The organism is Bradyrhizobium sp. CSA112 (assembly GCF_029051645.1).
GTDB lineage: Bacteria > Pseudomonadota > Alphaproteobacteria > Rhizobiales > Xanthobacteraceae > Bradyrhizobium.
Genome location: NZ_JAACFS010000032.1, coordinates 1 through 55,946 on the forward strand (window position 1 = coordinate 1; position 55,946 = coordinate 55,946).

Below are 55,946 nucleotides of genomic sequence, written 5' to 3' on the forward strand. Positions count from 1 at the left end.
CGCCCGCCCTTCGTCGAGGTGGCGACAAGCGAGCCGCCACTGCCGCCGCGTTTCGCCTTTGTCCGTTCGCCGGCCTGGACGCATGCCGAGAAGGTGACCACGGAGGCATTTGCCGAACTGTTGGAAGCGCTGGGCGAGCACGTTTCCGAAGTCGAGATCGGGCAAAGTTTCGACCGTGCCATCGACATGCACCGCACCGTCATGGAAGTGGAGATGGCGCACAACCTGCACCGCGATTTCGAGCGGGGCGGCGATTCCCTGAGCAAGGTGCTGCGCGCCTTGATCGAGCGTGGGCGCAAGACTCTCGCCGTCGACTACACGCGGGCGCTGGCCGGCAGCGCGACGCTCAACGCGGCGCTCGACGGCGTGTTTGACGAATACGACGCGATTTTGACCCCGGCGGCGCCCGGCCCGGCGCCGCGCGGACTCGACAGCACCGGAAACCCGGCATTCTGCTCGATGTGGACATATCTCGGCACGCCGGCAGTGACGCTGCCGCTGCTGCAGTCAGAAAGCGGCCTGCCCATCGGCGTGCAACTGGTCGGACGCCGCGGCAACGATGCGCGGCTGTTGCGAACGGCCAACTGGCTTGTCAAAACTCTTGGAAAACGCGGCCGCGGCGGCGCCGCGCCTGCGAAGACCGCTGCGGGTCGCGCGAAAACAAGGAGCGGCAGATGACCAACTTCGTCACCGGACTAATCGGCATTGCGGGCGTCTGCGCGTTTCTCGGCATCATGCTCTGGTGGATCAAGGCGGTGCCGCTGATCATCATCTGCGTATTGGTGATGGCGCTGCTGGTCTACGATTTCTACCAATCGCTGCGCGCCAACGGCAATGGGGCGGGATAGGTCGCGGCTGCCCGGCGCCTTCTACTGCCCGGCGCTCGCTAGCTTCCGCTGGCAGGCCTTGCTGATCTTGGCGCGGTTCTGCTTCAGGCAGGCCAGAATGACCTGATCGCCATCCTGCATCTGCGCCCGGCAATACCGCGAGACGTCGCGCGCGCACTCGTCATGCCCCTCTCTTTTTTGCGTTTGTGCCGACACGCTTGAGGCCATCAGGATCAGGGGAATGACGAAAAGGATCTTGGTCATTTGTTATGCCTTCACACCGGAGAAACGCAATCAGCGCGTTCTACAGCGTTTTCGAGAGAGGTGGGAACCGGTTCGCGTCAGGAAAACGCGTCAGAACGGGAATCCAGTGCGCCGAAATCCGGGGTGCACGCATTTGTGAACGCTGAAATGGCCCAACCGTTCGCGTTGTGAACGCCGCGAAACGAAAAACGCCTGCGTCGCATCGACGCAAGCGTTCCCGGGAGCCAACGAGTGAGCCGATTAGTGCGCGGCGAGCTTGCCGGACTTCTGCGCCGCGAGATTGCGATCCATCACCCCACGGCAGCCGGCGCTCAGATCGGCGCGATGCTTGATCATGCAGGCGGTGATCTTCGGGATATTGGGGATTTCGGAGCTGCAGAGGCGGAACGCGTCGCCGGTGCACATCTGCTGCGCTTCGGCGCTGAAGGCGAAGCTCGCGCTAGACGAAACGGCGGAGAACGAGGCGGCGAAGGTCAGCGCTAAACTGACTTTGCGAACGGTGTTGAAGAACAGTGCGGTCATTGTCGGCTCCCATTGGCCCGGCAACGCGGGCCCGTTGATGATGGTGGGAGCATGCGCCTGGGACCCGCCGCCGACTGTGACTGACCTCACTCAGACATAAGCCCCTCATCTTCTTCGCCTTCCCGGCGCGTGTTCGCGAGACGTTAAGACATTGTTGGCATTAATGGCCCGTTGCGTGTGTTCCCCGAGTATGTGGAAAGAGTAGCGATGCGTAATGCGTTGGGCCTGATGCTGGCCAGTGTAGTGACGGCGCTGGTGATCACCGGCGTTTGGTTCTGGACCTCCTCGCCGCAGGCTGCGGCCCCACCTCAAACCGTCGCCGCCCGTGCGGCCGAGCCGCTGCCGGCATCCGCCGCAGCCAGGCCCGCGCTGAAGGACGACGTCGAGATCACCGCTTCCCTCACGAAGCCCGCCCCTGCCCCCGCGTCGGTTCCGGCTGCCCAGCCGATGCGATCGGCCTGCGCCAATCCCGACGCACTCGGCGTCAGCCGCACCGTCGTGATCGACACCACTGGCGGCCCCGGCTTCGGCTTCCTGCAATACAAGCAGTTCGACTTCCTGACCGACAAGGAAGTGGTGCTGACGTTTGACGACGGCCCGTGGCCGACCACGCCGGCGGTGCTCAAGGCGCTTGCGGACGAATGCACGAAAGCCCTGTTCTTCCCGGTCGGCAAGCACACCACCTATCATCCGGAGATTCTGAAGCAGGTCGCGGCCGCCGGCCACACCATCGGCTCGCACACCTGGTCGCACGCCCATCTCGACAGCAAGAAACTGACCGAAGCGCAGGCCAAGGAAGAGATCGAGAAGGGCTTTAGTGCCGTGAAGATGGCGCTGGGGACCGCGCCTGCGCCGTTCTTCCGCTTCCCGGGGCTTGCGCACACGCAGCCGGCCCTCGGCTATCTCGCCTCGCGCAACATCTCGATGTTTTCAGTCGATGTTGATTCCAACGACTTCAAATCGTCGGGTCCCGACCAGGTCATCCAGAACGTCATGACCAAGCTCGACAAGCAGGGCAAGGGCGTCATCCTGATGCACGATCTGCAGAAGAACACGGCAATTGCCTTGCCGACGCTGCTTCGCCGCCTGAAGGCCGGCGGCTACAAGGTCGTGCAGATGAAGGCCAAGGAGCAGCTCGAAACCCTGGCCGAATATGACGCGATGCTGGTGAAGGACCAGAAGGTGCCGGCGGTCGCCAGCCGCCCGATCAGCAGCGTGGTGCAGACGGTTTCGCAGTAAGCGCTTTACCGGGGAGCCGACATCGGCTCCGGCGTCGTCAACGAAAAACGCGCCCGTCGGCTTCAAACCCGGGGGCGCGTTTTGTTTTTGCAACTACCAGTAAATGCCGTGCCGGTGCAGTTCACGGACGATGCGCGCTTCGACCCAGCGGCGCGTGAGGCGCGGCTTCATGGTCCTCGACATTGACGCCATTCTCCGGGCCGCAGGTCTTGCGCGCTCGGCTTTCGACCGCTCAGCCGCGGGCTGCTCGACCCTTGCAGCCGGCTTGGGGGCCTCGGCCTTCGGTGTTTCGGCCTTGGGTTCAACGACCGCCGGCCGTTCGACATATTTCGGCGCTTCCGCAGCCTGAGGCGCTTCGGCGGACTTCGATCCTTGGGCAGCCTTCGGCGTGGCAACCGGTGCCGTCTCGCTTACGCCCAGTGAAAGGCTCCGGTCAGCAGCCTGCGCGGTGGCGGATGCCAAGACGAACCCTGCGATCAGAATGAATTTGCGCATGATAATGTCTCCCCTAATTGGTTGCAGGGAGACTACGACCGGTGGCCGGATTGTTATGTGAGACAGGTCACGCAAACGCCTTCGCGAACGCAGGCGTTGATTGTTCAGTGGAGTTTGAAAGGCTGGTGCCGCAAACAGGACTCGAACCTGTGACCCCGTCATTACGAATGACGTGCTCTACCAACTGAGCTATTGCGGCGGACCAAACGCAGCGTCCGGAACGAGCCGGAAACGCCCGCACCTGATATCGGGCACGGCCCCGATTGGCAAGAAAAACGCGGGCCTTAAAAACCTAGTTGCCGCCCCAGCGTGACAAAAATCCCCGCCAGCCGCCGGCCTGCGCCTTGGGCTGGCCGATTTGTTCCGCAAATTCGTCCGCCGGGCCGTCCTCGTCGATTCCGGGGTCGTCAGGCGCCCGGATGATGGGAATCACGGCAGGAATGGGGGCTGGAACAGCCTTCGGGATATCCTGCCGCGACCGGAACAAGGGGGCTGGCCGGGCCGGTGCCGGTTCGGCCGGTGCCGGTGACGGAACGGGCGCGGTGGCGCTGGGGGTGGCGGCTTCGGAGGGAGCTGTCTCGGCGAGGGTCGTCTCAGTCGGGGTCGCTTCGGCGGCGGCAGCCGGCGGCGGAGCATTGTCCTGCGCGGCTGGCGCCGGGGTGATAGAAGCAGCGGGCGCGGCCGAAGGCGACGGGACGATGGGCGCCGGCTCATGCACGACCGGGGTCGGCGGCTCAAGCACGACGGCGCGGCGCGGCGTCGCCAGCATGGCTTCCTCGAACGCCGAAGATTCGATCGCGGGTCCCTTGTCGGACGGCAGCGCTGCGACGGGCGTCTGCCACTGGAAGGCATCCAGCCGCCCCGTGACCGGAGAGACCGGCCGCCAGCGATCGCTGACATAGCCGTCCGCGGTCCAGGCCGGATCGTGCAGTGCGCGCACCGCGCGCAAGGTCCATGCCCGCGCCCGGCCGCTATCGCCATGCTCGGTGCGTTCGAGCTCCGCCATCAACAGCGCGACCCGCTGCGTAGGAGCTGCGATAAACGGCGCCAGTGCCTCGCGCGCCTTGGTAAATTCGGACGCGTCGATCGCGGCGCGCGCAATCGCCAGCGCGCCCTCGATGTGGCCGGGCATCTTCGCCGCGAGCGTCTCGACCCGCACCAGCCGTTGGCGTGCGGAATCCCCCAACTTCACATGGGCATAGGCGTCCGCAAGATCGGGATGCGGCTGCGCCAGCCACGCGGTCTCGACGAGACGCATCGAACGCCGCGTCTGATGCGCCTCGCTTTCGAACTTGCTCGCAAGCACCGCGGCCGGCACCAGCGTCGGCGCCAGCTTGACCGCTTCCATCACGCTCTCGCGCGCCAGGTCGCGATCGACCTTTTCGAGCTCGAGCGCCCGCGCCGTTAGCAGCACGCCGCGCTGCCTGCGATAGGTCGCCTTGTCGATCAGTCCGGCCGATTGATTGTTGTCGAGGATCTTCAGCGCACCGGCCCAATCGCCCTTGGCGCAGCAGAAGCCGAGCACGGCATGCGACGCCCATGACGAGGACGGCGACAGTTTTAGCGCTTCCTCGGCGACCATCACGGCAGCGACGGGATCGTCGGCGCGCTGCGCCTCGATGAACAGGCCGCGCAGGCCGAGCAGCCGCGTGTCCTCACGCTCGGCCATGGCGCGGAAGGCGCGCTGCGCGCCCTCGCGGTCGCCATCGAGCTGCGCTGATTGCGCATGCAGCAGCAGGGACAGCGGATCATGCGCCGCATGTTTTCGAGCGGCTTCGGCGTGGATACGGGCGGCGGTGGAATCGCCATGGCCGATCGCGAGCAGTCCTTGCGTAATCGCATGCCGGCCGCGGGCATGGCGCCGTTCGCGCCGGTTACGCCGGAGACGCTCCGGCGTCAGCCACAGGCCGCGCAGGATCGCCCACGCCATCATGGCCACGACAATCACGATGCCGAGCGCCAGCATGAACACCGGCAGCGTGGTCTGGATGCGGTAGCCGCCCCATGACAGCACGACATCGCCGGTCTGTTCGGCGACCCAGGCCGCGCCGGCCGCACCCAGCGCGATCAGCAACAGAAACAGAATGATCCGGACCATTGAAATCCTTATTGCGCCGGTTTGGCGAGCGCGGCCATGGCGTCGGTAGCGAATTGACGGGATGCGGCCAGTGCGGCGTCGCGCGCATCGGCGCTTTCAAGCCATGATTGCGCCGCGGCGCGATCGGCCGGCTCAAGCGTCTTCAATTCCCGCCGCGCTTCATTGAAATCGTTTCGCAGCGCCGCTGCCGTCACCCGCGCCACCACCGCGCCGCGATCAGTGCCGGCGGTGTCGGTGCGCTCGATTTTCACCAGTTTGGCGGCGCCCGCCTGCAGACGCTCGACGATGCCCGTGCCGGTCGTAGCGGTGCTCTGCTGGGCGGCCGGCAACAGCTTCGGCACCAACGCCAGCAGTTCCGTGCTCAGCTTGCCGGCATTCGGCACGCCCTTCTCTGCAAATTGATCGAGCGGCTTCAGGACGTCCGGATTGGACGCCAGCGCCTTCGTCGCGGCGAGCGCGGCCGGATAGGGATCGCCGATCCGAACCAGCACATCGAGCAGCGCTCCCGCCACCAGGCGGCGCAGCGGCAGATCGTCGGCAGGTTTGACGTCGGCAAGCTTGCTGCCTTGCTGCGCGATCTCGGCGTTCTGCGCCCGCATCTGGCTTTCGATTTTCGCAATCCGTTCATCGACCCCCGAGAGATCGACAGACGCGGCGCCGTCGCCGCGCGGCGCAGTTCTCACCTCATTGATGGCGGATGCCAGCTTCTCGCCTTGCGCGCGCGTCGCGGCGAGTTCGGTGCGCAGCGTGGCGACCGATTTTTCCAAGGCGTCGGCGCGCGCGGCAGCGGCGGGATCGGCCGCTGGCTTACCCGCTTTCGACTCCAGGCCCGCAAGGCGCGCGGTGAGACCGTCGATGGTGGCATTGAGCTGCGGTGCAGGCGGCGCAGCGGCGGGCTGAATCGCGGGCCAGCCCAGCATCCAGCCGACACCGATCACCAGCGCAGCCGCGACCGCCCCGGAAACCGGCGCGACGACCCAGGGCGAGACAGGCCGCGGCGCCGGCTCGTCAACCGGAGACTGCGCAGTTGAAGACGCGGCGATCCCGGGCGTCGGCTCGGCCGTAACCTCAGGCGCGGGCTCAGCCACGGGCTCGGGCGGCGCCTCGGCAGCCGCCCTGGTCTCGCTCGACACTTCGCTCGCGTCGAGGTCGATGGTCGGCGGCTCGCGCTTCGGCCGGCCCGACTCGGGCAGCGATCCAGTGTCTTCGGGCCTGTCATCGACCATCACAGCGGTTCCCTCTGGTGGTTAGGTGCCGGAACTTAGCAGAATCGGGACGTCTTAGAGCATGATCCGGCCATGGCGGCACCGGTTTTCCGATAAGACCATGCTCAGACTTAAAGATTAGAACCCAAACGGGGTTGCAACGCCCGGCCCAGCGCCTCGAACAGGGCATTTTCATCGGGCGAAGCCGCCACCGTCACCTGGGGCGCGCCGGCGTCCCGCAGGACCGCGGCGACGGCCGCCGAAATGCAGCATTGCGGCAGCGCCAGCGCCGAGATTTCGACGCCACCGGAACGCGCCGCTTCCAGGAATGCCCGCGCGCTGCGCCGCGAGTAATGCAGCACGGCCTCGACCTCATGCGCCACGAAAGCGTCACATACGTCCCGTGGCAGGCTGGGCGCAGGCACCATCCGATAGGTGGTGCGCGTCACCACCGCAAAACCGTTCTCGCCGAGTTCGTTTCCCAGGTCGCGCGCGAGATCCGCGCCGGCAAGGTACAGCAGCGGATTGGTTTTCTTCAGTTGCTTCGACTTCGCGCTGGCCAGCACCAGATCGCGCAACGCGCCGGCGTCACCCTTTGACGCAATCACCTCGCCAAAGCAGGCATCGCGCGCCGCCGCCGCGGTGTTCTCTCCGACCGCGAACACCGGCAGTTTGAGAAGCCGGCTGTCGGCAAGGTAGGGCGCGACGGCACGCAGCGCATTGGCGCTGGTGACGATGACGGCGCCGTAGGTCGCATCCGCATCGTCCTGGAACGGGACCGGCTCGAACCGCAGCATCGGCGCGCGCAGCACGTCGAACCCCCGCGCGCGGAGGGCCTCGGCCGTCGTCTCATCATCCGGATGCGGGCGCGTGACGAGAACGGCCATATTTCAGATCTCCCCAAGGCGATTTCGGTAGTCACGAGCGATTGCACGTTGCGACCTCGTAGTGCTACCCGGTTACGGAAGCGTTGTTTTTTGCGATAGCGCAAGGGAACAAATTGGACAACGACAAGCCGATGCTGGTGCTGGGTATCGAAACCACCTGCGATGAAACCGCAGCCGCCGTGGTGGAACGCCAGCGCGACGGCAGCGGAAAGATCCTGTCCAATATCGTGCGCTCGCAGACATCAGAACACGCCCGTTTCGGCGGCGTTGTGCCGGAAATCGCGGCGCGCGCCCATGTCGATCTGCTTGACGGCATCGTCGGCCAGGCCATGAAAGACGCGAATGTCGGCTTTGCGCAACTCTCGGCGGTGGCGGCTGCCGCCGGCCCCGGCCTGATCGGCGGCGTGATCGTCGGCCTCACGACTGCAAAAGCGATTGCGATGGTGCACGACACGCCGCTGATCGCGGTCAATCATCTCGAAGCCCACGCGCTGACGCCGCGGCTCACCTGCGCGCTGGCTTTTCCCTATTGTCTGTTCCTTGCCTCGGGCGGTCACACCCAGATCGTCGCCGTGGTCGGCGTCGGCAAGTATGTGCGGCTCGGCACCACGGTCGACGACGCGATGGGCGAAGCCTTCGACAAAGTCGCCAAAATGCTGTCGCTGCCCTATCCGGGCGGGCCGGAGGTCGAGCGTGCCGCCGCCAGCGGCGACGCCAAACGGTTCGCCTTTCCGCGGCCGATGCTCGGACGTCCCGATGCGAATTTCTCGCTGTCGGGACTGAAGACCGCGGTCCGCAACGAGGCCAGCCGCATGACGCCGCTGGAGCCGCAGGACGTCAGCGATCTCTGCGCCAGTTTTCAGGCCGCGGTGCTGGAATCGACGGCGGATCGATTGAGCGTGGGCTTGCGCCTGTTTCATGAACAATTCGGCCCGCCCCGCGCGCTGGTCGCTGCCGGCGGCGTTGCGGCCAATCACGCTATTCGCGGCGCGTTGCAGGACGTTGCCGCGAAAGCGCAGACCACGCTGATCATTCCGCCGCCCGCGCTGTGTACCGATAATGGCGCGATGATCGCCTGGGCCGGCGCGGAACGAATGGCGCTCGGGCTGACCGATACGATGGATGCGCCGCCACGCGCGCGCTGGCTGTTAGATGCCAACGCGACAGCGCCGGCCGGCTTCGCCAACACGCGTGCAGGATTCTGATATGGCGCCCTTCAACTCCGTTGCGGTGATCGGCGCCGGCGCCTATGGCACCGCGCTGGCGAGCGCCGCTGCGCGCGCCGGCCGCGGAGTCACGCTTTATGCGCGGAGCGCCGAGAGCGCCGCACAGATCAAGGCGACGCGGCAAAATACCAGGCTGCCCGGCGTAAGCCTCGACAAAACTATCAACATCACGGCCGATATGGCGGAGGCTGCACGCGCGGACATTGTCCTGCTTGCGACGCCGGCGCAAAGTTTGCGCGACGCCGCGACAACGCTTGCGCCGTTCCTCAAGCCAACGACGCCCGTCGTCGCCTGCGCCAAGGGCATCGAGCGCGGCACGCATCGGTTCATGACCGAGGTCATCACGGAGACCATGCCGCATGCAATTCCTGCGATCCTGTCGGGGCCGAATTTCGCTGACGACGTGGCGCGAGGCCTCCCGACGGCCGTAACGCTTGCCGCAAGGGATGAAAAGCTGGCAGGCGATCTGGTGCAGGCGCTGGGCTCGGCAACTTTCCGGCCCTATCACACCACGGATGTCCGCGGCGTCGAGATCGGCGGCGCGGCCAAGAACGTGCTGGCGATCGCTGCCGGGATCGTCGTCGGCCGAGAGCTCGGCGCCTCGGCGCTGGCCGCGCTGACCACCCGCGGCTTCAGCGAACTCGCCCGGCTCGGCCGCGCCTGCGGCGCGCGCCGCGAAACATTGGCGGGCCTGTCGGGTCTCGGCGATCTGATCCTGAGCTGCTCCAGTCCGCAGTCGCGCAATCTTGCATTCGGCATCGCGCTCGGCCGCGGCGAACAGCCGAACCGCGACAAGCTCGCCGAAGGCGAATTCACCGCGCCGGTCCTGATCGAACTGGCGGCTTCGCAAAATGTCGATATGCCGGTATCAAGTGCGGTCGCCGCGATCCTGGCCGGCAAGGTGACGATCGACGCCGCGATAGAGGGCCTGCTGACGCGGCCGTTCAAGGCGGAGGAATAGTTTCTTCCGGTCATGCCCGCGCAAAAAGCGCGACGCGCGTCTTCGAACTTCTTGTCGCGGGCATCCACGTCTTGGATAATAGCGTCAATGGAAGACGTGGATGGCCGGAACAAATCCGGCCATGACGAGCAGGTGGTGGGCGTCATGAATTACTGGCTGGTGAAATCCGAACCCTCAACCTGGTCGTGGGACCAGCAGGTCGCCAAGGGAGCAAAGGGCGAAGCCTGGACCGGCGTGCGCAACTTCACGGCCCGGCAGAATCTCGTGAACATGAAGAAAGGCGACAAGGCCTTCTTCTATCACTCCAACGAGGGCAAGGAGATCGTCGGCATCGCGGAGGTCATCAAGGAGGCCTACCCCGATCCGACCGACAAGACCGGCAAATTCGTCTGCGTCGACATCAAGGCGGACAAGCCGTTGAAGACGCCGGTGACGATGGCCGCGATCAAGGCCGACAAGAAGCTCGCCGACATGGCGCTGGTGAAATATTCGCGGCTCTCGGTGCAGCCGGTGACGGCGGAAGAGTGGAAGATGGTCTGCAAGATGGGCGGGCTGTAGGGCGTCATTGCGTAGGGTGGGCAAAGCGAAGCGTGCCCACCATCTGTCTACTCGCGATGTTCTGAATTGTGGGCACGCTACGCTTTGCCCACCCTACGGCTTCGCCTTACGCCGCCGCGGCCGCGGTCACCACCTGCGCCAGCAGCGCTTCGCGCTTGGCTTGCGTGCGATAACCCTTCATCGTCGCGGCAAAGCGCTCGAGGATGCCATCCTCGAACGCGGTGACGATGGTGTCGTGGACATAGCTCTTGCGGCAGATCGCGGGCGTGTTCGATAGCTCGTCCGCCGCCGCACGCACCGCATCCAGCACCTGCTTCTTGCGGCCGCGGGCGCTCGCTGCCGGTGAAATCCGCGACAATGATTCCAGCACCACGGCCGAGGCCATCAGGGTGCGGAAATCCTTCAGCGAAATCTTGATGCCGGCGATCTCGCGCAGGAACGCATTCACCGTGGTGGTCGAAACCGTGCGAACGGTGCCGGAATTGTCGCGGTACTGGAACATGCGCTTGCCCGGCACGGTGCGCAGGATGCCGATGGCGCGCACCAATTTTGCGGCGTCGCATTCCTTGCGCACGGCCTTGCCGCCCTTGGCCTTGAAGGTCAGGACGAAGCTGTCGTCTTCCAGCGTGACGTTGGACTTCAACAGCGTGGTCGCACCGCGGGTGCCGTTGAGGCGGGCGTAGGACTCATTGCCCGGGCGGATTGCAGTGCGTGCGATCAGTTCGATCACCGCAGAGAGCGCGAATTCGCGCGTCGGCTCGTCACCGGACAGATGCGCCGAGACGTTGCGGCGGATCTTCGGCAAGGCGGCCACCAGCCGCGCCAGGCGATGCGCCTTGCGCTGCTCGCGGACCTTTTCCCAATCGACATGGTAGCGGTACTGCAGCCGCCCTGCCGCGTCGATGCCGACGGCCTGCAGATGGGAGTTCGGATCGACCGAATAGCGCACATCGCGATAGGCCGGCGGCACCGCCATTGAATGCAGGCGGCGGATGGTGCCGGCATGACGGATCTGCGTGCCGTTGGCACGAACGAATGAATACATTTTTCCGCGCTTGATGCGGCGGATGGTCAGCCCGGTCTGGTCGCCGAGCTTGAGCCCGAGTTCCTGGGCCAGCTCTTCGACGGAGGTTTTTGCGACGATGTGCGGCTTTGCCGCGGACGATTTGAGCGGCGTTTTGACCGGTGCCTTCGGCAGTTGCCCGAGCGCTTCGGCCAATGCAACGGCGGGATCGGCGGAAACGGGCCGCGTAGCCTCGAAACTCTGCTGATCCATCATACCGTTGTCGCCTTGCTCCGCCTGTTTCGCCGGTAATGCCGCTTGTTGTGGCTTGGTTCCGGAGGGCCGCCGGCCCCGGGGAGGCCATTTAGGGGGTAATGAACCGCTTTGCGAGTCCCGATTCCGTCATTAATGGTTATTAGATACCTTTCATGGAGGCCATTCCGGCGATAACGTTGATTTCGCCCTGAAACGTGTCGGCGAAAATGATGCGACTTTGATCCGTGACAAGACCGGAAACCGGCTGACCGACCAAGGTCGCAGACGTTCCGCCTTGTCCGGGCATTGCCCCGCGACGCATAATCGCTGCAACAATCAGGACGGCTTGCGGCCGTCCAATATCCGGCCGCAACGAGTGGGAGGAAAAGAATGTCCGAGAAAATTTACGACGTGTCCGCGGATTGGGCCAAGCGCGCCTATGTCGACGACGCCAAGTACCGCGAAATGTATGCCCGCTCGGTCTCGGACCCCAACGGCTTCTGGGGCGAGCAAGCCAAGCGCCTCGACTGGATCAAGCCCTTCCACAAGGTCGAGAACGCCTCCTTTGCCCCCGGCAACATCTCGATCAAATGGTTCGAGGACGGCGTCCTGAACGCGGCCTGGAACTGCATCGACCGGCACCTCGACAAGCGCGGCCACCAGACCGCGATCATCTGGGAGGGCGACGACCCCTCGCAGTCCAAGCACATCACCTACCGGCAGTTGCACGACGAAGTCTGCAAGATGGCCAACATCCTGCGCACGCGGAACGTCAAGAAGGGCGACCGCGTCACGATCTACCTGCCGATGATCCCGGAAGCCGCTTACGCGATGCTGGCCTGCGCGCGGATCGGCGCCATTCATTCGGTCGTGTTCGCCGGCTTCTCGCCCGACAGCCTCGCCCAGCGCATCACCGACTGCCAGTCCAAGGTCATCATCACCGCCGACGAGGGGCTGCGCGGCGGCAAGAAGGTGCCGCTGAAGGCCAATGTCGATGCCGCTGTTGCGAAAGCCGGCGGCGTCGATTGGGTCGTGGTGGTCAAGCGCACCGGTGCAGCCATCGACATGAACCCGGTGCGAGATTTCTGGTACCACGAAGCCGCCGCGCTTGTGACCACGGAATGCCCGGCCGAGCATATGCACGCGGAAGATCCGCTGTTCATCCTCTATACATCGGGCTCCACCGGCCAGCCCAAGGGCGTGCTGCACACGACCGGCGGCTATCTCGTCTACGCGGCGATGACGCATCAATACGTGTTCGACTATCACGACGGCGACATCTTCTGGTGCACCGCCGACGTCGGCTGGGTCACCGGCCACAGCTACATTATCTATGGGCCGCTGGCGAACGGCGCGACCACGCTGATGTTCGAAGGCGTGCCGAACTATCCGGACAATTCGCGCTTCTGGAACGTGATCGACAAGCACAACGTCAACATCTTCTACACCGCGCCAACCGCGATCCGCGCGCTGATGCAGAGTGGCGACGGACCGGTGCAGAAGACCTCGCGCAAGAGCCTGCGTCTGCTCGGCACCGTCGGCGAGCCGATCAATCCGGAGGCCTGGGAATGGTATTATCGCGTGGTCGGCGACGGCCGCTGTCCGATCGTCGACACCTGGTGGCAGACCGAGACCGGCGGCATCCTGATCACGCCGCTGCCGGGCGCCACAAAACTCAAGCCGGGTTCGGCGACGCGGCCGTTCTTCGGCGTGGTGCCTGAGATCGTCGATGCCGACGGCAAGGTGCTCGAGGGCGAAGCCACAGGCAATCTCTGCCTCATCAAGTCCTGGCCGGGAATGATGCGCACGGTCTATGGCGACCACGCCCGTTTCGAGCAGACCTATTTCTCGACGTACAAGGGCAAGTACTTCACCGGCGATGGCTGCCGCAGGGATGCCGACGGCTATTACTGGATCACCGGCCGCGTCGACGACGTCATCAACGTCTCCGGCCACCGCATGGGCACCGCCGAGGTCGAAAGCTCGCTCGTCGCACATGCAAAAGTGTCGGAAGCCGCCGTTGTCGGTTATCCACACGACATCAAGGGCCAGGGCATCTACGCCTATGTGACGCTGATGGCCGGCACCGAACCGACCGAGGAGTTGCGCAAAGAGCTGGTCGCCTGGGTGCGCAAGGACATCGGCCCGATCGCTTCCCCAGACCAGATCCAGTTCGCGCCGGGCCTGCCAAAAACCCGCTCCGGCAAGATCATGCGGCGCATCCTGCGCAAGATCGCCGAGGACGAGCCGTCCAGCCTTGGCGACACCTCGACGCTCGCCGACCCTGCAGTGGTCGATGATCTCGTGCAGAACCGGCAGAACAAGAAGGGCGCGCCGGCGTAAGGCCTGATGATTAGGCTCCGTCATCGAGGTGCGAGCGAAGCGAGCCTCGAAGGATAACGGCCCGGCTGGTGGCCGTCGCCCTTCGAGACGCCGCGGAGCCTGTCATCGGGCCGCGCTACGCGCGGACCCGTTGGCGGCTCCTCAGGGTGACGGATCACATTAATTCTGGTCCGGGGCGAGGCCGACAATCCTGTCGCGCTCACGCGGTTGTTAGTGGCGAGCCCGCTTCGGCGGGCTTTTCGCTGCAATGAGTTGTTTTCAAATCATTCACTTTATTTCGAACATTTTCTTTGTTCCCCCATCGAAACCAGTCTCGAAAACCGTTGTGAAACCAACCGGTCAGTTCGCGCGACTAATCTAAACGCGCGACGAAACGGCGGGCCGTCGAGGTTTGAAAGGACATTTTGAGGACCCCCGAAAGGGGCGGGCAAAGTGGAGCTGGGAATGTCGAAGGGGATTGCGGTGGCGTTGGCCGCCACCTTGGCTGCGGGCACTATGATGTCGTCGCAGGCGCAAGCGAGGCCGGAGCTGGTCGACATCAGCGGCGATTACGCGCCGGGCACGATCGTGGTGAAGACCCACGAGCGACGTCTCTATCTCATTCTCGAATCCGGCCGCGCCATGCGCTATCCTGTCGGCGTCGGCAAGGCCGGCAAGCAGTGGTCCGGCACCACGAAGATCGAAGGCAAGTATCTCAACCCGGCATGGTCGCCGCCGAGCGACGTCAGGCGCGACAAGCCTGGGATGCCCGATGTCATTCCCGGCGGCTCGCCACGCAACCCGATGGGCGTCGCGGCGATGACGCTCGCCGGCGGCGAGTATGCCATTCACGGCACCAATGTGCCTGGCTCGGTCGGCGGCTTCGTGTCCTATGGTTGCATCCGTATGCTCAACGACGACATCTCGGATCTCTATCAACGCGTACCGGTCGGAACGACCGTGACCGTCACGCGCTGATCCACGCATTGGATTGAAGACAAGAGCCGCGCAATTGCGCCGCTTTTTCATTTGAGCGGTGTTTGTCCTGCATTCGCGCACCACCCGTTGCGATGACCGCCGCCGTAGCTGCGGACATGCCCTGCCGCGAGCATGGCCGCCGAAATATTCCCCGTGCGCCTGGTTGCAACCTCGGCCACGACCCTGCCGCCGTATTTGTCCGGTCCGATATTGAAGATCCTGACGTCGCCTTCACCGAGCAATGCGCGCAACGCGCCCGTGGCAGCCTCCGCCATCTGCAGCTCCTCCGGACACGCAGCTTTCAATTCAGGCGCATCGATGCCGCGCAGGCGAACCCGCGTGTTGAGATCGAGACCCGGCTCCAGGTGAACCCGCGCCTCGAACGTGTCGCCATCAATCGTGCGGATGACGTCGACGGCGTGACGCGTGTCCGAATTTCCGGCTCGCTTCCAGATGGTCTCGGCATCGCGCGCCGCCTGACTGTCGAGGGAATGCGGCCAAGGCCAGCGCACCCAATCCCGCACCGGCAGCATGGTCCCCGCCGCCACGCAAAACACGAACACCCAGGGCAAGGCCGCCGCAAACCAGCGGCGCCAGGGGCCCCGGCGCGGGGCCCGATAAGCATTTATTCTCTCGTATGGGGACATATTCCCGGACTAAGGGCTGAGTCGGGTCATCCCGCAAGGCCCGCGGACTCAAAAATCCGAGGCGATCCCCCTCCGCTCCCAATCGCCATAGCGGGTCGGCTCCGGACCCTTCGGGCCCTGAAATTCCTTCTGCAGCGTGGTGGCGCCGGCCTCGGCAGCTTTGCGGCGCACCTCGGCCTCGGCGAGCGCGCGCTCGGCGGCGGGCGTCAGCTTCTTGCGTTCCGCGACCGGCGGGGGGAATGAAGAATTGTCGGTCATCGCAACTCTCCCATAACACGGGAATAGGCCCATAGATGACATCACAATCGTGAAATTGTCTGTGGCGATTCTTACATTTGGCATATTCGCATGCCAAACGAATTCCTCATCATTTTCCATGGCATGAGCCGAAACCTTTCCGCCTCCCGAGACATTGCTGCTTCATGCCCCCTTCAAGATTCGCAGTACCTTCCGAAGTGCCCGGTCTCGCCGCACGGCGCATCGCGGCTGACATCCTCGACGGCGTGCTGCACAAGCATCGCACCCTCGACGATCAGCTCGACGGCGCAGCCGCCCATCCCGGACTGAAAACGCTCGCCGATCGCGACCGCGCATTGATGCGGCGGCTGGTGGCGACGATCCTGCGGCGGCTCGGCACGCTCGGCCATTTGTTGTCGCGCCTGCTCGATCGCGGAATCCCGACGGACGCGCCGCGCGCGCAGAGCGCGCTGTTGATCGGCGCCGCGCAGATTCTCTGGATGGACGTGCCCGATCATGCCGCCGTCGATCTGTCGGTGCGGCTGGTGCAATCGGACCGCCGCGCCGCGAAATATGCCGGCCTCGTCAACGCGGTGCTGCGCCGTTGCGCCCGCGAGGGACAACCACTGATCGACGAAGTCAAATCGCAGAACCTGGACGTTCCACCGTGGCTATTGACGCGCTGGATCGGCGCATATGGCGAGGCCACGGCGCGGCAGATGGCGCTCGCCGTCGGCCACGAACCGTCGCTCGACATCACCGTGAAATCAGACGCGGCGCAATGGGCGAGCCGCCTGCACGGTGAAGTCTTGCCGACCGGCACCGTGCGCACCTTGCTGCAGGGTTCGGTGACCATGTTGCCCGGATTCACCGATGGCCAATGGTGGGTGCAGGACGCCGCCGCCGCGCTGCCGGCGCGGCTGTTCGGCGACGTCGGCGGCAAGAGCATTGTCGACCTCTGCGCCGCGCCCGGCGGTAAAACCGCGCAACTGGCGCAAGCCGGTGCGCGCGTGACCGCGGTCGATCGATCGCCGGCGCGCATGGCGAGGCTGCGCGACAATCTGGCGCGTCTCTCGCTGCATGCCGATGACGTGGTGACCGATGCCGCCGAGTGGCCCGGTAGCGGCAATGAAGGCTTCGACGGCGTGCTGGTCGACGCGCCCTGCACCTCCACCGGCACCATAAGGCGTCACCCCGACGTGGCCTGGCTGCGGCAGGAGACTGATATTGCCGCGTTGGCGGCATTGCAGAAACGATTACTGCAGAAGGCGGTCGCGCTGCTCAAACCGGGCGGCACGCTGGTTTATTGCACCTGTTCGCTGGAGCCGGAGGAAGGCGAGCAGGCGATCGCTTCCCTGTTGGCCACCGAATCCGGCGTGCGCCGTGCGCCGATCGAAGTGGCCGAGGTCGCCGGCCTCAGCGAAATCGTGACCGCAAACGGTGATTTGCGGACCCTGCCCTGCCATTTGCCCCATACCGACCCCCGGCTCGGCGGGCTGGATGGATTTTACGCCGCGCGGCTGGTTAAATCCTGATTTTAAACCGTAATTTCCAGGCCCACGGGTGATTCGCGCCTATTCAAGATGGTGTCACGGCGGCGTTTCCGGATTAAAAGGATTCGCCTGAATACCCCTCCCTCGTAAGCCAAGGTACGGCGTGTCGGTCGCTCAACGCAGACGCATCTCGACGCTTATCATGAGCCGCTCGGCGCGGACCGTGATCGCGCGCGCGACCGGCGCAACGGTGGCGGTGTCGCGGCTGTGGCCGGGCCGCGCCGATCGGCTGATCATCGCGCCGCATGACCTGCGCACCGCCGACGCCACCCGCGCCGCCGAAATCTATGCCGGCCGCTTCGTGTTCGCCGGCAAGATCGTGACCTGCCATGGCCGCTCGATCTTCGACCTCGAACCGCCGTCGGAGGATTGGGAGGTCGCCCTGCTCGGCTTCGGCTGGCTGCGGCACCTGCGCGCCGCCGACACCGCGCTGACCCGCGCCAATGCCCGGTCGCTGGTCGACGACTGGATCTCGAACCCGGCACGCAAGCGGCCGCTCGAGCGCCGCCCCGACGTGCTGGCGCGCCGCGTGATCTCGCTATTGTCGCAGGCGCCGCTGGTGCTCGGCGACACCGACGGAAAATTCTATCGCAAATATCTGCGCGGGCTGACTCGCGAGATCCGCTATTTGCGCTACGCGATGCTCGACATCGCCGACGGCGTGCCGCGACTGCAGGTCCTGATCGCGTTGTGCTACGCCTCGCTGTGCCTTGCCAATCAGGCGCGTCACATCCGTTCCGCCACGCGACGGCTTTCCGACGAATTGCAGCGGCAGATCATGCCGGACGGCGGGCACATCTCGCGCAATCCCGGCGCGCTGGTCGAACTGCTCAGCGACCTGCTGCCGCTGCGGCAGACATTTGCCGCCCGCAACATCGCGCCGCCGCCGGCGCTGCTGAATGCGATCGACCGCATGATGCCGATGCTGCGCTTCTTCCGCCACGGCGACGGCAGTTTTGCGCTGTTCAACGGCATGAGCAACGCGCCGTCTGATCTGGTGGCGACGCTGCTCGCCTATGACGACACCCACGGCGTGCCGATGGCGAACATGCCGCATACCGGCTTCCAGCGCCTCGATGCCGGCACCACGACCGTCATCATGGACACCGGCCCGTCGCCGCCGCCGAACATCAGCCAGGAAGCGCACGCCGGCTGCCTCTCGTTCGAATTGTCTTCCGGACCGAGCCGGATCGTCATCAATTGCGGCATGCCCTCGACCGGCCGCGACAATTGGCGCACCTTTGCGCGCAGCACCGTGGCGCATTCGACCCTGACCTATCACAACACGTCCTCGTGCCAGTTCGTCGAGCTGTCGGCGATGAAGCGCCTGCTGCAGGGCGCGCCTGTCGTCAGCGGTCCGGCCAATGTGGAAAGCTACCGCGAGGCGGTGGCCGGCGGCGATCTCCTGACCACGTCGCATGACGGCTATCTCGCGCGGTTCGGCGTCCTGCATCGCCGGGTGCTGATGATCTCCCAGGACGGCGGAAGGCTCGACGGCGAAGACACGGTGTCGCCGGCGCCGGGGGCGCGTATCAAGGGCGCCGAAACCGACTTTGCCCTGCGGTTTCATCTGCATCCCGCGGTGAAGGCGAGCCGCCTTAGCGACGCGCGCGGCGTCATGCTGGTATTGCCGAGCCGCGACGTCTGGACCTTCGAGGCGCTCGACGACAAGGTCGACCTCGAGGATAGCGTGTTTCTGGCCGGCAATGACGGCCCCCGCCGCACCGCCCAGATCGTGATCCGCCAGGATTCCCGCCACGCTTCCTCGATCCGCTGGAGTTTTGTCCGCTCATCGACGTCGGCGGCCGGGACGACCGCCCGGCGCAATGCGCGGCGCGAGCCGGAACTGCCGCTATAGGGTCTTCAGATATCGCTGTTCCGTCATGCCCGGGCTTGTCCCGGCCATCTACGTCTTTTCTGCTTCATTGGGGGCCAAGACGTGGATGCCCGGGACAAGCCCGGGCATGACGATCCCCTTCAATTTCGGCGGCAATCCGCATCGACGGTGGGTTTCATGGCACGCAAAACCGTGCTACCCGGCGGCCTTTCCACACAGGACTAAGCCATGACCGACCATCCGCGCCGTGTAACCCGCGCTCTATTGTCCGTTTCCGACAAGACCGGCCTGATCGAATTCGCCAAGGCGCTCGCAGGACATGGCGTCGAGCTCGTCTCAACGGGCGGCACCGCCAAGGCGATCGCGGCGGCCGGGCTGCAGGTCAGGGACGTCTCGGAGCTGACGGGCTCTCCCGAGATGATGGACGGCCGGGTCAAGACGCTGCATCCCAAAGTGCATGGCGGGCTGCTCGCGATCCGCAACAGCAAGGAGCATGCCGACGCCATGAAGGCGCATGGCATCGCGCCGATCGATCTGCTCGTGGTCAACCTTTACCCGTTCGAGGCAACCGTCGACCAAGGCGCCGGCTATGAAGACTGCATCGAAAATATCGACATCGGCGGTCCCGCGATGATCCGGGCGGCGGCGAAAAATCACGATGACGTCACTGTCGTTGTGGAGGCGCAGGATTACCAGGCCGTGCTCGATGAGCTCTCTGCCAACAAGGGCGCAACGACGCTCGCACTGCGCCGCCGCCTTGCCGCCAAGGCCTATGCCCGCACCGCTGCCTATGATGCCGCGATTTCGAACTGGTTCGCTGGTGTGCTCAAGAACGACGCGCCGGATTTCCGCGCCTTCGGCGGCCGGCTGATCCAGTCCTTGCGCTACGGCGAGAACCCGCACCAGACGGCCGCATTCTATCGCACGCCCGACAAACGCCCCGGCGTCGCCACGGCGCGGCAATTGCAGGGCAGAGAGCTGTCCTACAACAACATCAACGATACCGATGCCGCCTATGAATGCATCGCCGAGTTCGACCCGGCGCGTACCGCTGCCTGTGTCATCGTCAAGCACGCCAACCCCTGCGGCGTCGCCGAAGGTTCCGACCTGGTCAGCGCCTATCGCAAGGCGTTCGCCTGCGACACGCAGTCGCCCTATGGCGGCATCATCGCCGTCAATCGCACGCTCGACGCCGAAGCCGCGCGCGTCATCACGGAAATCCTGACCGAAGTGATCATTGCGCCGGACGCGACCGAAGAAGCCATCGCGATCGTCGCGAAGCGGAAGAACCTCCGGCTTCTCCTCGCCGGCAGCCTGCCCGACCCGCGCGCGCCGGGCCTCACGGCAAAGACCGTCGCCGGCGGCCTACTGGTGCAGAGCCGCGACAATGCTGTCGTCGACGACATCACGCTGAAGACCGTGACCAAACGCGCGCCGACCGACGCCGAGCTGCGCGATCTCAAATTCGCTTTCCGCGTCGCCAAGCATGTCAAGTCGAACACCATCATCTACGCCAAGGATCTCGCAACCGTCGGCATCGGCGCCGGCCAGATGAGCCGTGTCGATTCCGCGCGCATTGCCGCCCGCAAGGCGCAGGATGCGGCGGCCGACGCAAAGCTCGCCGAGCCCCTGACCAAGGGCTCGGTCGTCGCTTCCGACGCGTTTTTCCCGTTCGCCGATGGCATGCTGGCCTGCATCGAAGCCGGCGCCACCGCCGTCATCCAGCCTGGCGGCTCGATCCGCGACGAGGAAGTCATCAAGGCCGCCGACGATCACGGCATCGCCATGGTGTTCACGGGCATCAGGCACTTCAGGCATTGAGCCGTTCGTGGTCGTCCCTGCGAAAGCAGCAGGGACCCATAGCCACAGGGTTGTGTTGCTGAAAGAAAGCCGTCGACCCGCGAGCCTGATAACCACGGCCGCGGCGTATGGGTCCCGGCTCGCGCTCGCGTTGTTCGCCTGGCCGGGACGACGAGGGAAATTGCCCGACGCAAACGCGTCCCTCGCCTTGCAAAGGCTGCGACCAATCAACCCGACGGGCAAATCATGGGCGGGAAGTTTCAAGCAAATCTCGGGCGAAATGCGCCGCGAGAACGCGAAGCTATGTCCACGTCATTGCGAGCGCAGCGAAGCAATCCATCCTTCCGCATATGAGGTGACCATGGATTGCTTCGCTTCGCTCGCAATGACGTGGATAGGTCGGCGCACCAGGCCTTCGCAACATATGACGAGCTCACCCAATCGCTCGCCGTCACTCCCTCACGCGCATCAGCAGCGCGAGGCCTGCAACGAAGAACACCACCAGCACCGCCATGCCGGCCTTCTGGCTTGCGGTAACATATGTGATCGCGCCGATCAGCAGCGGGCCGATGAACGAGGTGACCTTTCCCGTCAGCGCGAACAATCCAAAATACTGCGCGATGCGATCTTTCGGCGCGAGGCGGATCAGCAGCGTGCGCGACGCCGCCTGCAGCGGACCGCCTGCCGCGCCGATCAGGCAGCCGAGCACGAGATAGGCGCGCTCGGCCGCGCCGGAGAACAGCGCGCCGCCCGGCGCCGGCGGCGTGACCTTTACGAACAGGATCGAATCCTTGTCGACCAAAAGGATCGCACCGAGCGCAAACAACAGAATCAGCAAGCTGCCCGCGATGACGCGCTTGGGCCCGAGTTTGTCGTCGAGCTTGCCGCCGACCCACGCGCCGAATGTGCCGGCGATGGCCAGCAGAATTCCAAACGTGCCGATCTGGATCGTATGCCAGCCGAAAGTGCCGGCGGCGTAGATGCCGCCGAAGGCAAACAGCGACACCAGCCCGTCGGTGTAAATCATGTTGGCGAGCAGGAATGTCGCCATCGATTTCTGCTTCGGCAGTTCGCCGAGCGTGCGCTTGAGTCCGCTCAATCCTTCGTGCAGCGCTTCGCGGATCGGGCGCTTCGCCGGATAATCCGGCGTGAACAGGAACATCGGTGTCACGAAAATGATGAACCAGATGCCGGTCAGCGGCCCGGTGATACGGTCGCCCTGATGGCTGACCGGGTCGAGGCCAAACAGCGGCGCCAGTCCGAACAGCGTGCGGCCGGTTTCGGGGCTGGCGGCGAGGAAGCCGAGCACGAGGATGAGGCTGAGAATGCCGCCGATATAGCCGGTCGCCCATCCGGTGCCGGACAATCGTCCGATCTTGTCCGGCGGCACCAGCGTCGGCATCATCGCATTGTTGAAGACGGTAGCGAATTCGACACCGACGCTTGCGATTGCATAGGCGAGCAACAGCGGCGGGATGACGCCCGGATCACCCGGCTTTCCGAACCACATCAGGCAGGCGCCGATCACCAGCAGCGTGCCGAAGCCGGCGATCCACGGTTTGCGGCGGCCGCTGGCGTCAGCGATCGCGCCCAGCACCGGCGACAGCAGCGCGATCATCAGGCCGGCAGCCCCGGTGGCGAATCCCCACAGCGCCTGCCCGCTTGCCGGATCGGGCGCGACGAAGCCCGCGAAATAGGGCGCGAACACAAAAGTGGTGATCAGCGTGAAATAAGGCTGCGCCGCCCAGTCGAAGAAGATCCAGCTCATGACAGCGGCGCGGCGCGGATATTGCTGCGGTATTTTGGCGTCAATTGCCTCGGGAGCGATCACCGCCATGCCGGATATTTCCTTCAAAAGTGTCGCGAGGCGTTTTGCCTGCCAAATCCGAACCCATATAGCATGCGTCACCGACGCTCGGGGGCTGTTGCCAAGCGTCACACGCACTCTAACTGCGGCGGATTTTCGATGGCGGTCTTTTCAATCCGGTGGCGCCGAGTAGCTGCCACGCTCGTGCTTGCATTTGTCTGGGGGACGACGGCCTTTGCGCAGGAACGCCGCTTTTACTCACCCCCCGATCTCTCCACCGTTCGCGCCATTGCGGCCGAGCATGGCATGGTGGTGGCACAGGAAAGGCTCGCCGCGCAAGTCGGCGCCGATGTCCTGAGGCAGGGCGGCAACGCGGTCGACGCCGCGGTCGCGACCGGCTTTGCCCTTGCCGTCACTTACCCGCGTGCCGGAAACATCGGAGGCGGCGGCTTCATGGTGATTCATTCGGACGGACGCAATGAAGACGTCGCCATCGATTATCGCGAGACCGCGCCATCAGCGATCACGCGCGATATCTTTCTGGGGCCGGACGGCAAACCCGATACCGACAAGTCGCGCAATTCCGCGCTTGGTATCGGCGTTCCCGGCACGGTAGCCGGATTGGCGCTGGCGCTGGAAAAATACGGCTCGGGCCGTTTCACGCTCGCGCAAATCCTCAAACCTTCAATCGAACTGGCGCGCGACGGCTTCGTGGTCGCCGACGACATGGCCGACACGCTGTCGGATATGTACCGGAGGATGGGACGCTGGCCGAATTCGGCAAAGGCGTTCTCCCGCGGCGATGGTACGCCATTGAAAGAGGGCGACCGGTTGATCCAGGCCGATCTCGCGGCAACGTTGTCGGCTATTGCCGAGCAGGGACCGCGCGGATTTTATGAGGGGCCGGTCGCCGAACGGCTGGCAAAGGCCGTCCGCGATGCCGGCGGCCTCATGACGGCGGACGATCTCAGATCCTATCAGGCGGTGATCCGCAGCCCCGTGCGCGGCACTTATCGCGGCTACGACATTGTGTCGATGCCGCTGCCCTCCTCCGGCGGCACGGTGCTGCTGCAGTCGCTGAACATTCTCGAGGGGCTTCCGATGCCGGATATGAAGCAGGGCTCCGCGCCTTCGCTGCATGCCATGATCGAAGCCATGAAGCGCGCCTATGCAGATCGCGCGCGCTACCTCGGCGATCCCGCCTTCGTCAATGCGCCGGTCAATATTCTGACCACCAAGGATTACGCGGCGAAGCAACGCGCCAGTATCGACCTTGCACGCGCAACCCCGGCGGCCGATGTGTTGGCGGTGAGCCCGCGCGAGGGCAGCAACACCACGCATTATTCGATCGTCGACGCCAGCGGCAATGCGGTGAGCAACACCTACACGCTGAATTTTCCCTATGGTGCCGGTCTGGTCGCCGAGGGCACCGGCGTGCTGCTCAATAACGAGCTCGACGACTTTACCGCCGCGCCCGGCGCATCGAACGCGTTTGGCCTCGTCGGTTTCGAAGCCAATCTGCCCGGCCCCGGAAAGCGGCCATTGTCGTCGATGTCGCCGACCATCGTGCTGAAAGACGGCAAGCCGGTGCTGGTGACGGGTTCGCCGGGCGGCAGCCGGATTATATCGGCGGTACTGCAGATCGTGGTCAACGTGCTCGACTACAACATGGATGTCGCTGCCGCCGTGGCGGCCCCGCGGATCCATCATCAATGGATGCCCGATGAAGTGCGCGTCGAACGCGGCTTTTCCGACGAGGTGTTGGCCGAGCTCAAGGCGAGAGGTCACAAGGTCATCGAGCCGCTCGGCCAAACCTCCGCCAATTCGATCTCCGTCACGCCGAACGGCCTGCTCGGCGCGCCCGATCCGCGCACAAGAGGCGCGGCTGCGGTGGGGCAGTAAACGACGTACACTCGTGAGGGACGCACCGGCGGGTGGGTTCCCGGCCAGTGTGCGTCCATAACGTAGCATGCATCCTTCACAGGGGAGTTTCACCATGACATCTCTCAAAGGCAAGACGCTGTTCATCTCGGGTGCCAGCCGCGGTATCGGTCTCGCGATTGCGCTGCGGGCCGCGCGTGACGGCGCCAATGTCGCGATTGCGGCGAAGACCGCTGAGCCGCATCCGAAACTCAAGGGCACCATCTTCACCGCGGCGGAAGAAATCCGCGCCGCCGGCGGCAAGGCGCTGCCGGTGCTGTGCGACATCCGCGACGAGGCGCAGGTGATCGCGGCGATCGAGCAGACCGTCGCCGAGTTCGGCGGCGTCGATATCTGCGTCAACAATGCCAGCGCCATCAGCCTGACCAATTCGCAAGGAACCGACATGAAACGGTTCGACCTGATGATGGGCATCAACACGCGCGGCACCTTCATGGTGTCGAAGTATTGCATCCCGCATCTGAAGAAGGCGGCCAACCCGCACATATTGATGCTGTCGCCGCCGCTCGACATGAAGCAAAAATGGTTCGAGCATTCCACCGCCTACACGATGGCGAAGTTCGGCATGAGCATGTGCGTGCTGGGCCTTTCCGGCGAGCTGAGATCCGCCGGCGTCGCGGTCAACGCGCTGTGGCCGCGCACCACCATCGCGACCGCCGCGGTCGGCAACCTTCTCGGCGGCGAGGCAATGATACGCGCCAGCCGCACGCCAGAGATCATGGGCGACGCCGCGCACGCGATCCTGACCAGGCCGTCGCGGGAATTCACCGGGCAGTTCTGCATCGACGACAAGGTGCTGTACGCCTCTGGCGTCAGGGACTTTGAGCACTACCGCGTCGATCCTTCGGTGCCATTGATGTCGGACTTCTTCGTCCCCGACGACGATGTGCCGCCGCCCGGCGTCACCGTGCAGGCGCTGCCCTCGGTTGGGGCGGCGCAGACGTCGCGATAGGCGCCTTGGGAGGAGCAGCCGTGAAGCGGTCAGCGCCCGACTACATACGGCCCGCCCTTTTCCAGTGCGCGCGCATAGGCCGGACGGGCATGAATGCGCTCGAGAAACGCCATCGCTTTGGGGTGGCCCTGCTCCAGTCCGCCGCGCGCGGCGGCGGCTTCCAGCGGAAAGCTCATCTGGATGTCGGCGCCGGTGAATTCATTGCCGGCGAACCACTCGCTCTTGCCGAGTTCGCTCTCCCAGTAATCCATGTGTTGCCGGAGCTGCGGATTGACCAGGGTGGTCAAAGCCGTGTTGGAGACCTTGCGCACCAGCGGGCGCAGCAGGGCCGGCGCGCGCTTCGGCATCAGCGTGAACAACAGCTTCAAGAGCAGCGGCGACATCGCAGAGCCTTCCGCATAGTGCAGCCAATAGGTGTAGCGCAGCCGTTCCGCCGTGTTCGGCAGCGGGATCAGGCGGCCGTTACCATAGGTGCCGATGATGTATTCGCAGATCGCGCCGGACTCGGCGATGGTGTTGCCGTTGTCGGTAATGACGGGCGATTTGCCGAGCGGGTGGATGGCGCGCAGCTCTTTCGGCGCGCGCATGTCCGGCTCGCGCTGATAGCGGACGATCTCGTAGGGGACGTCGAGCTCTTCAAGCAGCCACAGCACACGCTGCGAGCGAGAATTGTTGAGATGATGCACCGTCAGCATGGCCGTCCCCTTCAATTGGCGCGCCGTTGGTGCCAGCCGGGCGGCGGAAAGTCGAGACGGCCATAGCCCACGATATATTTACCCGGGTGATATTGACGTTCCGTTTTATCCGGGTAAATATAGATTTGACGAAAAATCCTGAGTTAACTCCAATGGTTGAGAATACCCGCTCCCAGTTCACGGCCTTCATCGGCCCGCAACGCCTGGCGAACGGCCCGCTCGCCGAAGTCGCGATTGCGGTCATGAATGCCTCGCGAAGACCCGCGGCGCCGCCGATCATCATATTTGCTGACGCCACCGGCCAGCCGATCGATCTTGATCTTCGCGGCGCGGAACGCGACGTCATTGCCCGTTTGCCGCAACCGGCCCCGGGTCCGGAAGCCGCGACTGAAGAGATCGCGGCGGCGGAGCCGCGCGGGCGCGGGCGCCCCAAGCTCGGCGTCGTCGCGCGCGAAGTGACGTTGTTGCCGCGCCATTGGGAATGGCTTGGGGCGCAGCCGGGCGGCGCATCGGTCGCGTTGCGAAAGCTGGTGGAAGAAGCGCGCCGGGCCAATGGCGATGCGGATCGCACCCGCGCGGCAAGGGATGCCGCCTATCGCTTCATGTCAGTGATGGCAGGCAATCTCGCCGGCTTCGAGGAAGCCTCGCGAGCGTTGTTCGCCGATGACAGGCGGCGATTCGTCGGGCTCGTCGCCGCCTGGCCCGACGATATCCGCGATCACGTCGTCAAGCTCGCCTTCAGCGATCGCGCCGAGCCGTAGGCGCGGCGTCGCCGACCGATACGCCGCTGATATGACGCGGGCCAGTATTCGACAATATTACGATCGTCATAATACCGTGGACGCGCCGCCTGCCTTGCGCCACAATGCGCCAAAACATCAGGGAGCCTGCCGTGAGCACAAATCCGCAATTCCTGTTCGATTTCGGCAGCCCCAATGCTTTCCTCAGCCACGAAGCGATTCCGGCGATCGAAAAGCGCACCGGCGTGAAGTTCGAATATGTGCCGATCCTGCTCGGCGGCATCTTCAAGGCCACCAACAACAAGTCGCCTGCGGAAACGCTCGCCGGCATCAAGAACAAGCGCGAATTCTACGCGCTGGAGACCGAGCGCTTCCTGAAACGCTTTGGGGTCAAGCCCTATGTCTGGAACCCGTTCTTCCCGGTCAACACGCTGAACCTGATGCGCGCGGCGGTGGCGGCCCAGTTCGAAGGCGTGTTCGAGAAATATGTCGAGGCCGCGTTCCATCACATGTGGGTGGAGCCGAAGAAAATGGATGACCCCGAAGTCGCGGCCAAGGCGCTGGCCGCGTCCGGCCTCGACGCCGCCAGGCTGCTGGCGCGCTCGCAGGACGCCGATGTAAAGGCCAGACTGATCAAGAACACGCAATCCGCCGTCGAGCGCGGCGCGTTCGGTTCGCCGACCTTCTTCGTCGGCAGGGAGATGTTTTTCGGCAAGGAGCAACTGCGCGAAGTCGAGGAAATGATCGCAGGGAAATAGCCGCCCGGGTTCGATTGTTTGGCGAGAAGTGGTAAAGAAGCGAATGGTGAATAGCGAATAGCGAGTGGCAGGATTGATACGCGAAGTCCCTATTCGCCATTCCTACTCGCCATTCGCCCATTCCAAGACCAACAACAAGGGAAGTTAATCCATGCGTATTCTCGTGGTTGGCGCCGGCGCCATCGGCGGCTATTTCGGCGGCAGGCTGCTTCAGGCTGGAAACGATGTGACGTTCCTGGTCCGGCCGAAGCGCGCTTCCGAACTCGCAAACACTGGTCTCGTCATCAGGAGTCCCGCCGGAGACGTGACGCTCAAGAGCCCGCCGACGGTGCAGGCCGACAAGCTCTCCGAGACATTCGACGTCGTGCTGTTGAGCTGCAAGGCGTTCGACCTGGAAGATGCGATCAAATCCTTTGCCCCCGCGGTCGGGCCCAAAACGGCGATCATCCCGCTGCTCAACGGCATGCTGCACCTCAACGTGCTCGACGAGAAGTTCGGAGCCGACCGCGTGCTCGGCGGCCTCTGCGCGATCGCGGTGACGCTCAATGACGCCCGCGAGGTGGTTCATCTTGCGCCGATGCAGTCGCTTAATTTCGGCGAACGCGACGGCTCCCTATCGGAGCGTGTGCGCGCGATCGCAAAAGTGTTCGAGGGTGGCAAGTTCGGCGCCGCGGCCAGCGAACACATCATGCGGGATATGTGGGAGAAGTGGGTTTTCCTCGCCTCGCTGGCGGCATCGACCTGCCTGATGCGCACCTCGGTCGGCAACATCCTGGCGGTGCCTGGCGGCAAGGATTTTCTGCTCGGCATGCTCGATGAATGCAGCGCGATTGCAAAGGCGTCGGGTTACGAGCCGACCGGCCCGTTCTTCCAGCGCACCAGCGGCTTGTTGACGACCGAGGGCTCGCCGATGACCGCCTCGATGTTCCGCGACATCAAGGCTGGCCTGCCGGTCGAGGCCGACCATGTGATCGGCGATCTCGTCGCGCGCGCCGACGCCGCCAAGATCCCGGTGCCAAAACTGCGCATCGCCTACACGCACCTCAAGGCCTATGAGAAGCAGCGCGCCGCGTAGTCAGCTAAAGTGCTCTCCGTCGTCCCTGCGAACGCAGCGACCCATAACCACCGGCCGTGGTTGCTGAACGAAATCGAACGACGGGCACTTCCTTAAATTGCGCTTTCACGGTGTATGGGTCCCTGCGTTCGCAGGGACGACTAACCACTAGAGAGATACGCCAGATAATGCGCGAGCGCTTCGATCTCTTCGTCGCTGAGGGGATAGGCGACATCCGCCATCGCGGCCATGGCGCCGCCGGATCGCATACCCGATTTGTACTCGCGCAGCGCCTTGACGAGGTATTCCTCGCGCTGGCCAGCGATGCGGGCAACCCCCTTGGTGCCGGCGTAGCTGTCGGTGTGGCATGAAGCACAGCGTCGCCCGGCGGCAGCTTGCGCGCCCTTTTTCGACAGCTCGGGATTGTCATCGGGCTTGGGCGCTTTCGGCGGTTCAAGCGAAGCGAAATATGCGCCGAGGTTGCGGATGTCCTCGTTATTGAGCTGCTCGACGATCGGCTGCATCTGCTCGTTCTTGCGGGTCCCGGCGCGAAAAAACACGAGCTGCCACTGAATGAACTGATCGGGCTGAGCCGCCAGCGAGGGAATGTTCTCGATCTGCGAAATGCCGCCTTCGCCGTGGCACCCGACGCACAGCTCGGCCTTTTCCTTGCCGGCGGCAATATCGGCGGCGTGCACGGATGGTCCGCAAATCGTCAAAGCCAGCAGCGCGCCAACCATTGCACTTCGCATTTCAATTACTCTCCGCTGCGGCACAAACGACAAAGGCCGCGGCGCCCGTTCCCGAGCAACCGCAGCCTCTGCCAATTCACGCTCTACTTCTTGCTGTAGCTGATGCGATAGATCGCTCCTGCCCAGTCGTCGGCCACGAGGATCGAACCGTCCTTGTCCAGAATGATATCGTTCGGACGGCCGAGATAGCCCTGGTCGCCTTCGAGCCAGCCGGAGGCGAAGATTTCCTGCTTGGCGTTCTTTCCGTCTGCATCGACGATGACGCGCTTGATCCGGGCGCCCTGGTACTTATGCCGATTCCAGGAGCCGTGCTCAGCAATCAGGATGTTGTTCTTGTACTCAGGCGGGAATTGATTGCCGGTATAGAACTTCATACCCAGCGGCGCCACGTGCGCGCCCAGATTAACGACGGGCGGCGTGAATTCAGAGCATTTGTGACCCATGGCGAATTTCGGGTCCGGCATATCGCCCTGATGGCAATAGGGATAGCCAAAATGCTCGCCGATCCTGGAGATCATGTTGAGCTTGTCGCTAGGCATGTCGTCGCTGATCCAGTCGCGGGCGTTTTCCGTGAACCAGTATCGCCCCGAGCGCGGATCGATGTCACCGCCGACGCTGTTACGGACGCCGAGCGCCCAGATCTCGGCATTGCCGGTCTTGGGATCGACGCGGCGGACCTGCGAAACGCTGGTCGGGGGGATGCCGATGTTGAAGGGGGGTCCGAACGGCAGGTAGAACCAGCCATCCTTGTCGACCGTGATGTATTTCCAGCCGTGCGCGATGTAAGACGGCATGTCGTCATACACGACCTTGCCAGCGCCGAGATTATCGAGATTGGCTTCGGCGTTTTCGTATTTGATCAGCTTGTCGACCGCGATGACGTAGAGCGCGCCATCGAGAAAGGCGAGGCCGGTCGGCATCTTGAGGCCCTTGAGGATGGTCTTGACCTCCTTCTTGCCGCCATTGTCCTTGATCGCATAGACATTGCCGAGGTCGAACGAGCCGACAAACAGCGTGCCCTTGTCGCCCCAGGCCATCTGCCGCGCGGACAGTACATTGGATGCATAGACTTCGATCTTGAAGCCGTCCGGCAGCTTGATCTTTTTCATCAATGCCGCCAGTTCCGCTTCCGAGGCGCCGGTCGGCGGCCCGGATGGCGGAGCGAGGCCCTTTTGTTCTTCGGTCTCGTCGCCGAGGAACCAGTCCGGCGGCGGGTTGGTCCAGAAATCCTTGGAGCCGGACTCGTATTTCTTCAAGGCCTTCTGCTGCGCGTCGGCCTGGCTGGCCCCCGCGACAACGAGGACGGCTGCGAGCGCAAGAATAGATCGATTGAAAGCCGATTTCATCGCGTCACTCCCTATGCAGCCTGGCGGCTGCGCCTGTTATTATTTTGAAACGTTCGAGAGACGAACTTGGTCTGGTGAAATGGAACAGACTAAAAAATGGTAGCACATACGGTGGGGCAAAGAAGCGCAGGCTGCGCCGCTCCGCGAGGTCAAAGCAAATTGTGAGACGGATTGATAACTGGCTGCGTTCGATGCGCGTTTGCAGTTGCGCCCGTTGCATCGCAATATTGCGCAAGAGCGAAAGCTCGCCGAGGTGGGCAGGCTTCCACAGGAGGGACAGATCGTGTTCGTGTTCGTGCTCGGTGGGACAGGCTCGATCGGCTCCGCAGTGGTGCGGGAAGTGGTGGGCGGAGACTTGATGTGTTTAGCCTGGTGCGATCCCGCACATTCGCTTTGAAGCTCCGCACGCTCGGAGCCTGACCGGCCTATCGCCGCTTCACCGTCAGTTTCGCCGCGCCTTTGTTGTTTCGATAAAAGAGATCATAGAGTCCGGGAATGCCGAGTACGGCGTCGTTGACGAAGATGAACAGTTCGCCTTCGCGGGTTGGCTTGATGGTGGTTTCGATCACGGAATCGGTAGGATCAGGATCGAGAAAAGTCTCTTCCCCACCGACGTCGCCATAGCGCAGAACGATCCGGAACCAGTCCTTGGTCAATTCGCGGCGCAGCGGCACTCCGAGGCCGAGCAGGATTCGCTGATTCCAGCTCGGCTGCTCAGTGGGTGAGAAGCCGCCGAACGGGACTTTGATAGCGGCATCGGACCATGGCTCCGATGGCACCGGCTCCACCTTCACCATGTATCTGGCTCGGCCGCCATCGAGACGAATGCCGGTCGGCTTGCAGAGGTCCGACGTCTTGAATTCGACGGGCTGCGCAACCGTTTCGTCCTTGGCAAGGCGTTTCGTTTCCGCGCTCGGCGTGCAGGTAAAACCGGCAACATCCTGGACGTTGTAAAGCAGGCGATTGACCAGGGCCAACCCGAGATAGACGAACAGCAGGGCAAAGAATGCAGGCGCCCATCTGCGCTTTATCCCCTCATGCAGTGCAATGTAAAATTTGTTGCTACGAAGCCGGTAGACGAAATTCTTAGGCAAGCCCGACGGCGCAGAAGGAGTTTTTCGCCAGATCGCCCCCATGCGGTCGTCGATGCGCGCTGCTATTCGCATTCCCCACAGGTTGAGGAACGCGACCAGGCCGGCAAGCAGCAGGAAGGAAAACGGCGCGCGGGCATAGCCGTCGACCCACGTAGACGCGAAGTCCGGCAGAAACGCCCCGACGAAGCGAATGATGTCCGAGACCCATCGGATCGGGCTCGTGAATTCGTCGGAGCGTGTGGCGCCGCTGATCAACGGAAACGCCAGCAGCCAGGCGGTGGCGCCGGCGGTAGCGAAATAGACCACGCGTCGTTTCCAGATTTCGTTCCAGACATGCTCCTGTGCGTCCGCGCGCTTCTTGGCCGCATCGCTGGTCTCGAACTCATACTGATCCGGCGTGACGATCTCACCGTCGGCCTTCACGACGTCGTAGACGGCAGGCAGGCCGATGGGCGCGTAGGCATGCGCATGGCTCCTGATTCGCCTGAACACGCTCTCGTGGATCTTCGGACGTTCGACCGTGACTTCGTCGTCTTCCTTTTTCGCGTATCGGTAATTGCAAAGCTGAACGAGCTTTCGTGGACCGTAACGGTAATAGGCGCCGAGGCCCGCGCGCGGATTGTATATTCGTCCGTCCTTGTCCGCTCTCGAAATGGCATTCTTGAACGCATCGGGATCGGCGGGTGGATCGCCGGTATCGGACTTGAATTTCAGACCGCAGCGCTGCGCTTCGTTGAGCATCCAGATCAACGGAATGTAGGCCAGCGCATCATCCGGATAGCCGCCGCCTACATTGGAATGCACGCCGGCGAACCAGACCTGGCTGATTTGCTCATCAGCGATGTGGCGCTTCCGGTTTGGATCGAAGTCCGATGGCGGAACGATTTTTTCATCCCACAACTCGGGATGAAACGTGGTTCGTGCTTCGTCGAGCGAAAGCGCCTGGCATGCGCGCAGGACGCATTTACGATTCAGCGCGTGATTGGGAAGTTCGAGCGGAACGATCCACCGGCTGACGCCTCGCGTCATCTCAGCCATCGGCAGGCCATAGGCGGCGACCGTATCCCACACACCCACGAAGCGGATGTACTTGACCTTGCGATTGTCGCGCTTGTCGTACTCGATCGGGAAGAGGAAGTTGCGAATGGCCCGGTACCAGTCCTCGGGATGCCAGGGCCACACGGTATGGTAGCGCTCGCTGCGGTATTTCCGGTAGGCCGCGATGGCTTTCCTGTCGAGTTCGCTTTCATTGTCGGCGGACACAAGGCCTTGATTGAGAATCAGACCGATGACGACGCGGATCGTGAATGCGCCGCGGCTGAATCCGAAGCCATAGAGGTTGTCGCTTTCGTCCCTGTAGTTGCGGCACGCAAATTTATAGATGTCGACGACGTTTCGTTTCAGGCCAAAGCCGAATGCGCCCCCAAGTATCGCCCACGGCTTGAATGTCGAAGTGCCGACGCCGTCGTCGTAGAAGGCGACCTGATCGTTTCCGGAAAGATCCAGCGCCTCAAAGGTGCGCCAGACGTTCGTGCGCCAGACCTTGGCCGCGGAATTGCCGGTGCCGTCGGACAGCAAAACAATGTTTCGGCCCATGAAATTGCCCCGCCGGGTGATGAGACGACACTACAATCTCTGGTCTCAGAGCATTGCACGCTCCCCTCGAATGAAAAGAGAGCTGGATCACATCGGGGGACCAAATAACAACAAGGCCGCCAAAACGGCGGCCTGTCGTTGGATCTAGTGCTTTGCCATAGAAGAAAATCTGGAGCGGGCGAAGGGGCTCGAACCCTCGACCCCGACCTTGGCAAGGTCGTGCTCTACCACTGAGCTACACCCGCATCCGAGATGGCGGCGATCGCTCGCCGTCAACGGCAGACCTATGCCAAATGCGGACCGCGAATGCAACAGTCCCGCGCGCAATCTGATGACATCCGAGCGGTCCGATTTCATTAGCAAATAGGCTCGAATCAGCCCGAAACAACGCCCAAACGAGGTAGATTGGCGTCAGAGGGCGTATTCGGAACCCGGGCTATGCGGCCGGCACGCCGCGGATCGATTACAGCCGGGCCGCGAATATGCATTGCAGGGTTCCGATCCTCTCGTCGCGCAAGCCCGAATCGCGATCCAAGGTCGTCCCATTCGGCGAAGGCCCGGTTACCGTCGGTCACGGCGTGACCGATAAGCGTGGCCTGGTATCCGGACGACATGGCGCGCGCCCGCCTGATATCCGAACAGGCCGGCGCCGCCCCCCGGGGCCAATTGAATTTTGTAGCCAAGCCGCCATCTAGCGCATGAGAACTTGGTTCCGGGACGTGCTAGAACTGGCCTGTTCCCGAAAAGCATTCGCAAGACATCAGGCGAGGACACCGTGACGATAGTTGAGCAGGGCGGCGGCCCGGCACCGCAGGCAGCACCCGATCTGATCAAGGAGACGACCACCCAGACCTTCGTGAAGGATGTCATCGAGGAATCGAAGCGCCAGCCGGTGCTGATCGACTTCTGGGCGGAGTGGTGCGGCCCCTGCCGCCAGCTCACGCCGGTGCTCGAGAAGGCGGTCCGCGCGGCCAAGGGCAAGGTCAAACTGGTCAAGATGAACATCGACCAACATCCGGCGATTCCCGGCCAGATGGGCATTCAGTCGATCCCGGCCGTGATCGCCTTCGTCAATGGCCAACCCGCCGACGGATTCATGGGCGCGGTGCCGGAGAGCCAGGTCAACGCATTCATCGAAAAACTCACCAAGGGCATGACGGCGCCGGGCGAGCCTAATATCGCGGAAATCCTGCAGGAGGCCGAGGCCGTGCTGGCGGAAGGCGATCCTGCCGCGGCAGCCCAGATCTATGCCGAGATACTGGGTTTCGACGCCACCAATATCGCGGCCCTGGCGGGGCTGGCGAAATGCTATGTGACGACGGGTGCCGTCGAACAGGCCAAGCAGACGTTAGCGATGGTGCCGGAATCGAAGCGCAACGACGCCGCCGTCAAGGCGGTGCAGGCTTCGATCGACCTTGCCGAGCAGGCCCAGGCGGTCGGTCCGGTTGCCGAGCTGGAACAAAAGGTCGCTGCAAACCCGCTCGATCATCAGGCGCGATTCGACCTGGCGACCGCGCTCAACGCGCTCGGCAAGCGCTCGGAGGCAACCAACCAGTTGCTGGAAATCGTCAAGCGCGATCGAAAATGGAATGATGACGGCGCGCGCAAGCAGCTGGTGCAGTTCTTCGAGGCGTGGGGCGGCGCCGACGAAGCGACCGTCGAGGGACGAAAGCGGCTGTCGACGATTCTTTTCTCATAGGGCGTATTCCACACCAGTGGGACATGGTTTTGTGAAGAGAACACGCACCAACCCAACGAGCTGACCGGGACTGCAGATGCCGATCAATGCCGAATACCGCGGACCCGGCGAGCTTCCCGAAATTATTCCGGTGTTTCCGTTGCCGGGCGCTCTGCTGCTGCCGCGTGGCCAGATGCCGCTCAATATTTTCGAGCCGCGCTATCTGGCGATGGTGGACGACGCGCTGCGCGACGGCCATCGGCTGATCGGGATGATCCAGCCGGATATTTCCCACAGCAGGGACGAGGCAAGGCCCGAGCTGTTCCGGGTCGGCTGCGTCGGCCGCATCACGCAGCTCGCCGAATCCGGGGACGGTCGCTACATCCTCGAACTGACCGGCGTCGCCCGCTTCAAGGTGGTCGAGGAAATCACTACGCTGACTGCGTACCGGCAATGCAAGGTGGATTTCTTTCCCTATGCCGATGACTTCGTCGCACGCAAGGGCGAAGAGGATGTGGACCGCGCGGCCTTGCTCGACGTTCTGACCGACTTTCTCAACGCCAACAATCTGAAGGTGGATTGGGAGGGCATCGAGAGCGCGCCGAACGAGGCGCTGGTCAACGCGCTGGCGATGATGTCGCCCTATGGTCCTGCGGAGAAGCAAGCGATGCTGGAGGCGCCCGACCTGAAAACCCGCGCGGAGATCCTGATCGCAGTGACCGAAATGGACCTCGCCAAGAAGGGCACCAGCGGCGACACCGGGCTGCAGTAGCGCTTCAATACCCCGCCATCGCGAGCACGACGACCGCGCCGAGCGCTTTGCAGCCGAAGCCGCGGCCGCGCGACCACCAGGCATTGGCGGCCGCCGCAAAGGCGTAGACCGCGACGATCGTCACAACGATCCAGTGCCGTGCGCTCTCCGATCCGAACGAAGGCGCGGCAATCAGCAGCACGCCGCCGCCGATCCAGGCCACCGTGCCCGCCTGCCACACCAGGCGGATCAGGGTCCGCAGGCTTTCCGGCTGGATGGTCGCTTTGGCGAAAACCTTGGTTTCGCCGAGCACGCCGTGAATCAGGGCCACCGCTATTCCGGCGATGCCAGCGCATTGCAGAATGAGATCGCGCATCGAAACGACTCCATACAGTACTGTATGGTTATGCGCCGCATCCTGGCGTCTGTCAATACAGTAGTGTATGGTGGGACATTGCGAACCGGCATGAACGATCAACTATCGGCGAAGGACTGGCTCGATCAGGGCCTGAGGACACTCGTGAGCCGCGGCTTCATCGCGCTGAAGGCCGAGCCTTTGGCCAAGGCGATGGGGGTGTCGCGCGGCAGCTTCTACTGGCATTTCGCCGATATCGGTGCGTTCCATGCCGCGATTCTCGCGCGCTGGCACGAAGTGGCCGCCGAGCAGATCATCGCCAATGTCGAGGCGGCTTCGAAAGACGAAAACCCGCTTGCGGTGCTGTTGCGCCGGGTGTTCAGCGAGCGGCTGGCGCTGGAGCAAGCGGTCCGTACCTGGGCGAGCGTCGATCCCCGTGCCCGCGCTGCCGTTCGAGCCATCGACCGCCGCCGGCTGACCTATGTGGAGGGCCTGCTGGCGCAGGCGGGATTGCCGCCGGAACTGGCCCGCGCCCGCGCCCAAATCCTCTATTGGGCATTTCTCGGCTTCGCACTCTCGGACCAGCCCTTGCCGAAGGCGCGGCAACAGGCCGTGCTCGACGAACTGGTGCGGATGGCCACGTCATGACAGCGTCCAACCGACTGTGCTAATGGGACTGCTTTAAGCCGGAGACCAGCCATGAATACCCCGCCTGAACGCCTCGACAGCACCGTTGATCCGAAGCTGCTTGAGATCCTGGTCTGTCCGGTGACCAAGGGCCCGCTCGAATTCGATTCGACCCGGCAGGAACTGATCTCGCGCTCCGCCAAGCTCGCCTATCCGATCCGCGACGGCATCCCTATCATGCTGCCGGAAGAGGCACGGAAGATCGAGTGAGGGAAGTCGCGTAGCCCGGATGCAGCGAAGCGCAATCCGGGTTCGTCCGACTTGCGAGACCGTTCCCGGATTTCGCTTCGCTGCATCCGGGCTACGATAAGAGAGCCGCTACAACGCCTCGCCCTTCAACAGCCGCGGCACTTCGCCTGATAATCCCGCGGCCTGGCGGATGAACAGGCTCTTCAGCGGCGGCGCGCGATCGACGAGGCCAAGCCCGATGTCGCGCACGGTACGCAGCAGCGTCGATTCATTTGAGAACAGGAAGTTCAGCGAATTGGTGGCGACCCCCATCGCCATGGTGTCGAAGCGCCGCCAGCGTTGATAGCGGTCGAGCACATCGGCCTGCCCGGGATCGATTCCGAGCCGGGCCGCGTCGACTACGACTTCGGCCAGCGCCGCGACATCCCTCAGGCCCATGTTGAGGCCCTGCCCCGCGATCGGATGAATGACATGCGCGGCGTCGCCGACCAGCGCCAGCCGCTCGGCGATGAATGAGCGCGCGACGAAATAGCCGAGCGGAAACGCGCGCGGCTTGTCGAGCGCCTTGATCTCGCCGAGGTGCAGCCCGAAGCGCTTCTCGAGTTCATCGTGGAATTCGGCTTCGCCAAGCGCAGTGATGCGTGCGGCCTCGGTGCGGCTCTCGGTCCACACCAGCGAAGAGCGGTTGCCGGTCAGCGGCAGGATCGCGAACGGGCCTGCGGGGAGAAAATGCTCTTCGGCGCGGCCATGATGATCGCGCTCATGGCCGACGGTGACGACGATGCCGGATTGATCGTAATCCCAGCCGTGGGTGAAAATGCCGGCGCGCTCGCGCAATTTCGAGCGCGCGCCGTCTGCGGCAATCAGCAGGCTTGCTTCGATGATCTGGCCATCGGCGAGCGTCACCGTGACGCCATCGGCACGCGAGTCGTAGGTCGAGACTGCCGTTGCACGGAGATCGATGCCTTCGGCCTCGGCACGCGCAACCAGCGCATCGATCAGGCGGCGGTTTTCGACCATGTGGGCGAAGGGCTCGCCGGGCACGACTTCCCCCGCGAAGGTCAGGAACACCGGGCGGGTGGCATCCTCCAATCTGGAATCGGTGACGACCATGTCGAGGATCGGCTGGGAGTCCGATACCTGGTCCCAGACGCCGAGCGCCTCGAATAGCCGCCGGCAGGCCGCGACAATCGCGGTCGCCCGCGGATCGGGGCTCGGCCGCACCGCCAAGGCCGGATCGGCCACGACCACGGGAATATCCGCGCCCAGCCCCTGGCGGAACGCCAGCGCCAGCGCCAGCCCGGCAAATGCGCCGCCGCAGATGACAATGCTTCGCTGTGCCGGCATGCAATTCCTTACCCGGTTACGCCCCAGACGACACTTGCTACCTGATAATAGCTGGGCAAAACAGGTTCGTAAAACAAGGCTAAGTCATTCCGGGGCGATACGCAGTATCGAACTATGGGGCGCTCCTTGCGCCCCTGAGAATCTCGAGATTCCGGGTCTGGTCCTTCGGACCATCCCGGAATGACGCAGGAATTCAACTGAAAGCACCGCCATGTCCAAAGGACTGATTGACCTGATTTCCATCCTCGATCTCGAACAGCTCGAGGTGAACCTGTTCCGAGGCAGCAGCCCGAAGACGAGCTGGCAGCGGGTGTTCGGGGGCCAGGTGATTGGGCAGGCGATGGTCGCGGCATGCCGCACCGTCGAGGGCCGCCTGCCGCATTCGATCCATTGCTATTTCATCCTGCCCGGCGATCCGCAGATCCCGATCATCTACCAAGTCGAACGCCTGCGCGACGGCAAGAGCTATTCGACCCGTCGCGTCACCGCGATCCAGCATGGCAACGCCATCTTCTCGATCATGGTGTCATTCCATGCGGAAGAGGAAGGCGCCTTCAACCACCAGGACAAGATGCCGGATGTGCCGCCGCCGGAAAAACTCACGGCGGAAGAAGTGTCGAAACAGCCGATGTTCAAGGAGATGCCGGAATTCATCCGCCGCTATTACGAATCCGACCGGCCGATCGAACTGCGCCCGGTCGAGCTTGGCCGCTATTTCGGCCAGAAGATCGACGACGGGCGGATCCATGTCTGGATTCGCACCGCGGCCAAGCTGCCCGATGATCCCGCGCTGCACCTGTGCGCGCTGGCCTACGCGTCGGATTTCTCGCTGCTGGACGCCGTGATGGCGCGCTACGGCCGCACCCTGTTCGACAAGCGGATGATGCCGGCAAGCCTCGATCACGCGATGTGGTTTCACCGGCCGTTCCGCGCCGACGAATGGCTGCTTTACGCGCAGGACTCGCCGAGCGCGCAGGACGGCCGCGGCTTGACCCGCGGCCTGATCTTCAAGCCCGATGGCACGCTGGTGGCGTCGGTGGCCCAGGAAGGCTCGGTGCGCCAGCGCAAGTAACGTGCCTCCCTCTCCCACTTATACAGGGAGAAGGAGCGCGTCGACGTCCAGGCCCTAAGCGTTTGCCAACGTGCCGCGCTCGGCCAGCGCGAACTGCGACGCGTACCATTGCGCGTACCAGCGCAGCATCCAGGGAATGGGAATGATGAAGATGCAGGCGATCACGAACACGAGGGTTCGCCACAACACTTCCAGTCCGGACGCGGTGAAGATGACTTCGCGATGCGTGCCGTCGATGTTGCGGCAGATCCAGCGCATCCAGGCCGTGACCACCCACGCCCAGCCGACAATGGTGATGAAGGACAGATACAGCAGCACTTGCCAGCCGACATAGCCGAGCGCGCTGCCGTTGAAGGCAATCGGAAGCGGCTGGCCGTTGGAGCTCAGATTCGCAGCGACCCAACGAATCACCATCCAGGACAGCACGGCCTGAATCGGAATCGAGAGATATTGAAGGTAGTAGAGGTCGGCCGAGCCCACATAGGTTAAAATGCCGATCGCAATGAAGACGTACCAGATGTCGAGGGGCTGGCCGTTGAAGGCGAAGTTCGGCCGGCCCGGCACGTAAAGCCGGGAGACGATCCAGCGATAGAAATAGGTTGCGACCCAAGGAGCCGGGATCACCAGCAGCATGCCGATGATGAATAGGAGGGCCCACCCAAGCAGAGGCCAAAGGCCGACGTCAATCGACAGCGCTCCGCCGCCGTAACCTCCGGCTGCAACCGGGGGTGGACCACCGGGCTGCGCGAAGGAGGGCGGGCCTGATCCGCCGGGGACCAGGCCGGGAATGTCACCGGCCCGCTGCCATCCGGACATTCCTTCGGTCCAGACCAGCGTATCCGTCCCGACCATGCCACGGGTGATGAGGTCGCGAAGCTGGGCCTCCGGATGAGGGCCCTGTTGCTGGCCGTTGGATGCATAAAACCACGATCGGTTCGACATTTTATTCTCTTTGAGCCGTGGAGGGGAGCCGGGGGGCGGCTGGAGGGTGAAACCGCATTTTGGCGGACGATACCGGCGCCTGTACAGTGATCGATGTCACCAAGCCGAAATGTTTTCCCCTTCTACCTGCAACTTTTTTGTGCCATTTGCCCAGAAAGATGCCAGATTTGCATCGGCAGCGAGCCGCTGGGCGGCCTGCCTGCCGCGTGCTCAAAAAATACCCAGGGAAATGAAGGCTGATCATGAAACTCGTCGTCGCGATCATCAAACCTTTCAAGCTTGACGAGGTGCGCCAGGCGCTGACGGCCATCGGCGTCCACGGCATGACGGTGACCGAGGTCAAGGGCTACGGCCGCCAGAAGGGCCACACCGAAATCTACCGCGGCGCCGAGTATGTCGTGAACTTCCTGCCCAAGCTCCGAATCGAAATCGCGGTCGCCTCCGACGTTGCCGACAAGGCGGTCGAGGTCATTACCGCGAACGCGCGTACCGGGCAGATCGGTGACGGCAAGATCTTCGTTACGCCGATCGATCACGCCTTACGAATCCGCACCGGCGAGACCGATAGCGACGCGCTCTGAGACATCATTGAATTCAAGGCGCGGCGGCAACGACGCTGAACGCGCGAAGCCAAGAAACGACAGCAGGCCGGGGGATTCCATGGGGGCACCATCTTATCGTGCAGCGCGGAAAGCTGCGCTCATCACTGTTGCGGCGAGCTTCTCGTTCGCGACGCCGGCGGCGGCCGAGACGTCCACCATCAATGCCGCCGACACCGCATGGATGATCGTCGCCACCGCGCTGGTCCTGATGATGACGATACCGGGCCTGGCGCTGTTCTACTCCGGCATGGTGCGCAAGAAGAACGTGCTGGCGACAATGGCGCAGAGCCTCGCTGCCGTGGCGATCATCTCGATTCTCTGGGTGGCGTTCGGCTACTCGCTGGCCTTCGTCGGCGACGGCGCCTGGATAGGCACGCTCGATCGCTGGTTTCTGATCGGCATGACGATGGATAGCGTCAACCCGGCGGCAAAGACGATTCCGGAAGCACTTTTCATGCTGTACCAGATGACGTTTGCGATCATCACGGTGGCGCTGGTGGCGGGTGCGGTGGCGGATCGGATGCGGTTCTCAGCCTACCTGCTGTTCTCCGTCGGCTGGTTCATGTTCGTCTATGTGCCGCTCGCGCACTGGGTATGGGGCGGCGGATTCCTTGCCACCATGGGCGTGCTGGATTTCGCCGGCGGCCTCGTCGTACATCTTTCCGCCGGCGTCGGCGGCCTGGTTGCCGCAATGGTGATCGGCCGGCGTCAAGGCTATGGCAGCGAGAACCTCGCGCCATTCGACCTGTCGCTTGCCGTGATCGGCACCGGATTGTTGTGGGTCGGCTGGTTCGGCTTCAATGGCGGATCGGCGCTGGCCGCGAACTCGCGTGCGGTCATGGCGATCACCGCGACGCATCTGGCCGCCTGCGCCGGCGCACTGACCTGGGCGGCGATCGAATGGGCGACGCGGCGCAAACCGTCGGTGCTCGGCATGATATCAGGCGCCGTCGCGGGTCTCGGCACCATCACGCCGGCCTCCGGCTTTGTTGCGCCGTGGCACGGCGTCATCATCGGCGTCGTCGCGGGAACGCTCTGCTTCTGGGCCTGCACCTGGCTCAAACAGCGCTTCAAGTATGACGATTCGCTCGACGTGTTCGGCGTCCACGGCATCGGTGGATTGACCGGCACACTGCTCGCCGGCGTGTTTGCGGTGAATGCGATCGGCGGCACCGCGGGGCTGATCGAGGGCAATGCGCAACAGGTCGTGATCCAGCTCTATGGGATCGTCGCCACCCTGGTGTGGTCCGGCGGCGTTACCTTTGTGCTGCTCAAGCTGGTGGGCGTGTTCGCACCGCTGCGGGTCTCGCTGCAGCAGGAACTGGAAGGCCTCGATATTTCGCAGCACGGCGAAGCGCTGCAATAGGCCGCCCACCCCATTACCGTTTCGTTGCCCTGCCGCTAAGCAGGATTGTGTCGCTAGGCAGCACCTGCTCACGATTTGAGCAGGCCTGACTACGCTTTGGGCGCGACGGAATGGCGCAGGAAAATGCAATTCCCGCAAAGGGCGAAAAGGGCCGCATTCATAATCTGTTAGGGAAGGACGACGATCTGGCACGGCATTTGATTCTATGGGTCCTGGCTGTGCCCGCGTAGTGAACATCTCCGCGTGGTGAACCTCAGTCTAGAACGCCCGGTCCGCCTGACCCGGGCCCAAGCGGGGACCAAGACCCATGAAAATTGTTATGGCGATCATCAAGCCATTCAAGCTCGAAGAAGTCCGTGACGCCCTGACCGCCATTGGCGTTCATGGCCTCACGGTGACGGAAGTCAAAGGTTATGGCCGCCAGAAAGGCCACACGGAAATCTATCGTGGCGCCGAATATGCGGTGAGCTTCCTGCCCAAGATCAAGATCGAGGTCGCTGTCGCCTCCGACCAGGTCGACAAGACCATCGACGCCATCACATCCGCTGCCAAGACCGGACAGATCGGCGACGGCAAGATCTTCGTCATCAACCTCGACCATGCGGTTCGCATCCGCACCGGCGAGGCGGATGCCGCGGCCCTCTGATTTCGCGCTCAAACCTTACCACTTAGGAGTAAACTCAAATGACGTTCAAACGTCCCTATGGCGCGGGACTGGCGGCCCTCGCAGTCGGCCTGTTCGCCGCGACCGCTGCTTACGCCGAGCCAACCGTCAACAAGGGTGACAATGCCTGGATGTTAACGTCGACAGTGCTGGTGCTGTTGATGACGATCCCCGGCCTCGCTCTGTTCTACGGCGGTCTTGTCCGTTCCAAGAACATGCTCTCGGTGCTGATGCAGGTCTTCTACACCGTCTGCATCGTCGTTCTGCTCTGGGCGCTCTACGGCTACAGCCTCGCCTTCACCGGCGGTTCCGACTTCATTGGCGGCTTCTCCAAGGCCTTCCTGATGGGCGTGACCCTCGAGTCGAAAGCGGCGACCTTCAGTGTCGACGCCAACATCACCGAGCTCATCTACATCTGCTTCCAGATGACGTTCGCGGCGATCACCCCCGCCCTCATCGTCGGCGCCTTCGCCGAACGCATGAAGTTCGCGGCGGTGGCCTTGTTCGTCCCGCTCTGGGTGACGCTGATCTACCTCCCGATCGCGCATATGGTTTGGTACTGGCCCGGACCGGACCTGATCACGGACGCGGCCAAGGCGCTCGCCGCGGCGGCTGACGGTGCGGCGAAGACCGCGGCTCAGGCCAAGCTCGACGAGATCAATGCCGATGCCGGCTGGATCTTCAAGAAGGGCGCGATCGACTTCGCCGGCGGCACCGTGGTGCACATCAACGCCGGTATTGCCGGTCTCGTCGGTGCGCTCCTGATCGGCAAGCGCGTCGGTTACGGCAAAGAGCTGATGGCTCCGCACTCGCTGACCATGACCATGATCGGCGCTTCGCTGCTCTGGGTCGGCTGGTTCGGCTTCAACGCCGGATCGAACCTCGAAGCCTCCGGCGGCGCCGCGCTCGCCATGACCAACTCCTTCGTTGCAACCGCAGCGGCGGCGATGGCCTGGATGTTCGCGGAATGGATCGTCAAGGGCCATCCCTCGGTGCTCGGCGCGTTGTCGGGCGCGGTGGCTGGCCTCGTGGCGGTCACCCCCGCGGCCGGCTATTCCGGTCCGATGGGCGCGATTGTGCTCGGTCTCGTGGTCGGCGTCGTCTGCCTGTTCTTCTGCACCGTGGTGAAGAACTCGCTCGGCTATGACGACTCGCTCGACGTGTTTGGCGTCCACTGCGTCGGCGGCATCGTCGGCGCGCTCGGCACCGGCATCCTGGTGAATCCGGCCCTCGGCGGTACCGGCGTCATGGATTACGCCGCCGGCAAGATCGCGGACTACGACTTCGTCGCCCAGATGACCTCCCAGTTCTGGGGCGTCTGCACCACGCTGGTGTGGTCGGGCATCGGTTCGGCGATCCTCTTCAAGGTCGTCGACGTCATCGTCGGCCTGCGCGTCAACGTCGAGACCGAGCGTGAAGGCCTCGACGTCACCGAGCACACCGAGCGCGCTTACAACATGTAGTTCTCCCGGGGTGCGATCCGTCGAGGGTCGCATCCATAACTCCGGTTCGGGGCACATACCCGGCAATGCCCTGACCGTTGAGGGGCTCCAGCGCAAGCTGGAGCCCCTTTCTTTTTTCTGAAACGGATTTGCCGAACCCGGGCCGGAACTAGGTACGTTCGTCGCTTTCCGGCGTGATCGAGCGTCACGGACTAATCCCCGCGCGTGATCGCCATGATTTCATCCGTGGAGGGACCGGGTCCCGCTATGCCGACCAGCTTGGCTAGGCGACTGGGTTCCCTCGTCGCTTCGACTTTCTCGATCACGATGCTGCCGTCGATGGCACGCCGGAACTCGACCTGGCTTCCCGGAGCGATCCCGAGGTGCTCGCGCACGGGCTTTGGAATCGTCACTTGGCCCTTACTTGTGACTGTCGTTGCCATGGCAGCCCTCAGCAGCGGTAATGCCGACCGTAGATATGGTAATACCGCGCAAATTGTACGGGTCGGCCGATGGTTAATCGCGTCTTAACCTCGCCGTATCTATGGTGGTTTGATGTGTTTCCGGTCATCGGGTAAGTCCCCCGACCCCTATTGAGAGTGCTGGCGTTTCAGACATGGCAATGACTGCCTCTTCCGGCGTGGCGCAGGGCGTCGGCAGCATATCTGCCGGTCAGGCCGAGCGTTCGCCTTTTTTGCGGACCACCGAGTTGCTGGCGCCGTACCAACCGGCCAAGCCATTGATTACGCTGTCATTAGGCGAGCCGCAGCACCCGGTCCCCGATTTTGTCGGGCCGGTCCTGGCGAGGCACATTGCTGAGTTCGGCCGCTATCCCCTCGCCAAGGGTATCGAGCCGTTCCGGCGCGCCGCTGCAAGCTGGCTGACCACCCGGTTCGACCTGCCCCGGCCGATCGATCCCGAGAGCGAAATCCTGGTGCTGAACGGCAGCCGCGAAGGGCTGTTCTTTGCCGCGATCACGGCCGCCCGTTATGTCGGCCCGCGCAAGGGCAAGCCCGCGATCCTGATGCCCAACCCGTTTTATCCGGCCTACGGCGCGGGCGCCCGCGCTGCCGGTTGCGAACTGATCTACCTGCCGACCACGCTCGCCAACGGATTCTTGCCGGATCTCGATGCGCTCGACGAAGCAACGCTGGCCAGAACCGTGGCGATGTTCATTGCCTCGCCGGCCAACCCGCAAGGCGCCGTCGCCTCGCGCGATTACTTCACGCGGCTGAAGAAACTCGCCGACCGCCATGGCTTCATGATCCTGAGCGACGAGTGCTATTCGGAAATCTACACCAGGCACGCGCCGGGCAGCGCGCTCGAATGTGCCGGGCCCGACTTCACCAACGTCGTTGCATTCCAGTCGCTGTCGAAGCGCTCGAACCTGCCCGGCATGCGCGTCGGCTTTGCCGCCGGCGACCGAAAGTTTCTCGCGGCCTTTCACGAATTGCGCAATGTCGCAGCACCCCAGGTGCCGATGCCGCTGCAGCACGTCGCCGTCGCTGCCTATAGCGACGAGGCGCATGTCGAAGAAAACCGCAGGCTTTACCGCATCAAATTCGACCTCGCCGACCAGATTCTCGGCAGCCGCTACGGCTATGCGCGGCCCGCCGGCGGCTTCTGCGTCTGGCTCGACGTATCCGGGCGCGGCGGCGACGAGGCGGCGGCGATTAAACTCTATCGGGATGCGGGCGTCCGCGTGATTCCCGGAAGTTATCTGTCGCGGCCGCAGAACGACGGTTTCAATCCCGGCGCAGGCTACATCCGTCTCGCGCTGGTTTCAGACAGTGAATCAACGGCCGAGGCATTGCACCGGCTGGTCGAAATTCTGGATTAATCGCAGGGCCCCATGAGCATGCCAGCGATCGAACGTGTTATTCCCCTGGTCGGACATCTGCCGGTCTCGATTCGAGACGCGCTGGCGCGACGCCTGCGCGAGCTTGCCGGCTTGAGCTTAATCGCGCTGTCCGGCGTCGCGGCGGCGGCGTTGATGACGTGGTCGGTGCAGGACCCGAGCCTGAGCCACGCGACGTCGCGTCCGATCCGCAACGTTCTCGGCTACCCCGGCGCGATCGGCGCCGATCTCTTGATGCAGATTCTCGGCCTCGGCGCGATCATGCTGATCCTCCCGGTCGCGGTGTGGGGCTGGCGCATGCTGACCCATCGCACCTTCGACCGCGAGGCGCTGCGCCTTGGATGCTGGATTCTCTGCACGGTGATCGCGGCAGGTTTTGCAAGCTGCTGGCCGCATGGCGGAGGTTGGGCGCTGCCGACCGGCCTTGGCGGCGTCGTCGGTGACGCGCTGGTGCGCGCGCCCGCCGTGGTATTCGGTCCGGCCGGCTTCACCTATCGTCTGGTGCTCGGCATCATTTTGTTCGCGGCGATGTGCGCGGCCTTTCTGTTTGCCAGCGGCTGGGGCTCGCGCGCGCGGGATGAAGAGCTGACGCCGATCGAGGACGATGACGCGCCCTTCGTGGAAGAAGGGGATCGCAGTTCGGTGTCGCTCGGATGGGTGTACCACGCCCTGATGAGCGCAAAGGCGCGGCTCGGATGGCTGTTGAGCGCGGCCTACCGCTCGCTTGTGTCGAGTTCGCCGCCGCCTCGCACGGCCTCGTTCGAACGCCAGGAACCGAGCCTCAGCGGCCGCGCCGCACCGGCACCGTGCCCGCAGGAAGATGAATTCGAGGACGAGGAAGAAGAGGAAGAAGAGGAAGTCCCGGCCGCCCGCGCTCCGCGCAAGAAGGCCGCGCCGCGCGCACCGGCGCGCAAGTCCGAGAAGTTCGAACTGCCTTCGGTCTCGATGCTGACGGCGCCCAAGGCGTCTGACCGGCAGCCGCTCAGCAAGGCGGAGCTGGAGGCCAATTCGCGCGCGCTGGAAGGTGTGCTCGGCGATTTCGGCGTCCGCGGCGAGATCGTCAAGGCCAATCCGGGCCCGGTCGTGACGCTGTACGAACTCGAACCGGCGCCCGGCATCAAATCCTCGCGCGTCATCGGCCTTGCCGACGATATCGCCCGCTCGATGAGCGCGCTTTCCGCCCGCGTCGCCGTGGTCGCCGGCCGCAACGCCATCGGCATCGAGCTGCCGAATGCGCATCGCGAAAAGGTTTACCTGCGCGAGCTGTTGACCACAAAGGACAGCAACGAGTCGACGGTGAAGTTGCCGCTCTGCCTCGGAAAAAACATCGGCGGCGAATCCATCATCATCGATCTGGCGCGCACCCCGCACATGCTAATCGCCGGCACCACCGGCTCCGGCAAATCGGTCGCCATCAACACCATGATCCTCAGCCTGGTCTATCGCCTGCGGCCGGATCAGTGCCGCCTGATCATGGTCGATCCCAAGATGCTCGAACTCTCCGTCTATGACGGTATCCCGCATCTGTTGACGCCGGTCGTGACCGATCCGAAGAAGGCGGTGGTCGCGCTGAAATGGGCCGTGCGCGAGATGGAAGAGCGCTACAAGAAGATGTCCAAGCTCGGTGTGCGCAACATCGACGGCTACAACCAGCGCCTCGTCGAAGCCAAGGGCAAGGGCGAGGAGCTGACGCGCACGGTGCATACCGGCTTCGACAAGGAAACCGGCAAGGCGATCTACGAGGAAGAAAAGCTCGACCTCGAACCGCTGCCCTATATCGTCATCATCGTCGACGAAATGGCCGACCTGATGATGGTCGCCGGCAAGGACATCGAAGGCGCAGTGCAGCGCCTGGCACAGATGGCGCGCGCCGCGGGTCTCCACGTGATCCTCGCCACGCAGCGTCCGTCGGTCGACGTCATCACCGGCACCATCAAGGCGAACTTCCCGACCCGCATCGCATTCCAGGTCACTTCGAAAATCGACAGCCGCACCATTCTCGGCGAGATGGGCGCCGAGCAACTGCTCGGCCAGGGCGACATGCTTTATATGGCCGGCGGCGGCCGCATCAGCCGCGTGCACGGTCCGTTCGCCTCCGACGAGGAAGTCGAGAAGGTCGTGCGTCATCTCAAGACGCAGGGCCAGCCGGAATATCTGGAAGCGGTCACCGCGGAAGAGCCGAGCGAAGAAGACGGCGCGGTGTTCGATTCCACCGGTATGGGGGGCGATGGTGGCGGCGACCTGTTCGCGCAGGCGGTTGCGATCGTCAAGCGCGACCGCAAGGCCTCGACATCCTACATTCAACGCCGGCTGCAAATCGGCTATAACCGCGCCGCGTCGTTGATGGAGCGGATGGAACTCGAAGGCATCGTTGGACAGGCGAATCACGCCGGTAAACGCGAAATTCTGGTCGAAGAGGAAGAAGGCGGGTTCTAGGGTGCCAGCGCCGAACGGGATTCGGCGCAACTATTTTCACGGAAAAACGATACCTCCTAGGCTCGAAAGCACGATAAAATGGCCTGCAGCGGGATACCTCGTCGAATAGAGATCCGAAATATCTGATGACACAACAAAACACCCATCGCGGGCTGCGCTCAGGACTGGCTCTTTTGATCGCCACCTCCATCGCGGGCTTCGCGACGCCGGCTCTCTCGCAGACAGTTCCGGTTCCGAAGCCCGCGCCCAAGACCCGCGACGGCAACGTGCAGATGAGCGCGCAGGAAAAAAAGGGACCGACGACCACCGGCGCCACTCAGGCGCCGCCGAACCCGGTGATTCCCGACCCGCGCCGCAACGTCCCGGCCAACGTTTTTGCAACCTTCGATGCCAACCAGAAGGCACAGGCTGCCCGGGTGAGCTCCTATCTGTCCTCGCTGCAAACGTTGGTCGGAAATTTCGTCCAGGTCGGGCCCGACGGCAGCAAGACCAAGGGAGATTTCTACATCCAGAAGCCGGGCAAGGTGCGTTTCGAATATGAGGAGCCGAGCCCGATCGCGATTATCGCCGATGGCTCGTCGCTGGCCGTGCGCGATACGAAGCTTGCGACCCAGGACATCTATCCGCTGTCGCAGACACCGCTGCGCTTCCTGCTGTCAGACCGGATCGATCTGCTGAAGGATACCAATGTCGTCAGCGTCACGGCCGATGACGTCTACATCAGCGTCACCATCGAGGAGAAGCAGGCCCTGATCGGCACCAGCCGGTTGATGCTGATGGTCGGCACCAAGGACGGCCAGCTCAAGCAATGGACCGTGACCGACCCGCAGGGTTACGACACCACGGTTGCGGTCTACAATCTGGACTCGTCCAAGAAGGTCGACCCAGCCCTGTTCAAGATCGACTTCACCAACTATTTTACTCCAGCGAACTGAACGGCGCGCTTTCTTCCATTCTTTCTGTGGAGAGAACGGAATCCGCGCCGGGAACCGTGGTAATACACGGCCTTCATGCGTTTTTCCCTGACAACGTGGAATATCAATTCGGTGCGCCTGCGCATCGACATCGTCGCCAAATTCCTCAAATCGGCGCGGCCGGACGTGCTGTGCCTGCAGGAAACCAAATGCATCGACGACGCTTTCCCGCTGAAGCGCTTCAAGCGTCTCGGCTATGAGCATATCGCGCTGAACGGGCAGAAGGGCTACCACGGCGTCGCCATCGTCTCGAAACTTCCGTTCGACGCGACCGATATCAGGACCTTCTGCGACAAGATCGATTCGCGTCACATCTCGGTGGCGTTCGGCGAGAAGGCGCAGCTAGCGAAGCCGGTAGTGCTGCACAATTTTTATGTTCCGGCCGGCGGCGACATTCCCGATCCGGTGCTCAATCCGAAATTCGATCACAAGCTGAAATTTCTCGACGAGATGAAGGCGTGCGAGCCGCTGCATCCGCGCGGCGACGACCGGCATATCCTGGTCGGCGACCTCAACGTCGCACCACATGAGAACGACGTGTGGTCGCACAAACAGCTTTTGAAGGTCGTTTCGCATACGCCGATCGAATGCGAGAAGCTGCTCGCAGCACAGGCCCATGGCGAATGGTTCGACGTCGCGCGCGAGCGGATTCCGCTTTCGGAAAAGGTCTATACGTGGTGGAGCTACCGCGCCGCCGACTGGACGGTGGGCGACCGAGGCCGGCGGCTCGATCACATCTGGGTCTCGCGCGCGCTCAAAGACGGCGTCACCGATTTCAGCATCACCCGCGACGCCCGCGGCTGGCAGCGCCCGTCCGACCACGTGCCTGTGACGGTAACGCTGGAAGTGTAGTTTCGTTGTCGTCGTCCCTGCGAACGCAGGGACCCATAACCACAGGACCCTATGGTAACAAAAGCCGTCAGCGACTGTGCCCAAAGACAGGCCACGGCGTATGGGTCCCGGATCGCGCTCGCTCCGCTCGCTTGTCCGGGACGACGACGGATAGACGGGATGACGGATAGATAAGTTCAGATATTCAGCTTGGCGCCGGCTATCAAAATATCGCTGGTGAGCTGGCTGGTGCGGGTCGCGAGCTCGTCGCGCAGACGGCGCGCCGCGGCAGGATCGCTTTCGAGCACGCGTTGAAACAGGCTGCGCGCCACCCGGATCACCGAGGAATGATCAAGCGCGACCGCGCTGGACGGCCGTTTCATCGCGACGATCAGCGCCAATTCGCCGATCAGGGCGCCGGGACCAGCAACGACTTCGGCGCCGCCGTCCTCGACGCGGATCGAACCGCGCTGAACGATATAGCCCGCATCCGCCTCGTCGCCGGCATTGAACAGATAGTCGCCAGGTGAGAAATCGCGCTGCTCCGAACCGATCGCCAGCATGCGTAGAGCCGTCGTTCCCAACAGGCGTAGTGTGGGGACCCGCTCGAGCAGGGCTACATCATCTTCGATCGACATGGACCGTTGACCGGGATGCGCGAAAATTACGAATCGTGGCTGCGAATCGTATCACGGCACCAGCTTGTAGCCACCGGCTTCCGTCACCAGGATTTCCGGGTTGGCCGCATCTTTCTCGATCTTCTGCCTGAGACGGTAGATGTGGGTTTCCAGCGTGTGCGTGGTAACGCCCGAATTGTAGCCCCAGACTTCCTGCAGCAGCGTCTCGCGCGACACCGGCAACTGGCCGGCGCGATACAGGAAGCGCAGGATCGCGGTTTCCTTCTCGGTCAACCGCACCTTCCTGGCATTGGCGGCGGTCAACATCTTGGAGCCGGGCCGGAAGCTGTAGGGGCCGACGGAAAACACCGCGTCCTCGCTGGCCTCGTGCTGGCGGAGCTGCGCCCTGATCCGGGCGAGCAGGACGGCGAACCGGAACGGCTTTGCGACGTAATCATTTGCGCCCGATTCGAGCCCCAAGATCGTGTCGGAATCGGTGTCGTGGCCGGTCAGCATGATGATCGGCGCCTTGAAGCCGCCCTTGCGGAGGCTGCGCACGACTTCCCTTCCGTCGGTATCCGGCAAGCCGACATCCATCAGCACCAGATCTGGTGAATTGGCCTTGGCGGCGCTGGCGCCCTTGGCGCCGGTATCGACCGCGGAAGCTTCGAACTCCTCGTGCAGCGATAGTTGCTCGACCAGCGTGTCGCGCAGATCGTTGTCGTCTTCCACGATCAGGATCTTGCGGGCATTGGGCATAGGATACGATCCTCTTGGGGCAGGCGGCGGACACAAGTGGAAGCGTCTCAAGCCGGGTCTTGGTCGATGGACAACCTGATTCGCGGGCAAACTTTGCAAGCAAGCCGGGTCTTCAGGCACTGATTCGCATTGAGGTAAGAGATTGTTACAGTTTCACAAGCTGAACCGCAGTCTATCCCAAATTTGAGGCGCGTTTGGATGAATGTCCTGTAATGGCGCCAAATGGGGCAATTATGGGCCGGGCAGGCAACCCTTGAATTCAGGCATTGGCATGGAAAATAACGCCATTTCAATCACTTATCCGACAACCGCGCGTGATCGGCCACTTTCCGCAATTCGAGTTCAGAGGGCTGCCGGCGATCCGCGCCGGGGCTGGCTGACAGCGGACGGCTGGACCGTGCCGGTGGCACTTGGTCGCGGCGGGATCCTCGCCAACAAACGGGAGGGCGACGGCGGCACCCCGCGGGGTACATACCGTCCGCTGCAACTGTGGTGGCGCGCCGACCGCCATCCCAGGCCGCGGACCTATCTGCCAGTCCGGCCGATCCGGTCCGAAGACGCCTGGTGCGAAGATCCGCGTGACCGCCGTTACAATCAGCCAATCCGCCTGGTCCGGGATCAGGCCGGTGACCGGCTGATGCGAGAGGACCACCTCTACGATTTCATTGTCGAAATCGATCACAACAGCGCGCCGCGAATCGCCGGCCGCGGCAGCGCCGTGTTTCTGCATCTGGCGCGCCCCAATTTCTCGCCGACGGCAGGGTGCGTTTCGATGACGAAATCCGCCATGCTGCGGCTGTTGCGGCGAATGGGCCCGCAGACGAAGATCATGATCGGCTGATGGGGAATCAAAACAATGCTCAACAAAAACGCGATAACAGCCGCGTCGAAGACGCTGCACGATCACTGGCGCGCCGGCACTAAATTTTCCGGCCTCGACGAATCGCTGCGGCCGCGCGACCGCATTGAGGCCTATGCGATCCAGGCAGGAATCGAAAAATATTCGCCCGAAAGTTTGCTCGGCTGGAAGATCGCGGCCACCAGTGAGGCCGGACAAAAGCACATCAACGTCGACGGCCCGATGGCCGGGCGCATCCTGGCCGAGACCGTAATCTCTGACGGTGGAACGGCTTCGATGGCAGGCAATGAAATGCGCGTCGCCGAACCCGAATTCGCCTTTCGCATGCGCGTGGATCTGCCCGCGCGCCCTACGCCCTATACGATGCAGCAGGTCCTCGACGCGGTCGACACGCTGCATCCGGCCATCGAGATTCCGGATTCGCGGTTCGAGGATTTCGTTAGCGCCGGCGAAGCGCAGCTCATCGCTGACAATGCCTGCGCGCATCTGTTCGTGCTGGGACCTGCGGCAACCGCCGACTGGCGTTCGATGGATCTCGTCGAGGAGCGGCCGGTCGTTACGATGCGCGGCCAGCATTTTATTGGTCACGGCAAGAATGTCTTGGGCGATCCGCGGGTCGCGCTAGCGTGGCTCGCCAATGAACTACGCCAGCTTGGCGTGACGCTGAAGGCGGGACGGATCGTCACCACCGGTACCTGCCATCCGCCGCTGCCGATTCAATCAGGTGATTTTTGCGCGGCCGATTTCGGCGCGCTCGGAAAAGTGTCGGTGGGATTCGAGTAGGCCTCACCCGCACTCGATGTCGTCCCTGCGAACGCAGGGACCCATAACCACCATCGCTCGTTGGTACGGAAGGCAACTACCCCATCGCCCTTGCTGATAAGCCACGGCGTATGGGTCCCTGCGTTCGCAGGGACGACAGCGTGGCTCCTACCGCGCCCCGAAAATCGCCGAACCGACGCGCACATGCGTGGCGCCGAGCTGGATCGCAACCGCAAAGTCGGCGCTCATGCCCATCGACAGATTCTTCAGCCCATTGCGCGCGGCGATCTTGGCCGTCAATGCGAAATGCGGCGCCGGCGCCTCGTTGACCGGCGGGATGCACATCAAGCCAGAAATGACCAGACCGTATTTGTCGCGGCAGTTCGCGATGAAGGCGTCGGCCTCGCCGGGTGCGATGCCGGCCTTCTGCGGCTCTTCGCCGGTGTTCACTTGAATGAACAATTCCGGCCGTTTGTTCTGCGAACGGATTTCCTTGGCCAGCGCTTCGCAGATGCTGGGACGGTCGACCGAATGGATGGCGTCGAACAGCCCGACCGCTTCCTTTGCCTTGTTGGATTGCAGCGGCCCGATCAGGTGCAGCGCGATCCCGGGATGGGCCGAGACCAATGCCGGCCATTTCGCCTTGGCCTCCTGCACGCGATTTTCGCCGAACACGCGCTGTCCGGCATCGATGACAGGCAAAATGGCTGTGGCGTCGAACGTCTTCGACACCGCGATCAGCGTCACCGACGCGCGCTCGCGGCGCGCCTCCTTGCACGCGCGCGCGATGTCCTGCTCCACTTGAGCCAGACTGTTTGGTAAAGACTTGGTTAGCGGCGTCGCCATCTCTCTCGCTTCATGTCGTATTTGGACCCGCAGATTTTACGGCATTTCCTCGAATTTTACCAAGTTCGGGAAAGGCTTTTTGAACCCTTCGCTCTACCTTGCGGTGTGGGGGGCAGGGATGTCTGGCGTCACATTCAACCGCAAACGGGTCAAACTCAAGAAGCTGCTGGGAATCCGGGCGCGGCTTACGATGCTGGCCGTGATGCTGGTGGCCCCCTTGATGCTCGAGCGCGTCCGCTCGCTGGAAGACACGCGCGCTAAGCAGATCGCGATGGCTTCCGAAGAATACGCCAGGATCACCCACCACAGCGCGGAAACTCAGCGCGAGGTGATCTCCTCCGTCGAGACGATGCTGAAATCGGCCGCCTATATCCGCGCCTCCAGCGGCATCGGACGGAGCTGCGAAATCCTGCGCGCTAGCCTGCCTGCCAACCTGCCCTGGATCCGCAGCATTATGCTCGTGAGCAAGGAAGGCGTGGTGCAATGTTCCACCCTGAACATTCAGGTCGGCCTTAGCATCAGTGATCGTGAGTATTTCAGGAAAGCGCAGGAAACCCGCGATTTCGTTTTCAGCGACTATCTGTTTGGCAGGGTCAGCAATCGGCCGATCATGATGGCGGCCTATCCGGTCTCGGCGATTAATCCCGAAGAAGATTCCGTGGCGGTCGCCGGCATCAATCTCGACTGGCTGTCGAAGATCATGGCCAACCTCGGCGGACGGCCGGGCATTTCAGCGCTGTTGATCGACAGCACCGGCGTCGTGCTGGCCGCACCGCCGGACCAGGCCAGCATGATCGGCCAGCCGCTCGACAACGTCCCGCTGCTGTCGGCCATCACCTACAAAGCTCTCAGTTCCAACTCCGATACGGGCTCGATTTCCTTCACTACTACCGACAGCTCCAAGCGCACCATCAGTTTCGCACGTATTCCCGGGACGCAATCGCGTCTAATCGTCAGCATCGACGAGGACAGGGTGACGGCCGCGATCAATCGCGACATCCGTACCGCCTATCTGCAACTCGGACTCGTCTGCCTGTTCGTGCTGCTCGGGGCGCTGATCGGGGCCGAGAAGCTCATCATCAATCCGATCGAGGTCATGACAGGTATGGCCAAACGATTCGGCGAAGGCGACTGGTCGGCCCGCGTCTCGCGCAGCCGGCTGCCGTCGGAATTCATGCCACTGGCGAGCGCCTTCAACGCAATGGCCGCCCAACTCAGCCAGCGCGAGCGCGAGCTGGTCGCCACCAATGACCGGCTCAC

Annotated in this window: 53 protein-coding genes and 2 tRNA genes (1 of these 55 running past the window's edge); 32 read left to right on the forward strand and 23 right to left on the reverse strand. The window is 63.4% G+C overall.

The window, feature by feature from the left end:
- Both GWE18_RS32775 and GWE18_RS32780 read left to right on the forward strand, forming a co-directional pair.
- Positions 1-678 (forward strand): amidase family protein (locus tag GWE18_RS32775; RefSeq protein ID WP_275189836.1); only part of this gene is annotated, 678 nt, incomplete at its 5' end.
- Positions 675-848, forward strand: a complete 174-nt coding sequence (locus GWE18_RS32780) for a hypothetical protein (protein ID WP_275189837.1) — start codon at positions 675-677, stop codon at positions 846-848. The genes GWE18_RS32775 and GWE18_RS32780, both read left to right, overlap by 4 nt.
- 21 nt (positions 849-869) lie before the next feature.
- Here GWE18_RS32780 and GWE18_RS32785 read toward each other — a convergent pair whose 3' ends face one another.
- Positions 870-1,091, reverse strand: coding sequence for a hypothetical protein (locus tag GWE18_RS32785; RefSeq protein WP_275189838.1), 222 nt, complete (start codon positions 1,089-1,091; stop codon positions 870-872).
- Positions 1,092-1,331: 240 nt separating this feature from the next.
- On the reverse strand, positions 1,332-1,613 hold the full coding sequence (locus tag GWE18_RS32790; protein ID WP_275189839.1) for a hypothetical protein: 282 nt from the start codon (positions 1,611-1,613) through the stop codon (positions 1,332-1,334).
- A gap of 207 nt (positions 1,614-1,820) precedes the next feature.
- Between GWE18_RS32790 and GWE18_RS32795 the strand changes: the two genes are divergently transcribed.
- Positions 1,821-2,852 carry a polysaccharide deacetylase family protein gene (locus GWE18_RS32795; protein WP_275189840.1) on the forward strand — a complete coding sequence of 344 codons (1,032 nt, stop codon included), beginning with the start codon at positions 1,821-1,823 and terminating at the stop codon, positions 2,850-2,852.
- A 93-nt stretch (positions 2,853-2,945) separates the two neighbouring features.
- Here GWE18_RS32795 and GWE18_RS32800 read toward each other — a convergent pair whose 3' ends face one another.
- The 5 genes from GWE18_RS32800 to GWE18_RS32820 form a co-directional block, all read right to left on the reverse strand.
- Entirely contained in the window at positions 2,946-3,347 is a 402-nt protein-coding gene (locus GWE18_RS32800; protein WP_275189841.1) for a hypothetical protein, read from the reverse strand.
- A gap of 123 nt (positions 3,348-3,470) precedes the next feature.
- A tRNA-Thr gene (locus tag GWE18_RS32805) sits at positions 3,471-3,546 on the reverse strand.
- A gap of 93 nt (positions 3,547-3,639) precedes the next feature.
- Positions 3,640-5,445, reverse strand: coding sequence for a heme biosynthesis HemY N-terminal domain-containing protein (locus GWE18_RS32810; RefSeq protein ID WP_275189842.1), 1,806 nt, complete (start codon positions 5,443-5,445; stop codon positions 3,640-3,642).
- An 8-nt stretch (positions 5,446-5,453) separates the two neighbouring features.
- Positions 5,454-6,671, reverse strand: a complete 1,218-nt coding sequence (locus GWE18_RS32815) for a hypothetical protein (RefSeq protein ID WP_275189843.1) — start codon at positions 6,669-6,671, stop codon at positions 5,454-5,456.
- Positions 6,672-6,781: 110 nt separating this feature from the next.
- Positions 6,782-7,537 (reverse strand): uroporphyrinogen-III synthase, encoded by a 756-nt coding sequence (locus GWE18_RS32820; protein WP_275189844.1) that lies wholly within the window; start codon positions 7,535-7,537, stop codon positions 6,782-6,784.
- 131 nt (positions 7,538-7,668) lie between these two features.
- Between GWE18_RS32820 and tsaD the strand changes: the two genes are divergently transcribed.
- The 3 genes from tsaD (at position 7,669) to GWE18_RS32835 (ending at position 10,282) form a co-directional block, all read left to right on the forward strand.
- The gene (gene tsaD / locus GWE18_RS32825; protein WP_275189906.1) at positions 7,669-8,742 is read left to right on the forward strand and encodes a tRNA (adenosine(37)-N6)-threonylcarbamoyltransferase complex transferase subunit TsaD; all 1,074 of its coding nucleotides are present in this window, start codon (positions 7,669-7,671) and stop codon (positions 8,740-8,742) included.
- Between the two features lies 1 nt (position 8,743).
- Positions 8,744-9,724, forward strand: a complete 981-nt coding sequence (locus GWE18_RS32830; protein WP_275189845.1) for an NAD(P)H-dependent glycerol-3-phosphate dehydrogenase — start codon at positions 8,744-8,746, stop codon at positions 9,722-9,724.
- Between the two features lie 144 nt (positions 9,725-9,868).
- The gene (locus GWE18_RS32835; RefSeq protein ID WP_275189907.1) at positions 9,869-10,282 is read left to right on the forward strand and encodes an EVE domain-containing protein; all 414 of its coding nucleotides are present in this window, start codon (positions 9,869-9,871) and stop codon (positions 10,280-10,282) included.
- Positions 10,283-10,388: 106 nt separating this feature from the next.
- On the opposite strand, the gene GWE18_RS32840 is transcribed toward GWE18_RS32835, so the two are convergent.
- Positions 10,389-11,561, reverse strand: a complete 1,173-nt coding sequence (locus tag GWE18_RS32840; protein ID WP_275189846.1) for a DNA topoisomerase IB — start codon at positions 11,559-11,561, stop codon at positions 10,389-10,391.
- Between the two features lie 369 nt (positions 11,562-11,930).
- On the opposite strand from GWE18_RS32840, the gene acs reads away from it, so the two are divergent.
- Both acs and GWE18_RS32850 read left to right on the forward strand, forming a co-directional pair.
- Complete coding sequence (acs, locus tag GWE18_RS32845) at positions 11,931-13,883, forward strand: acetate--CoA ligase (protein WP_275189847.1); 1,953 nt, start codon at positions 11,931-11,933, stop codon at positions 13,881-13,883.
- Positions 13,884-14,327: 444 nt separating this feature from the next.
- Complete coding sequence (locus GWE18_RS32850; RefSeq protein WP_275189848.1) at positions 14,328-14,840, forward strand: L,D-transpeptidase; 513 nt, start codon at positions 14,328-14,330, stop codon at positions 14,838-14,840.
- Positions 14,841-14,887: 47 nt separating this feature from the next.
- Here GWE18_RS32850 and GWE18_RS32855 read toward each other — a convergent pair whose 3' ends face one another.
- Positions 14,888-15,487 (reverse strand): thermonuclease family protein, encoded by a 600-nt coding sequence (locus GWE18_RS32855; protein WP_275189849.1) that lies wholly within the window; start codon positions 15,485-15,487, stop codon positions 14,888-14,890.
- Between the two features lie 48 nt (positions 15,488-15,535).
- The gene (locus tag GWE18_RS32860; protein ID WP_275189850.1) at positions 15,536-15,745 is read right to left on the reverse strand and encodes a DUF1674 domain-containing protein; all 210 of its coding nucleotides are present in this window, start codon (positions 15,743-15,745) and stop codon (positions 15,536-15,538) included.
- 164 nt (positions 15,746-15,909) lie between these two features.
- Between GWE18_RS32860 and GWE18_RS32865 the strand changes: the two genes are divergently transcribed.
- From GWE18_RS32865 to purH, 3 genes are all read left to right on the forward strand, one after another.
- Positions 15,910-17,259 (forward strand): RsmB/NOP family class I SAM-dependent RNA methyltransferase, encoded by a 1,350-nt coding sequence (locus GWE18_RS32865; protein ID WP_275189851.1) that lies wholly within the window; start codon positions 15,910-15,912, stop codon positions 17,257-17,259.
- 160 nt (positions 17,260-17,419) lie between these two features.
- Positions 17,420-19,135 carry a heparinase II/III family protein gene (locus tag GWE18_RS32870; RefSeq protein WP_275189852.1) on the forward strand — a complete coding sequence of 572 codons (1,716 nt, stop codon included), beginning with the start codon at positions 17,420-17,422 and terminating at the stop codon, positions 19,133-19,135.
- Between the two features lie 207 nt (positions 19,136-19,342).
- Positions 19,343-20,935, forward strand: coding sequence for a bifunctional phosphoribosylaminoimidazolecarboxamide formyltransferase/IMP cyclohydrolase (purH, locus tag GWE18_RS32875; RefSeq protein ID WP_275189853.1), 1,593 nt, complete (start codon positions 19,343-19,345; stop codon positions 20,933-20,935).
- Between the two features lie 430 nt (positions 20,936-21,365).
- Here purH and GWE18_RS32880 read toward each other — a convergent pair whose 3' ends face one another.
- Positions 21,366-22,751, reverse strand: coding sequence for an MFS transporter (locus GWE18_RS32880; protein ID WP_275189854.1), 1,386 nt, complete (start codon positions 22,749-22,751; stop codon positions 21,366-21,368).
- Positions 22,752-22,880: 129 nt separating this feature from the next.
- Between GWE18_RS32880 and ggt the strand changes: the two genes are divergently transcribed.
- Positions 22,881-24,623 (forward strand): gamma-glutamyltransferase, encoded by a 1,743-nt coding sequence (gene ggt, locus GWE18_RS32885; RefSeq protein WP_275189855.1) that lies wholly within the window; start codon positions 22,881-22,883, stop codon positions 24,621-24,623.
- 94 nt (positions 24,624-24,717) lie between these two features.
- Complete coding sequence (locus tag GWE18_RS32890) at positions 24,718-25,614, forward strand: NAD(P)-dependent oxidoreductase (RefSeq protein WP_275189856.1); 897 nt, start codon at positions 24,718-24,720, stop codon at positions 25,612-25,614.
- 29 nt (positions 25,615-25,643) lie between these two features.
- Here the strand turns inward: GWE18_RS32890 and GWE18_RS32895 are convergent, their stop codons facing one another.
- Positions 25,644-26,309 carry a glutathione S-transferase gene (locus GWE18_RS32895; protein WP_275189857.1) on the reverse strand — a complete coding sequence of 222 codons (666 nt, stop codon included), beginning with the start codon at positions 26,307-26,309 and terminating at the stop codon, positions 25,644-25,646.
- A gap of 152 nt (positions 26,310-26,461) precedes the next feature.
- Between GWE18_RS32895 and GWE18_RS32900 the strand changes: the two genes are divergently transcribed.
- The 3 genes from GWE18_RS32900 (at position 26,462) to panE (ending at position 28,882) form a co-directional block, all read left to right on the forward strand.
- Positions 26,462-27,070: a DUF2239 family protein gene (locus tag GWE18_RS32900; RefSeq protein WP_275189858.1), complete on the forward strand. Its 609-nt coding sequence runs from the start codon at positions 26,462-26,464 to the stop codon at positions 27,068-27,070.
- Between the two features lie 104 nt (positions 27,071-27,174).
- The gene (locus GWE18_RS32905) at positions 27,175-27,807 is read left to right on the forward strand and encodes a 2-hydroxychromene-2-carboxylate isomerase (protein WP_275189859.1); all 633 of its coding nucleotides are present in this window, start codon (positions 27,175-27,177) and stop codon (positions 27,805-27,807) included.
- Between the two features lie 151 nt (positions 27,808-27,958).
- On the forward strand, positions 27,959-28,882 hold the full coding sequence (gene panE, locus GWE18_RS32910) for a 2-dehydropantoate 2-reductase (protein WP_275189860.1): 924 nt from the start codon (positions 27,959-27,961) through the stop codon (positions 28,880-28,882).
- 140 nt (positions 28,883-29,022) lie between these two features.
- Here the strand turns inward: panE and GWE18_RS32915 are convergent, their stop codons facing one another.
- The 4 genes from GWE18_RS32915 to GWE18_RS32930 form a co-directional block, all read right to left on the reverse strand.
- A complete protein-coding gene (locus tag GWE18_RS32915; protein WP_275189861.1) occupies positions 29,023-29,613 on the reverse strand; it encodes a c-type cytochrome in 591 nt (196 codons plus the stop codon).
- Positions 29,614-29,696: 83 nt separating this feature from the next.
- Positions 29,697-30,959 (reverse strand): PQQ-dependent sugar dehydrogenase, encoded by a 1,263-nt coding sequence (locus tag GWE18_RS32920; RefSeq protein WP_057902188.1) that lies wholly within the window; start codon positions 30,957-30,959, stop codon positions 29,697-29,699.
- A 425-nt stretch (positions 30,960-31,384) separates the two neighbouring features.
- Positions 31,385-33,649, reverse strand: a complete 2,265-nt coding sequence (locus GWE18_RS32925; RefSeq protein WP_275189862.1) for a DUF2235 domain-containing protein — start codon at positions 33,647-33,649, stop codon at positions 31,385-31,387.
- Positions 33,650-33,819: 170 nt separating this feature from the next.
- Positions 33,820-33,894 (reverse strand) — tRNA-Gly (locus tag GWE18_RS32930).
- A 530-nt stretch (positions 33,895-34,424) separates the two neighbouring features.
- Between GWE18_RS32930 and trxA the strand changes: the two genes are divergently transcribed.
- Together trxA and GWE18_RS32940 are read left to right on the forward strand one after the other, a co-directional pair.
- Positions 34,425-35,348, forward strand: a complete 924-nt coding sequence (gene trxA / locus GWE18_RS32935; RefSeq protein WP_275189863.1) for a thioredoxin — start codon at positions 34,425-34,427, stop codon at positions 35,346-35,348.
- Between the two features lie 76 nt (positions 35,349-35,424).
- Positions 35,425-36,099, forward strand: coding sequence for an LON peptidase substrate-binding domain-containing protein (locus GWE18_RS32940; RefSeq protein WP_057853736.1), 675 nt, complete (start codon positions 35,425-35,427; stop codon positions 36,097-36,099).
- Between the two features lie 4 nt (positions 36,100-36,103).
- Here the strand turns inward: GWE18_RS32940 and GWE18_RS32945 are convergent, their stop codons facing one another.
- Positions 36,104-36,454 carry a hypothetical protein gene (locus GWE18_RS32945; RefSeq protein WP_275189864.1) on the reverse strand — a complete coding sequence of 117 codons (351 nt, stop codon included), beginning with the start codon at positions 36,452-36,454 and terminating at the stop codon, positions 36,104-36,106.
- Positions 36,455-36,544: 90 nt separating this feature from the next.
- Between GWE18_RS32945 and GWE18_RS32950 the strand changes: the two genes are divergently transcribed.
- Both GWE18_RS32950 and GWE18_RS32955 read left to right on the forward strand, forming a co-directional pair.
- The gene (locus GWE18_RS32950; protein ID WP_275189865.1) at positions 36,545-37,081 is read left to right on the forward strand and encodes a TetR/AcrR family transcriptional regulator; all 537 of its coding nucleotides are present in this window, start codon (positions 36,545-36,547) and stop codon (positions 37,079-37,081) included.
- A gap of 51 nt (positions 37,082-37,132) precedes the next feature.
- Entirely contained in the window at positions 37,133-37,330 is a 198-nt protein-coding gene (locus tag GWE18_RS32955; RefSeq protein ID WP_057853739.1) for a Trm112 family protein, read from the forward strand.
- Positions 37,331-37,438: 108 nt separating this feature from the next.
- Here the strand turns inward: GWE18_RS32955 and GWE18_RS32960 are convergent, their stop codons facing one another.
- The gene (locus tag GWE18_RS32960; protein WP_275189866.1) at positions 37,439-38,656 is read right to left on the reverse strand and encodes a ubiquinone biosynthesis hydroxylase; all 1,218 of its coding nucleotides are present in this window, start codon (positions 38,654-38,656) and stop codon (positions 37,439-37,441) included.
- Positions 38,657-38,867: 211 nt separating this feature from the next.
- On the opposite strand from GWE18_RS32960, the gene tesB reads away from it, so the two are divergent.
- Positions 38,868-39,728 (forward strand): acyl-CoA thioesterase II, encoded by an 861-nt coding sequence (gene tesB, locus GWE18_RS32965; protein WP_275189867.1) that lies wholly within the window; start codon positions 38,868-38,870, stop codon positions 39,726-39,728.
- 54 nt (positions 39,729-39,782) lie between these two features.
- Here tesB and GWE18_RS32970 read toward each other — a convergent pair whose 3' ends face one another.
- The gene (locus tag GWE18_RS32970; protein WP_275189868.1) at positions 39,783-40,670 is read right to left on the reverse strand and encodes a DUF4339 domain-containing protein; all 888 of its coding nucleotides are present in this window, start codon (positions 40,668-40,670) and stop codon (positions 39,783-39,785) included.
- 242 nt (positions 40,671-40,912) lie between these two features.
- Between GWE18_RS32970 and GWE18_RS32975 the strand changes: the two genes are divergently transcribed.
- The 4 genes from GWE18_RS32975 to GWE18_RS32990 all read left to right on the forward strand — a co-directional run bounded on the left by GWE18_RS32975 (position 40,913) and on the right by GWE18_RS32990 (position 44,765).
- Positions 40,913-41,251, forward strand: a complete 339-nt coding sequence (locus GWE18_RS32975) for a P-II family nitrogen regulator (RefSeq protein WP_028348351.1) — start codon at positions 40,913-40,915, stop codon at positions 41,249-41,251.
- A 79-nt stretch (positions 41,252-41,330) separates the two neighbouring features.
- A complete protein-coding gene (locus GWE18_RS32980; protein WP_275189869.1) occupies positions 41,331-42,638 on the forward strand; it encodes an ammonium transporter in 1,308 nt (435 codons plus the stop codon).
- A gap of 307 nt (positions 42,639-42,945) precedes the next feature.
- Positions 42,946-43,284, forward strand: a complete 339-nt coding sequence (locus GWE18_RS32985; RefSeq protein ID WP_008142813.1) for a P-II family nitrogen regulator — start codon at positions 42,946-42,948, stop codon at positions 43,282-43,284.
- A 38-nt stretch (positions 43,285-43,322) separates the two neighbouring features.
- Entirely contained in the window at positions 43,323-44,765 is a 1,443-nt protein-coding gene (locus tag GWE18_RS32990) for an ammonium transporter (protein ID WP_057853746.1), read from the forward strand.
- A gap of 191 nt (positions 44,766-44,956) precedes the next feature.
- Here GWE18_RS32990 and GWE18_RS32995 read toward each other — a convergent pair whose 3' ends face one another.
- On the reverse strand, positions 44,957-45,187 hold the full coding sequence (locus GWE18_RS32995; protein WP_275189870.1) for an AbrB/MazE/SpoVT family DNA-binding domain-containing protein: 231 nt from the start codon (positions 45,185-45,187) through the stop codon (positions 44,957-44,959).
- 173 nt (positions 45,188-45,360) lie between these two features.
- On the opposite strand from GWE18_RS32995, the gene GWE18_RS33000 reads away from it, so the two are divergent.
- From GWE18_RS33000 to GWE18_RS33015, 4 genes are all read left to right on the forward strand, one after another.
- Positions 45,361-46,584, forward strand: a complete 1,224-nt coding sequence (locus tag GWE18_RS33000; RefSeq protein ID WP_275189871.1) for an aminotransferase class I/II-fold pyridoxal phosphate-dependent enzyme — start codon at positions 45,361-45,363, stop codon at positions 46,582-46,584.
- Between the two features lie 12 nt (positions 46,585-46,596).
- Positions 46,597-49,038, forward strand: a complete 2,442-nt coding sequence (locus GWE18_RS33005) for a DNA translocase FtsK (RefSeq protein WP_275189872.1) — start codon at positions 46,597-46,599, stop codon at positions 49,036-49,038.
- Between the two features lie 125 nt (positions 49,039-49,163).
- Positions 49,164-49,973: an outer-membrane lipoprotein carrier protein LolA gene (locus tag GWE18_RS33010; RefSeq protein WP_275189873.1), complete on the forward strand. Its 810-nt coding sequence runs from the start codon at positions 49,164-49,166 to the stop codon at positions 49,971-49,973.
- Positions 49,974-50,048: 75 nt separating this feature from the next.
- Positions 50,049-50,864, forward strand: a complete 816-nt coding sequence (locus GWE18_RS33015) for an exodeoxyribonuclease III (RefSeq protein ID WP_057853750.1) — start codon at positions 50,049-50,051, stop codon at positions 50,862-50,864.
- 176 nt (positions 50,865-51,040) lie between these two features.
- Here the strand turns inward: GWE18_RS33015 and GWE18_RS33020 are convergent, their stop codons facing one another.
- Positions 51,041-51,481 carry a cyclic nucleotide-binding domain-containing protein gene (locus GWE18_RS33020; protein WP_275189874.1) on the reverse strand — a complete coding sequence of 147 codons (441 nt, stop codon included), beginning with the start codon at positions 51,479-51,481 and terminating at the stop codon, positions 51,041-51,043.
- Positions 51,482-51,532: 51 nt separating this feature from the next.
- Positions 51,533-52,219, reverse strand: coding sequence for a response regulator transcription factor (locus GWE18_RS33025; protein ID WP_057853752.1), 687 nt, complete (start codon positions 52,217-52,219; stop codon positions 51,533-51,535).
- 271 nt (positions 52,220-52,490) lie between these two features.
- Here GWE18_RS33025 and GWE18_RS33030 point away from each other — a divergent pair, with 271 nt between their 5' ends.
- A complete protein-coding gene (locus GWE18_RS33030) occupies positions 52,491-53,060 on the forward strand; it encodes a L,D-transpeptidase family protein (protein ID WP_275189908.1) in 570 nt (189 codons plus the stop codon).
- A 15-nt stretch (positions 53,061-53,075) separates the two neighbouring features.
- Positions 53,076-53,861 (forward strand): hydratase, encoded by a 786-nt coding sequence (locus GWE18_RS33035; protein ID WP_275189875.1) that lies wholly within the window; start codon positions 53,076-53,078, stop codon positions 53,859-53,861.
- A 147-nt stretch (positions 53,862-54,008) separates the two neighbouring features.
- Here GWE18_RS33035 and GWE18_RS33040 read toward each other — a convergent pair whose 3' ends face one another.
- Positions 54,009-54,686: a YggS family pyridoxal phosphate-dependent enzyme gene (locus GWE18_RS33040; protein WP_275189876.1), complete on the reverse strand. Its 678-nt coding sequence runs from the start codon at positions 54,684-54,686 to the stop codon at positions 54,009-54,011.
- 118 nt (positions 54,687-54,804) lie between these two features.
- Between GWE18_RS33040 and GWE18_RS33045 the strand changes: the two genes are divergently transcribed.
- Positions 54,805-55,946, forward strand: partial view of a diguanylate cyclase gene (locus tag GWE18_RS33045; protein WP_275189877.1) — the 5' portion only. 550 nt of this gene lie beyond the right edge of the window; only the first 1,142 of its 1,692 coding nucleotides appear in the window; its start codon is at positions 54,805-54,807; its stop codon lies off the right edge, out of view.

Coding starts and splice junctions, on each gene's coding strand:
- GWE18_RS32780 (WP_275189837.1), top strand. CDS start 675: ATGACCAACTTCGTCACCGGACTAATCGGCATTGCGGGCGTCTGCGCG.
- GWE18_RS32785 (WP_275189838.1), bottom strand. CDS start 1,091: ATGACCAAGATCCTTTTCGTCATTCCCCTGATCCTGATGGCCTCAAGC.
- GWE18_RS32790 (WP_275189839.1), bottom strand. CDS start 1,613: ATGACCGCACTGTTCTTCAACACCGTTCGCAAAGTCAGTTTAGCGCTG.
- GWE18_RS32795 (WP_275189840.1), top strand. CDS start 1,821: ATGCGTAATGCGTTGGGCCTGATGCTGGCCAGTGTAGTGACGGCGCTG.
- GWE18_RS32800 (WP_275189841.1), bottom strand. CDS start 3,347: ATGCGCAAATTCATTCTGATCGCAGGGTTCGTCTTGGCATCCGCCACC.
- GWE18_RS32810 (WP_275189842.1), bottom strand. CDS start 5,445: ATGGTCCGGATCATTCTGTTTCTGTTGCTGATCGCGCTGGGTGCGGCC.
- GWE18_RS32815 (WP_275189843.1), bottom strand. CDS start 6,671: ATGGTCGATGACAGGCCCGAAGACACTGGATCGCTGCCCGAGTCGGGC.
- GWE18_RS32820 (WP_275189844.1), bottom strand. CDS start 7,537: ATGGCCGTTCTCGTCACGCGCCCGCATCCGGATGATGAGACGACGGCC.
- tsaD (WP_275189906.1), top strand. CDS start 7,669: ATGCTGGTGCTGGGTATCGAAACCACCTGCGATGAAACCGCAGCCGCC.
- GWE18_RS32830 (WP_275189845.1), top strand. CDS start 8,744: ATGGCGCCCTTCAACTCCGTTGCGGTGATCGGCGCCGGCGCCTATGGC.
- GWE18_RS32835 (WP_275189907.1), top strand. CDS start 9,869: ATGAATTACTGGCTGGTGAAATCCGAACCCTCAACCTGGTCGTGGGAC.
- GWE18_RS32840 (WP_275189846.1), bottom strand. CDS start 11,561: ATGATGGATCAGCAGAGTTTCGAGGCTACGCGGCCCGTTTCCGCCGAT.
- acs (WP_275189847.1), top strand. CDS start 11,931: ATGTCCGAGAAAATTTACGACGTGTCCGCGGATTGGGCCAAGCGCGCC.
- GWE18_RS32850 (WP_275189848.1), top strand. CDS start 14,328: ATGTCGAAGGGGATTGCGGTGGCGTTGGCCGCCACCTTGGCTGCGGGC.
- GWE18_RS32855 (WP_275189849.1), bottom strand. CDS start 15,487: ATGTCCCCATACGAGAGAATAAATGCTTATCGGGCCCCGCGCCGGGGC.
- GWE18_RS32860 (WP_275189850.1), bottom strand. CDS start 15,745: ATGACCGACAATTCTTCATTCCCCCCGCCGGTCGCGGAACGCAAGAAG.
- GWE18_RS32865 (WP_275189851.1), top strand. CDS start 15,910: ATGCCCCCTTCAAGATTCGCAGTACCTTCCGAAGTGCCCGGTCTCGCC.
- GWE18_RS32870 (WP_275189852.1), top strand. CDS start 17,420: ATGAGCCGCTCGGCGCGGACCGTGATCGCGCGCGCGACCGGCGCAACG.
- purH (WP_275189853.1), top strand. CDS start 19,343: ATGACCGACCATCCGCGCCGTGTAACCCGCGCTCTATTGTCCGTTTCC.
- GWE18_RS32880 (WP_275189854.1), bottom strand. CDS start 22,751: ATGGCGGTGATCGCTCCCGAGGCAATTGACGCCAAAATACCGCAGCAA.
- ggt (WP_275189855.1), top strand. CDS start 22,881: ATGGCGGTCTTTTCAATCCGGTGGCGCCGAGTAGCTGCCACGCTCGTG.
- GWE18_RS32890 (WP_275189856.1), top strand. CDS start 24,718: ATGACATCTCTCAAAGGCAAGACGCTGTTCATCTCGGGTGCCAGCCGC.
- GWE18_RS32895 (WP_275189857.1), bottom strand. CDS start 26,309: ATGCTGACGGTGCATCATCTCAACAATTCTCGCTCGCAGCGTGTGCTG.
- GWE18_RS32900 (WP_275189858.1), top strand. CDS start 26,462: ATGGTTGAGAATACCCGCTCCCAGTTCACGGCCTTCATCGGCCCGCAA.
- GWE18_RS32905 (WP_275189859.1), top strand. CDS start 27,175: ATGCGCCAAAACATCAGGGAGCCTGCCGTGAGCACAAATCCGCAATTC.
- panE (WP_275189860.1), top strand. CDS start 27,959: ATGCGTATTCTCGTGGTTGGCGCCGGCGCCATCGGCGGCTATTTCGGC.
- GWE18_RS32915 (WP_275189861.1), bottom strand. CDS start 29,613: ATGCGAAGTGCAATGGTTGGCGCGCTGCTGGCTTTGACGATTTGCGGA.
- GWE18_RS32920 (WP_057902188.1), bottom strand. CDS start 30,959: ATGAAATCGGCTTTCAATCGATCTATTCTTGCGCTCGCAGCCGTCCTC.
- GWE18_RS32925 (WP_275189862.1), bottom strand. CDS start 33,649: ATGGGCCGAAACATTGTTTTGCTGTCCGACGGCACCGGCAATTCCGCG.
- GWE18_RS32940 (WP_057853736.1), top strand. CDS start 35,425: ATGCCGATCAATGCCGAATACCGCGGACCCGGCGAGCTTCCCGAAATT.
- GWE18_RS32945 (WP_275189864.1), bottom strand. CDS start 36,454: ATGCGCGATCTCATTCTGCAATGCGCTGGCATCGCCGGAATAGCGGTG.
- GWE18_RS32950 (WP_275189865.1), top strand. CDS start 36,545: ATGAACGATCAACTATCGGCGAAGGACTGGCTCGATCAGGGCCTGAGG.
- GWE18_RS32955 (WP_057853739.1), top strand. CDS start 37,133: ATGAATACCCCGCCTGAACGCCTCGACAGCACCGTTGATCCGAAGCTG.
- GWE18_RS32960 (WP_275189866.1), bottom strand. CDS start 38,656: ATGCCGGCACAGCGAAGCATTGTCATCTGCGGCGGCGCATTTGCCGGG.
- tesB (WP_275189867.1), top strand. CDS start 38,868: ATGTCCAAAGGACTGATTGACCTGATTTCCATCCTCGATCTCGAACAG.
- GWE18_RS32970 (WP_275189868.1), bottom strand. CDS start 40,670: ATGTCGAACCGATCGTGGTTTTATGCATCCAACGGCCAGCAACAGGGC.
- GWE18_RS32975 (WP_028348351.1), top strand. CDS start 40,913: ATGAAACTCGTCGTCGCGATCATCAAACCTTTCAAGCTTGACGAGGTG.
- GWE18_RS32980 (WP_275189869.1), top strand. CDS start 41,331: ATGGGGGCACCATCTTATCGTGCAGCGCGGAAAGCTGCGCTCATCACT.
- GWE18_RS32985 (WP_008142813.1), top strand. CDS start 42,946: ATGAAAATTGTTATGGCGATCATCAAGCCATTCAAGCTCGAAGAAGTC.
- GWE18_RS32990 (WP_057853746.1), top strand. CDS start 43,323: ATGACGTTCAAACGTCCCTATGGCGCGGGACTGGCGGCCCTCGCAGTC.
- GWE18_RS32995 (WP_275189870.1), bottom strand. CDS start 45,187: ATGGCAACGACAGTCACAAGTAAGGGCCAAGTGACGATTCCAAAGCCC.
- GWE18_RS33000 (WP_275189871.1), top strand. CDS start 45,361: ATGGCAATGACTGCCTCTTCCGGCGTGGCGCAGGGCGTCGGCAGCATA.
- GWE18_RS33005 (WP_275189872.1), top strand. CDS start 46,597: ATGAGCATGCCAGCGATCGAACGTGTTATTCCCCTGGTCGGACATCTG.
- GWE18_RS33010 (WP_275189873.1), top strand. CDS start 49,164: ATGACACAACAAAACACCCATCGCGGGCTGCGCTCAGGACTGGCTCTT.
- GWE18_RS33015 (WP_057853750.1), top strand. CDS start 50,049: ATGCGTTTTTCCCTGACAACGTGGAATATCAATTCGGTGCGCCTGCGC.
- GWE18_RS33020 (WP_275189874.1), bottom strand. CDS start 51,481: ATGTCGATCGAAGATGATGTAGCCCTGCTCGAGCGGGTCCCCACACTA.
- GWE18_RS33025 (WP_057853752.1), bottom strand. CDS start 52,219: ATGCCCAATGCCCGCAAGATCCTGATCGTGGAAGACGACAACGATCTG.
- GWE18_RS33030 (WP_275189908.1), top strand. CDS start 52,491: ATGGAAAATAACGCCATTTCAATCACTTATCCGACAACCGCGCGTGAT.
- GWE18_RS33035 (WP_275189875.1), top strand. CDS start 53,076: ATGCTCAACAAAAACGCGATAACAGCCGCGTCGAAGACGCTGCACGAT.
- GWE18_RS33040 (WP_275189876.1), bottom strand. CDS start 54,686: ATGGCGACGCCGCTAACCAAGTCTTTACCAAACAGTCTGGCTCAAGTG.